Origin of the sequence: uncultured Roseobacter sp. (genome assembly GCF_947495025.1) — a bacterium.
In the GTDB taxonomy this organism is placed as follows: domain Bacteria; phylum Pseudomonadota; class Alphaproteobacteria; order Rhodobacterales; family Rhodobacteraceae; genus Roseobacter.
In genome coordinates, this window is the sequence record NZ_CANLXG010000003.1 from 1 (window position 1) to 55,445 (window position 55,445).

At 60.1% G+C, this 55,445-nt stretch carries 64 protein-coding genes (1 of these 64 running past the window's edge); 18 read left to right on the plus strand and 46 right to left on the minus strand.

Annotated features, from left to right (window positions below):
- Positions 1–125: 125 nt before the first annotated feature.
- The gene (locus Q0792_RS14150) at positions 126–1,391 is read right to left on the minus strand and encodes an extracellular solute-binding protein (protein WP_298843802.1); all 1,266 of its coding nucleotides are present in this window, start codon (positions 1,389–1,391) and stop codon (positions 126–128) included.
- Positions 1,392–1,427: 36 nt separating this feature from the next.
- Entirely contained in the window at positions 1,428–2,411 is a 984-nt protein-coding gene (locus Q0792_RS14155) for an ABC transporter ATP-binding protein (RefSeq protein WP_298841908.1), read from the minus strand.
- 226 nt (positions 2,412–2,637) lie between these two features.
- Between Q0792_RS14155 and Q0792_RS14160 the strand changes: the two genes are divergently transcribed.
- Both Q0792_RS14160 and Q0792_RS14165 read left to right on the plus strand, forming a co-directional pair.
- A complete protein-coding gene (locus Q0792_RS14160; RefSeq protein WP_298841911.1) occupies positions 2,638–3,327 on the plus strand; it encodes a GntR family transcriptional regulator in 690 nt (229 codons plus the stop codon).
- Positions 3,324–4,151 (plus strand): GNAT family N-acetyltransferase, encoded by an 828-nt coding sequence (locus Q0792_RS14165; RefSeq protein ID WP_298841914.1) that lies wholly within the window; start codon positions 3,324–3,326, stop codon positions 4,149–4,151. Before Q0792_RS14160 ends, Q0792_RS14165 begins: the two co-directional genes overlap by 4 nt.
- A gap of 15 nt (positions 4,152–4,166) precedes the next feature.
- On the opposite strand, the gene Q0792_RS14170 is transcribed toward Q0792_RS14165, so the two are convergent.
- Positions 4,167–4,793: an MSMEG_1061 family FMN-dependent PPOX-type flavoprotein gene (locus tag Q0792_RS14170; RefSeq protein ID WP_298841917.1), complete on the minus strand. Its 627-nt coding sequence runs from the start codon at positions 4,791–4,793 to the stop codon at positions 4,167–4,169.
- 164 nt (positions 4,794–4,957) lie between these two features.
- Here Q0792_RS14170 and Q0792_RS14175 point away from each other — a divergent pair, with 164 nt between their 5' ends.
- A complete protein-coding gene (locus tag Q0792_RS14175) occupies positions 4,958–6,460 on the plus strand; it encodes a heme peroxidase family protein (protein ID WP_298841920.1) in 1,503 nt (500 codons plus the stop codon).
- 27 nt (positions 6,461–6,487) lie between these two features.
- On the opposite strand, the gene Q0792_RS14180 is transcribed toward Q0792_RS14175, so the two are convergent.
- Positions 6,488–6,865, minus strand: coding sequence for a cupin domain-containing protein (locus Q0792_RS14180; protein ID WP_298841923.1), 378 nt, complete (start codon positions 6,863–6,865; stop codon positions 6,488–6,490).
- 109 nt (positions 6,866–6,974) lie between these two features.
- On the opposite strand from Q0792_RS14180, the gene radA reads away from it, so the two are divergent.
- The 8 genes from radA (at position 6,975) to Q0792_RS14220 (ending at position 15,222) form a co-directional block, all read left to right on the plus strand.
- Positions 6,975–8,336 (plus strand): DNA repair protein RadA, encoded by a 1,362-nt coding sequence (gene radA / locus Q0792_RS14185; protein ID WP_298841925.1) that lies wholly within the window; start codon positions 6,975–6,977, stop codon positions 8,334–8,336.
- Positions 8,337–8,362: 26 nt separating this feature from the next.
- Positions 8,363–8,917 carry a CvpA family protein gene (locus Q0792_RS14190; RefSeq protein WP_298841928.1) on the plus strand — a complete coding sequence of 185 codons (555 nt, stop codon included), beginning with the start codon at positions 8,363–8,365 and terminating at the stop codon, positions 8,915–8,917.
- Between the two features lie 91 nt (positions 8,918–9,008).
- Positions 9,009–10,106 (plus strand): PAS domain-containing sensor histidine kinase, encoded by a 1,098-nt coding sequence (locus Q0792_RS14195; protein WP_298841933.1) that lies wholly within the window; start codon positions 9,009–9,011, stop codon positions 10,104–10,106.
- 137 nt (positions 10,107–10,243) lie between these two features.
- Positions 10,244–11,728, plus strand: coding sequence for an amidophosphoribosyltransferase (purF, locus tag Q0792_RS14200; protein ID WP_298843805.1), 1,485 nt, complete (start codon positions 10,244–10,246; stop codon positions 11,726–11,728).
- Between the two features lie 88 nt (positions 11,729–11,816).
- Positions 11,817–12,461: an SDR family oxidoreductase gene (locus Q0792_RS14205; RefSeq protein WP_298841936.1), complete on the plus strand. Its 645-nt coding sequence runs from the start codon at positions 11,817–11,819 to the stop codon at positions 12,459–12,461.
- Positions 12,462–12,538: 77 nt separating this feature from the next.
- Positions 12,539–13,324, plus strand: a complete 786-nt coding sequence (surE, locus tag Q0792_RS14210; RefSeq protein ID WP_298841939.1) for a 5'/3'-nucleotidase SurE — start codon at positions 12,539–12,541, stop codon at positions 13,322–13,324.
- Positions 13,321–13,965, plus strand: a complete 645-nt coding sequence (locus Q0792_RS14215; protein WP_298841942.1) for a protein-L-isoaspartate(D-aspartate) O-methyltransferase — start codon at positions 13,321–13,323, stop codon at positions 13,963–13,965. The genes surE and Q0792_RS14215 overlap by 4 nt, the downstream gene beginning before the upstream one ends.
- A 69-nt stretch (positions 13,966–14,034) precedes the next feature.
- Positions 14,035–15,222: a LysM peptidoglycan-binding domain-containing M23 family metallopeptidase gene (locus Q0792_RS14220; RefSeq protein WP_298841945.1), complete on the plus strand. Its 1,188-nt coding sequence runs from the start codon at positions 14,035–14,037 to the stop codon at positions 15,220–15,222.
- Positions 15,223–15,501: 279 nt separating this feature from the next.
- On the opposite strand, the gene Q0792_RS14225 is transcribed toward Q0792_RS14220, so the two are convergent.
- The 4 genes from Q0792_RS14225 to tatA are packed head-to-tail and all read right to left on the minus strand — an operon-like array spanning position 15,502 to position 17,851.
- Positions 15,502–16,347: an ATP-binding protein gene (locus Q0792_RS14225; protein ID WP_298841948.1), complete on the minus strand. Its 846-nt coding sequence runs from the start codon at positions 16,345–16,347 to the stop codon at positions 15,502–15,504.
- Positions 16,344–17,192: a twin-arginine translocase subunit TatC gene (gene tatC, locus Q0792_RS14230; protein ID WP_298841951.1), complete on the minus strand. Its 849-nt coding sequence runs from the start codon at positions 17,190–17,192 to the stop codon at positions 16,344–16,346. The genes Q0792_RS14225 and tatC overlap by 4 nt, the downstream gene beginning before the upstream one ends.
- Positions 17,189–17,635, minus strand: coding sequence for a Sec-independent protein translocase protein TatB (gene tatB / locus Q0792_RS14235; RefSeq protein WP_298841954.1), 447 nt, complete (start codon positions 17,633–17,635; stop codon positions 17,189–17,191). Before tatB ends, tatC begins: the two co-directional genes overlap by 4 nt.
- A 3-nt stretch (positions 17,636–17,638) precedes the next feature.
- The gene (gene tatA / locus Q0792_RS14240; RefSeq protein ID WP_298841957.1) at positions 17,639–17,851 is read right to left on the minus strand and encodes a twin-arginine translocase TatA/TatE family subunit; all 213 of its coding nucleotides are present in this window, start codon (positions 17,849–17,851) and stop codon (positions 17,639–17,641) included.
- Positions 17,852–18,068: 217 nt separating this feature from the next.
- Here tatA and Q0792_RS14245 point away from each other — a divergent pair, with 217 nt between their 5' ends.
- Both Q0792_RS14245 and Q0792_RS14250 read left to right on the plus strand, forming a co-directional pair.
- Positions 18,069–18,449 (plus strand): hypothetical protein, encoded by a 381-nt coding sequence (locus Q0792_RS14245; RefSeq protein ID WP_298841960.1) that lies wholly within the window; start codon positions 18,069–18,071, stop codon positions 18,447–18,449.
- Between the two features lie 27 nt (positions 18,450–18,476).
- Positions 18,477–19,157, plus strand: coding sequence for a YafY family protein (locus tag Q0792_RS14250; protein WP_298841963.1), 681 nt, complete (start codon positions 18,477–18,479; stop codon positions 19,155–19,157).
- Here Q0792_RS14250 and Q0792_RS14255 read toward each other — a convergent pair.
- From Q0792_RS14255 to Q0792_RS14285, 7 genes are all read right to left on the minus strand, one after another.
- Positions 19,130–20,080, minus strand: coding sequence for a glutathione S-transferase family protein (locus Q0792_RS14255; protein ID WP_298841965.1), 951 nt, complete (start codon positions 20,078–20,080; stop codon positions 19,130–19,132). The two genes, Q0792_RS14250 and Q0792_RS14255, sit on opposite strands and share 28 nt — an antisense overlap.
- Before the next feature lie 12 nt (positions 20,081–20,092).
- Positions 20,093–20,458, minus strand: a complete 366-nt coding sequence (locus Q0792_RS14260; protein WP_298841967.1) for a Lin0512 family protein — start codon at positions 20,456–20,458, stop codon at positions 20,093–20,095.
- Complete coding sequence (locus Q0792_RS14265; protein ID WP_298841969.1) at positions 20,451–20,801, minus strand: Lin0512 family protein; 351 nt, start codon at positions 20,799–20,801, stop codon at positions 20,451–20,453. Before Q0792_RS14265 ends, Q0792_RS14260 begins: the two co-directional genes overlap by 8 nt.
- Positions 20,802–20,811: 10 nt before the next feature.
- On the minus strand, positions 20,812–21,894 hold the full coding sequence (locus Q0792_RS14270) for an ABC transporter ATP-binding protein (RefSeq protein ID WP_298841973.1): 1,083 nt from the start codon (positions 21,892–21,894) through the stop codon (positions 20,812–20,814).
- 45 nt (positions 21,895–21,939) lie between these two features.
- Positions 21,940–23,298: a sodium:proline symporter gene (locus tag Q0792_RS14275; RefSeq protein ID WP_298841976.1), complete on the minus strand. Its 1,359-nt coding sequence runs from the start codon at positions 23,296–23,298 to the stop codon at positions 21,940–21,942.
- Between the two features lie 101 nt (positions 23,299–23,399).
- Positions 23,400–24,521 (minus strand): DNA alkylation repair protein, encoded by a 1,122-nt coding sequence (locus Q0792_RS14280; RefSeq protein ID WP_298841979.1) that lies wholly within the window; start codon positions 24,519–24,521, stop codon positions 23,400–23,402.
- A gap of 3 nt (positions 24,522–24,524) precedes the next feature.
- Positions 24,525–25,304, minus strand: coding sequence for an SDR family oxidoreductase (locus Q0792_RS14285; RefSeq protein WP_298841981.1), 780 nt, complete (start codon positions 25,302–25,304; stop codon positions 24,525–24,527).
- 199 nt (positions 25,305–25,503) lie between these two features.
- Here Q0792_RS14285 and Q0792_RS14290 point away from each other — a divergent pair, with 199 nt between their 5' ends.
- The 4 genes from Q0792_RS14290 to Q0792_RS14305 all read left to right on the plus strand — a co-directional run bounded on the left by Q0792_RS14290 (position 25,504) and on the right by Q0792_RS14305 (position 30,203).
- A complete protein-coding gene (locus Q0792_RS14290) occupies positions 25,504–25,845 on the plus strand; it encodes a RidA family protein (protein WP_298841984.1) in 342 nt (113 codons plus the stop codon).
- A gap of 144 nt (positions 25,846–25,989) precedes the next feature.
- On the plus strand, positions 25,990–27,597 hold the full coding sequence (locus Q0792_RS14295) for a peptide chain release factor 3 (RefSeq protein WP_298841987.1): 1,608 nt from the start codon (positions 25,990–25,992) through the stop codon (positions 27,595–27,597).
- Between the two features lie 26 nt (positions 27,598–27,623).
- Positions 27,624–28,553, plus strand: coding sequence for a glycosyltransferase family 2 protein (locus tag Q0792_RS14300; RefSeq protein WP_298841990.1), 930 nt, complete (start codon positions 27,624–27,626; stop codon positions 28,551–28,553).
- Between the two features lie 138 nt (positions 28,554–28,691).
- On the plus strand, positions 28,692–30,203 hold the full coding sequence (locus Q0792_RS14305; protein ID WP_298841993.1) for a DEAD/DEAH box helicase: 1,512 nt from the start codon (positions 28,692–28,694) through the stop codon (positions 30,201–30,203).
- A 77-nt stretch (positions 30,204–30,280) separates the two neighbouring features.
- Here the strand turns inward: Q0792_RS14305 and Q0792_RS14310 are convergent, their stop codons facing one another.
- The 31 genes from Q0792_RS14310 to Q0792_RS14460 form a co-directional block, all read right to left on the minus strand.
- On the minus strand, positions 30,281–31,948 hold the full coding sequence (locus Q0792_RS14310) for a ribonuclease J (protein ID WP_298841996.1): 1,668 nt from the start codon (positions 31,946–31,948) through the stop codon (positions 30,281–30,283).
- Positions 31,949–31,952: 4 nt separating this feature from the next.
- Positions 31,953–32,726 carry a type III pantothenate kinase gene (locus Q0792_RS14315; RefSeq protein WP_298841999.1) on the minus strand — a complete coding sequence of 258 codons (774 nt, stop codon included), beginning with the start codon at positions 32,724–32,726 and terminating at the stop codon, positions 31,953–31,955.
- Between the two features lie 21 nt (positions 32,727–32,747).
- Positions 32,748–33,497: a biotin--[acetyl-CoA-carboxylase] ligase gene (locus Q0792_RS14320; RefSeq protein WP_298842002.1), complete on the minus strand. Its 750-nt coding sequence runs from the start codon at positions 33,495–33,497 to the stop codon at positions 32,748–32,750.
- Between the two features lie 57 nt (positions 33,498–33,554).
- Positions 33,555–34,997, minus strand: coding sequence for an NADH-quinone oxidoreductase subunit NuoN (nuoN, locus tag Q0792_RS14325; protein ID WP_298842004.1), 1,443 nt, complete (start codon positions 34,995–34,997; stop codon positions 33,555–33,557).
- A gap of 11 nt (positions 34,998–35,008) precedes the next feature.
- A complete protein-coding gene (locus Q0792_RS14330; protein WP_298842007.1) occupies positions 35,009–36,550 on the minus strand; it encodes an NADH-quinone oxidoreductase subunit M in 1,542 nt (513 codons plus the stop codon).
- Positions 36,550–38,619, minus strand: a complete 2,070-nt coding sequence (gene nuoL / locus Q0792_RS14335) for an NADH-quinone oxidoreductase subunit L (RefSeq protein WP_298842010.1) — start codon at positions 38,617–38,619, stop codon at positions 36,550–36,552. The genes Q0792_RS14330 and nuoL overlap by 1 nt, the downstream gene beginning before the upstream one ends.
- A 6-nt stretch (positions 38,620–38,625) precedes the next feature.
- The gene (nuoK, locus tag Q0792_RS14340; RefSeq protein WP_011569388.1) at positions 38,626–38,931 is read right to left on the minus strand and encodes an NADH-quinone oxidoreductase subunit NuoK; all 306 of its coding nucleotides are present in this window, start codon (positions 38,929–38,931) and stop codon (positions 38,626–38,628) included.
- A 46-nt stretch (positions 38,932–38,977) separates the two neighbouring features.
- Positions 38,978–39,514, minus strand: coding sequence for a hypothetical protein (locus tag Q0792_RS14345; protein ID WP_298842084.1), 537 nt, complete (start codon positions 39,512–39,514; stop codon positions 38,978–38,980).
- Positions 39,515–39,571: 57 nt separating this feature from the next.
- Positions 39,572–40,174, minus strand: a complete 603-nt coding sequence (locus Q0792_RS14350) for an NADH-quinone oxidoreductase subunit J (protein ID WP_298842091.1) — start codon at positions 40,172–40,174, stop codon at positions 39,572–39,574.
- Entirely contained in the window at positions 40,171–40,590 is a 420-nt protein-coding gene (locus Q0792_RS14355) for a carboxymuconolactone decarboxylase family protein (RefSeq protein WP_298842093.1), read from the minus strand. The genes Q0792_RS14350 and Q0792_RS14355 overlap by 4 nt, the downstream gene beginning before the upstream one ends.
- Positions 40,587–41,081 (minus strand): NADH-quinone oxidoreductase subunit NuoI, encoded by a 495-nt coding sequence (nuoI, locus tag Q0792_RS14360; RefSeq protein WP_298842096.1) that lies wholly within the window; start codon positions 41,079–41,081, stop codon positions 40,587–40,589. Before nuoI ends, Q0792_RS14355 begins: the two co-directional genes overlap by 4 nt.
- A gap of 1 nt (position 41,082) precedes the next feature.
- Complete coding sequence (nuoH, locus tag Q0792_RS14365; protein WP_298842098.1) at positions 41,083–42,120, minus strand: NADH-quinone oxidoreductase subunit NuoH; 1,038 nt, start codon at positions 42,118–42,120, stop codon at positions 41,083–41,085.
- A 6-nt stretch (positions 42,121–42,126) separates the two neighbouring features.
- Complete coding sequence (locus Q0792_RS14370) at positions 42,127–42,510, minus strand: hypothetical protein (protein WP_298842101.1); 384 nt, start codon at positions 42,508–42,510, stop codon at positions 42,127–42,129.
- Positions 42,507–44,522, minus strand: coding sequence for an NADH-quinone oxidoreductase subunit NuoG (gene nuoG / locus Q0792_RS14375; protein ID WP_298842104.1), 2,016 nt, complete (start codon positions 44,520–44,522; stop codon positions 42,507–42,509). The genes Q0792_RS14370 and nuoG overlap by 4 nt, the downstream gene beginning before the upstream one ends.
- A gap of 54 nt (positions 44,523–44,576) precedes the next feature.
- The gene (locus Q0792_RS14380) at positions 44,577–44,960 is read right to left on the minus strand and encodes a hypothetical protein (RefSeq protein WP_298842107.1); all 384 of its coding nucleotides are present in this window, start codon (positions 44,958–44,960) and stop codon (positions 44,577–44,579) included.
- A complete protein-coding gene (locus Q0792_RS14385; protein WP_298842110.1) occupies positions 44,960–45,361 on the minus strand; it encodes a DUF5333 domain-containing protein in 402 nt (133 codons plus the stop codon). The genes Q0792_RS14380 and Q0792_RS14385 overlap by 1 nt, the downstream gene beginning before the upstream one ends.
- A 121-nt stretch (positions 45,362–45,482) precedes the next feature.
- Positions 45,483–45,815: a hypothetical protein gene (locus tag Q0792_RS14390; RefSeq protein WP_298842113.1), complete on the minus strand. Its 333-nt coding sequence runs from the start codon at positions 45,813–45,815 to the stop codon at positions 45,483–45,485.
- Complete coding sequence (locus Q0792_RS14395) at positions 45,812–46,306, minus strand: DUF3291 domain-containing protein (RefSeq protein WP_298842116.1); 495 nt, start codon at positions 46,304–46,306, stop codon at positions 45,812–45,814. Before Q0792_RS14395 ends, Q0792_RS14390 begins: the two co-directional genes overlap by 4 nt.
- A gap of 2 nt (positions 46,307–46,308) precedes the next feature.
- A complete protein-coding gene (locus Q0792_RS14400) occupies positions 46,309–46,755 on the minus strand; it encodes a DUF5333 family protein (protein WP_298842118.1) in 447 nt (148 codons plus the stop codon).
- A gap of 210 nt (positions 46,756–46,965) precedes the next feature.
- A complete protein-coding gene (locus Q0792_RS14405; protein WP_298842121.1) occupies positions 46,966–47,370 on the minus strand; it encodes a DUF5333 family protein in 405 nt (134 codons plus the stop codon).
- 29 nt (positions 47,371–47,399) lie between these two features.
- Positions 47,400–48,695: an NADH-quinone oxidoreductase subunit NuoF gene (gene nuoF, locus Q0792_RS14410; protein ID WP_298842124.1), complete on the minus strand. Its 1,296-nt coding sequence runs from the start codon at positions 48,693–48,695 to the stop codon at positions 47,400–47,402.
- Between the two features lie 13 nt (positions 48,696–48,708).
- Positions 48,709–48,957: a DUF5337 domain-containing protein gene (locus Q0792_RS14415; RefSeq protein WP_298842127.1), complete on the minus strand. Its 249-nt coding sequence runs from the start codon at positions 48,955–48,957 to the stop codon at positions 48,709–48,711.
- Positions 48,958–49,006: 49 nt separating this feature from the next.
- Positions 49,007–49,669 (minus strand): hypothetical protein, encoded by a 663-nt coding sequence (locus Q0792_RS14420; protein ID WP_298842130.1) that lies wholly within the window; start codon positions 49,667–49,669, stop codon positions 49,007–49,009.
- Between the two features lie 76 nt (positions 49,670–49,745).
- Positions 49,746–50,840, minus strand: coding sequence for an NADH-quinone oxidoreductase subunit E (locus Q0792_RS14425; RefSeq protein ID WP_298842133.1), 1,095 nt, complete (start codon positions 50,838–50,840; stop codon positions 49,746–49,748).
- Complete coding sequence (locus tag Q0792_RS14430) at positions 50,830–51,285, minus strand: hypothetical protein (protein ID WP_298842136.1); 456 nt, start codon at positions 51,283–51,285, stop codon at positions 50,830–50,832. The genes Q0792_RS14425 and Q0792_RS14430 overlap by 11 nt, the downstream gene beginning before the upstream one ends.
- Positions 51,282–52,502, minus strand: coding sequence for an NADH-quinone oxidoreductase subunit D (locus Q0792_RS14435; protein ID WP_298843808.1), 1,221 nt, complete (start codon positions 52,500–52,502; stop codon positions 51,282–51,284). The genes Q0792_RS14430 and Q0792_RS14435 overlap by 4 nt, the downstream gene beginning before the upstream one ends.
- Positions 52,503–52,510: 8 nt before the next feature.
- Entirely contained in the window at positions 52,511–52,894 is a 384-nt protein-coding gene (locus Q0792_RS14440) for a nuclear transport factor 2 family protein (protein ID WP_298842139.1), read from the minus strand.
- Position 52,895: 1 nt separating this feature from the next.
- Complete coding sequence (locus Q0792_RS14445; protein ID WP_298842142.1) at positions 52,896–53,069, minus strand: hypothetical protein; 174 nt, start codon at positions 53,067–53,069, stop codon at positions 52,896–52,898.
- Positions 53,069–53,674, minus strand: coding sequence for an NADH-quinone oxidoreductase subunit C (locus Q0792_RS14450; RefSeq protein ID WP_298842145.1), 606 nt, complete (start codon positions 53,672–53,674; stop codon positions 53,069–53,071). Before Q0792_RS14450 ends, Q0792_RS14445 begins: the two co-directional genes overlap by 1 nt.
- A gap of 40 nt (positions 53,675–53,714) precedes the next feature.
- Positions 53,715–54,251, minus strand: coding sequence for an NADH-quinone oxidoreductase subunit B family protein (locus tag Q0792_RS14455; RefSeq protein ID WP_298842148.1), 537 nt, complete (start codon positions 54,249–54,251; stop codon positions 53,715–53,717).
- Positions 54,242–54,607: an NADH-quinone oxidoreductase subunit A gene (locus tag Q0792_RS14460; RefSeq protein ID WP_298842151.1), complete on the minus strand. Its 366-nt coding sequence runs from the start codon at positions 54,605–54,607 to the stop codon at positions 54,242–54,244. Before Q0792_RS14460 ends, Q0792_RS14455 begins: the two co-directional genes overlap by 10 nt.
- 359 nt (positions 54,608–54,966) lie before the next feature.
- Here Q0792_RS14460 and Q0792_RS14465 point away from each other — a divergent pair, with 359 nt between their 5' ends.
- Positions 54,967–55,445, plus strand: partial view of a fasciclin domain-containing protein gene (locus tag Q0792_RS14465; protein WP_298842153.1) — the 5' portion only. The gene runs 16 nt beyond the window's last position; the window shows 479 of its 495 coding nt (coding positions 1–479); its start codon is at positions 54,967–54,969; the stop codon falls past the right edge of the window.

The window sequence follows — 55,445 nt, forward strand, 5'->3', positions numbered from 1 at the left end:
GTCTCTGGGCCCTAGTCTGCCACCCCCCCCCCCCCCGTCCTCCGGCGCGGTGTGTGTTCGGCGGGGGGGGGGCCCCCCCCCCCCCCCCCCCCCCGCGGCCCCCCCCCCCCCCGCCCCCCGACCCCTCATGCAGCAATGAACTCGTTCCATTTGCGGACCATGTACTGATTTTCATCCATAACCGCGTTCCAGCAGGCCACAGCACCCATACGGTCATAGAACGATCCGCCATCGCGCACCGCACCAGCCTTCTCCATCACGTCGCCGAAGGGGTTGGTGATGTCGCCCTGGGCTGCCTTGCCTTCGAACCAGAAGCCCCATTCGTCCTCAGACATGAAGTTTTTCGAGGTTTCCGGCACGGCGGAATAATATCCCTGACGCATCAGGAAACCGCCAACCCATCCGCTGAGATACCAGTTGATGTATTCATAGGCCGCATCCAGCTCGATGCCCGACAGCGACGCGGAAAGGCCGATACCGCCGCCCCAGGAACGATAGCCCTCTTCAAGAGGCTGATAGACACAGGGAATGCCCTGGCTGCGCACCGCGGTGATCGCCGGTGACCACATGGACTGGATCACGACCTCGCCCGAGGCCATCAGGTTCACGCTCTCGTCAAAAGACTTCCAGAAGGCGCGGAACTGCCCCGCTTTCTTGGCCTCGGTAAAGATGCCCAGTGTCAGGTCGATCTCTTCTTTGGTCATGTTGCCCTTGTCGGGGTATTTGTATTCACCCATGGATTCCACGACCATCGCCATGTCCATGATCCCGATGGACGAGATGTCCAGAATTGACGCCTTGCCTTTGAACTCCGGGTTCAGCAGTTCTGACCAGTTGCTGATCGGCCGGCCGATCAGGTCTGGCCGGATGCCCAGCGTGTCGGCATTGTAGATCGTCGGGATCAGGGTCATCCAGCCGGATTCCTCCTGAACAAAATCCCGGCCATTGGGGCCGGATGTAAACCCGACCGTGTGCGGCGCAGTCCCCTGGGCAATCACGCTTTCCGGTGTCAGCTTGCCCGACCGGAATGTCCCGACGATTTTGTCGTAGTTGGCAATTCTGGACGTATCCATTGCCTGCAGATTGCCTGTCGGCCAGACCTTTTTGCAGATCCAGTATTCAATATCGGCGATATCAAAACTGTCCGGCTGTGTGGCCGCGCGCTGGGTCACACTGTCTGAATCCAGTGCCGTCATCTCGAGTGTGAAACCAAGGTCTTCCTTGACCTTCGTCGCCACTTCATTGAGGTTGGACACCCCGGTGCCAAACTGGCGCAGCGTCACATCTTTTATGGCCTGTCCCCATACCATTGGAGCCGGAAGCGCGGCGGCCGCCACCGCCGCGCCACCCGTCTTCAGCACAGACCGGCGCGAATAGCGAATTTTTGGAATTGTCGTCATATCATTTCCCTGTTTTTTCAGTTTTCATCATGCAGTCAGGGCATGTGCGGCCTGACTGTCCCAGTTGAGGCCAACGGCCTCGCCCAGATCCTTCGGATTGCCGAAGAAATCCCCGTCCGGCAGCAGCGCTGTCACCTCCTGATCGCCCGCAACCGCGGCGGTCAGGGCGACATGTGTGCCCTGGTATTCAATGTTCACGATCCGACCGGGCAGCTGTGCACCATCGGGCGGGCCAAGACGCAGCGCATCGGAACGCACCGCAAAGTTGCCTTCCGCCAGAGAGATCACGTTGTGTGAGCCCAGAAACCGCGCGACAAACGCCGTGCGCGGTGCTTCAAAAACAGTTCGCGTCGGCCCGGCCTGCTCGATAAAGGCGTTGTTCATCACGACGATCTCATCGGCGAGTGCCAGTGCTTCGTCCTGTCCGTGGGTGACGTGAATGAATGTAATGCCCAGCTCGCGTTGCAGACGCCGGAGTTCCGCCCGCATGCGCACCCTTAAAAACGGATCGAGAGCCGACAGCGGCTCGTCCAGCAGCAGCACCTGCGGCTTGGTGATCAGCGCCCGGGCCAGCGCCACACGCTGTTGCTGACCACCGGACAGCTGCGCTGGCAGCCGGTCGGCAAACCCGGTCATATCAACCAGTTCCAGCATCTCTGACGCTTTTTTGCGGCGCTCTGCCGCATCCCGGCCCTGCATCCGCAGGCTGAACGCCACGTTATCGGCCACGCTCAGATGCGGAAAGAGAGCATAGTTCTGGAACATCATCGCCGTGCCCCGCCGGGCCGGTTGCAGGTGGGAAATATCCCGGCCGCCAAGCAGCACAGCGCCGTCCGATACCACCTCATGGCCCGCCACCATCCGCAGTGTCGAGGATTTGCCACAGCCCGACGGCCCCAGAAGACAGGCATATGTACCGGCCTCAAAATGATAGCTGATGGCATCCACCGCGACGGTATCGCCATAGCGCTTTGTCAGACTGACAAATTCAAGATCCAGATCATGGCCCATAAATGCCCCCGTTTGGCGTTGCACCAGACTGGGCGCGATGCGCTGAAACGCTCAAAGGTTTTCCCGCGTGATCCCGCGCCCTGACCGTTCAACGCCCTTAAAAGGGCAGATTCCATCAATGTTGTTCAAAAAAGAGGCGTAAATTGTATACGATCTGAGAAATCTGCGCTCCCGATCTTGTGAGTCGTTTGTTGCTCTGGCAACCAGATCACGAGGGAGATCACAGATGGCACAGCCTGCCCCGCACCAGGTGACTTCGGCTGAAGACATTGTGCTTGAGCTGACGGAAGCTGTGCACGAGCACCGCGTCAGCCCCGGCATGAAGCTGCGCGAGGACGAGGTCGGCGATATCTTTGGTGTGAGCCGCACTGTGGTGCGGCAGGCCCTGAGATCAATGGCTCATACCGGACTTGTGTCGATCGAACGCAACCGGGGCGCCTTTGTCGCGCGGCCTTCGGTCCGGGAGGCCCGCGAGGTATTCGAGGCCCGCGCGCTGCTGGAACCCAAAACAGCCCGCGCCGCGGCAGAACGTGCAGGACCGCGTGACATCCTGCTGCTCGAAGAACACATCCGACAGGAGCATGCCGCCCTGGCCCGGGACGAAGCAGGCCCAGCCCTCAAGCTCTCCGGCGAATTTCACTGTGAAATCGCGCGGATCGCCGATCAGCACACGATTGAAACCTTCATCCGCCAGCTTATCTCGCAGTCCTCTCTGGTCATCGCCCTCTACTGGCGGCGCCGGAATGCACTGTGCGAAAGTCACGCCCATCATGCGCTTCTGGATGCATTCCGGAGCCAGGATGGCGACAGCGCCGAGGAACTGATGAAGGGGCATCTGCTCGATCTCGTGTCACAGCTCGACCTGCGCGATCAGCAGGCAGACACGACATCCCTGCGCGAGGCACTGCTGAAATGATCATCTACCGCAGCGCGGAACCCAGCGAAATCAACCACGTACTCCGATGGGCCGCAGCCGAAGGATGGAATCCGGGCCTTGAGGATGCCGCAGCCTTTTTCGAGGCGGATCCGGACGGGTTCTTTCTGGCCGTCGACGACAATACCCCGGTCGCCGCCATTTCAGTGGTCAATCACAATCCCGGGTTCGCCTTTCTTGGTCTCTACATCGTGCTGCCGGATTATCGCGGACGCGGGATCGGCTATGCACTCTGGCAGCATGCGCTGGATCACGCAGGCGACCGAACGGTCGGGCTTGACGGCGTGCCGGAGCAGCAGGCCAGTTATGCCGCGTCCGGCTTCAGGCACGCTGGTGGAACCACGCGTTTTGAAGGCAAGGTGGCGGCGTCAGCTGATGAGACCCTGCGCCTTGCGACGTCCACGGACATTCCGTCCCTGATCGCCATGGAAGCAGAGGCGTCCGGAACCGCCAAACCGGCCTACCTGTCGGCATGGTTCACGCAGACCAATACCCGCAGAACCATCGTGGCCGGGACACCTGGCGCCGTTACGGCGGCCTGTACGGTCCGGTTATGCGGAAACGGTGCAAAAATCGGCCCGCTGACAGCACCCGACAGGCAAACCGCTGCCCGTCTGATCGCGCATGCAGCCCAGATGACCAGTGGACCGGTCATTCTGGATGTCCCTCAGTCATCTGAGACGCTGACGGATCTCTGCCTGTCGCTGGGCATGCAGGCCGGGTTTCACACTGCCCGCATGTACCGGGGCCCGTTTTCGGCACCACCCGCAGGTATTTTTGCTGTGACATCTCTGGAACTGGGCTGAGCCTTTCCCGCGCGTTCAGTAGAGACGGCCCGTTTCATTGTACGCCATCCGGGCTTCGATATCCTCGAGCGGCATGTCCATGTCACCGTGGTCTTTCAGCGCCTGTGAATAGCTGGGCAGCCCCTCAACCGGCCCCCATTTGTCCGGCTGCCACATCGCGCTCCGGATCATTGACTTGCCGCAGTGGAAAAACGCCTCCTCCACACGCACCAGCAGTACCAGGTCCGGGCGATGTCCGTTGAGCGTGGTCAGATCAAGCAGCGCATCGTCGCGTACCAGTTCGGCTGCTCCATTGATCCGCACAACTTCCTTGCGCCTAGGCACGACCAGCATCATGCCGACCCGCGGGACCTCCAGCACATTCCGGAACGTATCGGCGCGGTTATTTCCGATCCGGTCCGGTACCGCGATGGTCTTTTCGTCGATGACTTTGATAAAACCCGCCGGGTCGCCTTTGGGAGACACATCCATCTGTCCCGCGGCATTGCAGCTGGCGATGGTGCAAAAAGTCGTGCGGGCAATCCATGCCGCACAGTGCTCGTCGATGTGATCGATGAATTTGTTGACCTGGCTGGGATGCAGCGGGTCCAGCATCCCTTCCAGTTCCGCGACCGTCGTGACAGGTTTTTCTGCCCTGTACATCCCAAATCTCCCAATACCTGAACCTGTCCGGCAACAGAATAATCGCATGCGCCAGGCGTCAGGCACAGCCTTTTATGGCGAAAGAGCGCCGAATGTGCTACTCTTGCTTGTGGGCAATTTCCGCCCGCACTTTTTACGATCAGATTTTTTATTGGAGTTTTATTATGGCACATGGTTCCAGGCATTTTGATATTCTTGCCCCCAGGTCCCCGTTTTATCACGGACCGTTTGGCAGACTGTTTCCTGATCTCGACCCCTGGCACAGCCCCGGCACGTCGGATTCTGACGCGGCTTTGCTGGATATCGCCAACAACCTGATGATTGAGCTGCCGGGTGAGTTGCCGGCAGACATCGCTGCAGATCAGTCCAAAATTGACCAGCTGGAGGCAGAGTTCAGCTCGGACATTCCGGCGGGCTACACATACTTCGGACAGTTCGTCGATCACGACATAACATTCGATCCGGCCTCATCGCTGATGCGCCGGAATGATCCCAACGGGCTGCGCAATTTCCGCACCCCGCGGCTGGATCTTGACAATGTCTATGGCGCCGGTCCGGATGATCAGCCCTATCTCTATGATCCTGACGACAAAGCAAAACTGGCCATTGGCGAAGTGGAGGGCCGCCCCGATCTGCCTGATTTGCCACGGTTTCGCGGACGTGCGCTGATCGGCGACATGCGCAATGACGAAAACGCGATGGTCAGCCAGCTGCAGCTGGCATTCCTGCTGGCGCACAATACGCTGGTGGACCGGGCGCGTGCGGATGACCCCGGCGCGTCGACCTCCGTGGTCTTTGAGCGGGCACGCAAGACCCTGCGCTGGCTCTATCAGCACATCGTCTGGAATGATTTCATTCCGCGGATCGCAACCGACACAATGTATGACTGCGCCATGAAGCTGGAAAAAACCTGCGACGGCCGGCGTCGGTGGATCTGTCAGCTGGACGATGTCTACAGCTGGAAGCACCAGCCTTTCATGCCCGTAGAGTTCTCGGTCGCTGCCTACCGGTTCGGACATTCGATGGTGCGGAACGGCTACCAGACCAATAATCCCGAACGTGGATTTGGGGAATTTGCGCCGATCTTTGATAACACCGGTGGCGGCGATCCGGACGATCTGCGCGGATTCCGGCCGATGAAGCCGGACAACTGCATCCAGTGGGACTGGTTCCTGCAGATGGAAAGCTCGGCACCCGGTCTGTTCCCGCAGATGGCGCGGAAAATCGATACGAAACTGGCCAATGCGCTGGCCTTCCTCTTTGAGGCAGCGCCGGGTGATGCGAACAACGTGCTCGCCTTCCGCAACCTCAAGCGCGGTGTGACCTTTGATCTGCCGTCCGGCACTGCTGTGGCCCGCAAGTTCTGCGTTGATCCCATCGCTCTGGGGCCGGATGAGCCGGATGCGCTGTGGTATTACATCCTGCGCGAAGCCGAAGAGAGTGGCGGCAATTCACTGGGCCATGTCGGCTCGGTTATTGTCTGTTCTGTTTTTGCGGGCCTGCTCAAAGGTGATCCGCTGAGCTGGGTCTCGACCGAGCCCTGCTGGACACCTGAAAAAGACCCACTGCTGAGCGGAGGCGTGGACAATGTCGATGATCCGTCCTGGACACTGGCCTCGGTGATCCGGCTGGCCGGTCTCAGGGCCAACGGCATCGGCTTTGCCTGATCTGTAAAAACCTGACCGGGGGTCCATTCAGCCCCCGGTCGCTCCGCCGTGCGGACCCTGGTCTGGCAGTTCGTGTCTGTCACCTGCAGTTGATGGAGACGACACCACCAGAAACCGCAGGGCGGTACCGCCGGTGTTGCGGGCCCTGTGCGCCACGCCGGGCGGGACCTCTGTGCCCTGCCCGACTGTGAGTTCCAGCGCCCTGCCCTGCGCCTCTATCGTCAGACAACCCTGCAGCACATAAAAGAACTGACGCGCCACGCAGTGGCTGTGCAGGGTTTCCGCAGCCCCCGGCGGCATCTGCTCTTCTTTGACGGACAGCCCGGGCTGATCCACCAGCGGCCAGGCATCACAGACCGACTGCCATTTATGGTGGGGGGCATTCTGGGTGCTGATCACGTCCATACATGTCTCTCCGGGCTCTGATCCAGATGGCCGCAGAGCGCGTGCGCCGTCAACCACCGGATGCGCATTTTGCCTTTGACCCGCCTGTGGACCTGGGCCACAACGGGGCATGGCAAAATCCCCCTCATTCTCCTGCAACGCCTGTGGCAATGTGACGACCAAATGGGCTGGTCGTTGTGAGGCCTGTGGCGAATGGAACACCATCTCCGAAGACGCAGGCATTTCCAGAGGGCCGGCGAAATCACTGGGCGGCAAACGCGGCGCGGCGATTACCCTGACAGATCTGTCGACCGAAGAAGCGCCCCCGCCCCGGACCAATTCCGGGATCGCCGAGCTGGACCGTGTTCTGGGCGGCGGCCTCGTTGCTGCTTCGGCCATTCTGGTCGGGGGCGATCCGGGCATCGGCAAATCCACGCTTTTGTTGCAGGCGGCGGCCCAGTTTGCACGACAGGGTGTGAAGACGATCTACGTCTCAGGCGAAGAGGCCTCTGCTCAGGTACGCATGCGCGCGCGCCGGCTGGGTCTCGCCGATGCGCCGGTCAAACTGGCTGCAGAGACAAACCTGCGCGATATTCTGACAACGCTGGAGACCGAGCGTCCGCAACTGGCGATCATCGATTCCATTCAGACCATGTGGGCCGACAATGTGGAATCAGCACCTGGCTCTGTCAGTCAGGTGCGTGCGGCCGCCCACGAGCTGACCAGCTTTGCCAAACGCAAAGGCATCAGCGTGGTTCTTGTGGGACATGTGACAAAAGAGGGTCAGATCGCCGGACCCCGGGTCGTCGAACATATGGTCGACACCGTGCTCTATTTTGAAGGCGAGCGCGGGCATCAGTTCCGCATTCTGCGCGCGGTCAAGAACCGCTTCGGGCCGGCAGATGAAATCGGTGTCTTTGAGATGACCGGTGGCGGTCTGGCCGAGGTCGGCAATCCTTCTGCGCTCTTTCTCAGCGAACGGGGTGAGCCCAGCCCGGGGTCGGTTGTGTTTGCCGGTGTCGAGGGAACCCGGCCCGTTCTCGTGGAGTTTCAGGCGCTTGTGGCTCCTTCGCCGCATTCGCAGGCGCGGCGCACCGTTGTCGGCTGGGACGGCGGGCGGCTGGCGATGATCCTTGCGGTGCTCGAGGCGCGATGTGGCATCCCGTTTGCCGGACTGGACGTATATCTGAACGTCGCCGGCGGCATGAAGGTCTCGGAACCCGCCGCTGATCTTGCTGTTGCGGCGGCCCTTCTGAGTGCCCGTGAAGATGCTGCGCTGCCCGCGGATACGGTGGTTTTTGGTGAAATCAGCCTCTCCGGTGCGCTCAGACCCGCCACTCAGACCGAATTAAGGTTGAAAGAGGCGCAAAAACTTGGTTTCACCGGCGCAATCGCGGCAACGGGTGGGAAATCTGTGAGTGCTGCGGGCATCGCGCTGAACACTATGTCCGATCTGACGGGATTTGTCGGTGAGATATTCGGCGCGGGCTGACGTTCGACAGAAAGGCGTAAGGGTCTATGGAAGGTTTCACACTGGTTGACGGCGCGGTGGCTCTGGTCATCCTGGTCTCTGCCCTGCTGGCATATGGCCGCGGGCTGGTACGCGAGCTGATGGCAATCGTGGGCTGGGTCGCAGCCGCTGTTCTGGGTTTTCTGTTTGCACCGCAGGTCGAACCACTGGTGCGTGAGATCCCTGTTGTGGGTGAATTTCTCGCAGACAGCTGCGAACTGTCGATCATCGGCGCCTTTGCAGCGGTTTTTGCGATTGCGCTGATCGTCGTGTCGCTTTTCACGCCGCTGTTTTCCAGTATCATCCAGCGCTCTGCCCTTGGCGGTATCGACCAGGGTCTTGGCTTTCTGTTTGGCGTGGCCCGCGGCGTGCTGCTCGTTGCGGTCGCGTTTTTCGTCTATGAAACCGTGATAACAGGCGAGAGCTATACGGTGGTTGATGAAAGCCGCTCTGCCGTTGTTTTCTCGCAGGTGGCCGAGAAAATCGAAACAGCAGAGCCGGAACAGGCACTTGGCTGGATCACCGGTCGCTACGAAGCCCTCGTCGGAAACTGCGGCCAGTAACGGGCGCAGGCGCGCCACGCGGCGACGTTAACTGTAATTTATCCCGGCTGTGAAAGGGTGCACCCGCAATCATCAGCGGAGAAACCCTGACGTGGATCTCAACCAGTTCTCAGCGTACCAGCATGTTACGGTGCCGGTTTTCGTGGTCGCGCCAGACAACAATCTGATGCCGCGCTATCTCTGGGTCAATGACGCCTGGTCGGGTGCAACGGGTATCTCTGCTGCGGATGTCGCCGGAAAGACCGAAATCCAGTTGTTCCCCGGCCGGCCGGATCAGCGTGCTTTTGACCATCACAGGGCCGCACTGACGACCGGACGCGGGTCCTTTTTTGATCTGCCGGCACCATGGCCTGGTCATTCGGGACCGGTCAGGACAACACTGACCGCAGTCTCGGCACCGGATGGCACAATTACGCATGCCGTCGGTACCTGTGTGCCCGCGCCGTCAGCAATATCAGAGGCTGCGGATGCCGCCGAAGCCCTCTCCGAAGCGGAGCAGTTCATTGCCATCGCCGCGCATGATCTGCGCACCCCGATGCGCAACATCCAGACACTCGCATCCCTGCTCAAAGACGATTTCATTGATCACGGCGATGGCAAGCACGGTCTGATCGACATGCTCGAAGAGGTCGCATCAAAGTCAGGACAGATGATCACCGATATTCTGGCCTATACGCAGGCGCTCGCAACGACACGCGACACCGCGCCAACAGACCTGAGCTGTCTGTGCGCGACATTGCGCGGCACACTTGATCCACAGGGAAAGGTCGATTTCCGCTATCCCGGTGTGACGGTGGAAAGCGACAGTACGACGCTGCAGATTGCTCTCAGAAATCTTGTGGACAACGCGATCAAGCACAATACCAGGCCGGATCTTGTGGTCACTGTAGAAGTCCGGAACACAGGCGTATCGGACATCACAGTGACCGTGACCGACAACGGAAAAGGCTTCCCCGCACCAGAGAGGCTGTTCGTCAGGTCAGCCGGGATTTCGCATGAACGCGGCTACGGGCTCATGGCAGTCCAGCGACTGCTTACCCTGCGTGGCGGACACATCTCGGCACAGAACTGCCCGGACCGGACCGGCGGCGTGATCACCTTTACGCTGCCTGGACGGATCCTGCCGGAGGACGCATCAAAGATGACAGAGGAACAGGTGCCCCGGTTGCCCAGAACGGCGGCACGCTGACCAGTCTGCAACCGGACCGTGTCGTGCCTGCGACATTCGCGATTGCATGCGGATAGTTTCGTGACACCGGAGACCGGACGCCCTACATAATGCGCCTGAGACCCACCGGATTCGGAGCTGCCCCGTTGCCCAGGACCATGCCCCCCGCCCATCCTTTTGACACATCTTTCCTGCGCGACATGGGGGATGATGACAAACTCAAAGAAGAATGCGGCATTTTCGGCGTGATCGGCGTCGCCGAGGCGGCCAATTTCGTGGCCCTCGGGCTTCACGCGCTGCAACACAGGGGGCAGGAAGCCGGCGGCATTGTCAGCCACAACGCCCAGCTTGGGTTTCAGTCCGCCAGACGCTTCGGCTATGTGCGCGACAACTTTACCAGCCAGGCGGTCATGGAAACCCTCAAGGGGCCTCTGGCGATAGGACACGTGCGGTATTCTACAGCGGGTTCCAAGGGTCAGACAGCGATCCGCGATGTTCAGCCGTTTTTTGGCGAATTTGCCATGGGTGGTGCCGCAATTGCCCATAACGGGAACATCACCAACGCAAATGCGCTGCGTCGCGAACTGATCGAACGCGGATCGATCTTTCAGAGCTCTTCTGACAGTGAATGCATCATTCATCTGATGGCCCGCTCGCTTCAGCGCACGATACCGGAACGGATGGAAGATGCGCTGCGTCGCGTCGAGGGCGCCTTCTCGGTTGTTGCAATGACGCGCACGAAACTGATCGGCGTGCGGGATCCGCTGGGCGTCCGGCCGCTGGTACTGGGCCAGGTCGGCGACGGTTGGGTTCTCAGCTCCGAAACCTGCGCGCTGGACATCATCGGTGCGGAGTTCGTGCGCGAAATCGCCCCCGGAGAAATGGTCGTCATCACCGAAAAAGGTGTTGAATCGCACTTTCCTTTCCGCCCGCAGAAACCACGCTTCTGCATTTTCGAACACGTTTATTTCTCGCGGCCCGACAGCATACTGGGCGGTCGTTCCGTTTATGAAACCCGCGAGGCAATCGGCCGGGAACTGGCCAAGGAATCACCTGTCGAGGCCGACCTTGTGTGTCCGGTTCCGGACAGCGGTACACCGGCTGCAATCGGGTACAGTCTGGAATCCGGAATTCCCTATGCCATGGGAATCATCCGCAACCAGTATATGGGCCGCACATTCATCGAGCCGACCGAGCAGATCCGCAACATGGGTGTGCGCCTGAAACTCAATGTGAACCGCGCGCTCATCGAGGGTAAGCGCGTGATCCTCGTCGACGACTCCGTCGTGCGCGGGACGACGTCGCGCAAGATCAAGGAGATGATCCTCGATGCCGGGGCCCGCGAAGTGCACTTTCGCATAGCCTCTCCCCCGACAGCCTGGCCCTGTTTTTACGGCGTGGATACCCCACAACGCGAAAAACTTCTGGCCGCGACCATGTCCGAAGATGAGATGCGCGACCATCTGCAGGTCAACAGTCTGAAATTCATCTCGCTCGACGGTCTCTACCGCGCGGTAGGCGAAGCAAGGGGCCGGGACCCGAACCAGCCACAGTACTGTGACGCCTGTTTTTCGGGAGAGTATCCGGTCAAACCCTCTGATCAGATCGAGAGCGGCTTTGAGATGAAACCGGCCGCAGAATAAGACCGGCCTGCGGACTGTGCGCTTCTGCCGCTGACCGTCCGGCATGCTTCCGCTTGACGCGGGCGCGCTTCCATTGCACGACCGGCGCATGACAAAAACAGCTCTTATCACCGGCGCGTCCCGCGGCCTCGGCGCCGCACTGGCAGAGGCGCTCTGCCCGTCACATCACATCATCGCGGTGGCGAAGACCACCGGCGCGCTCGAAGAACTGGATGACCGCATCCAGGCACGCGGCGGTTCGGCGACGCTGGCTCCGATGGATGTGACGAATGCGGACGCTATGGCTACTCTCTGCCGGGGTATATTTGACCGCTGGGGCAATCTGGACATCTGGCTGCACACGGCTGTACATGCGGCGCCCCTGGCCCCGACAGACCACATCGACAGCAAGGATTTTGCCAAATCGCTCAACGGGAACGTGACCGCTACCGCCACGCTCATCTCTTTTGTTGCGCCGTTGCTGGGCCAGACGGGCGAGGCCGTATTTTTTGACGATCCGCGCGCCGGCGAAAAGTTCTTTGGCAGTTATGGTGCCAGCAAGGCAGCGCAGATCGCTCTGGCACGGTCCTGGCAGGCTGAAACGGTCAGAACCGGTCCAAAGGTGCATATCCTGACGCCTGAACCCATGCCCACGGCGACACGCGCAAGGTTCTTTCCGGGCGAGAACAGGGAAGCGCTCAATGATGTGTACCAGCAGGCTGCGGCACTTCTGGCACAACTTCAGGTTTCTTAGACCTTTCCCGACATCAGAGCGCGGCCCGTGCTTGCTGCTCCTGCGACCCTCGCCTATCAAGGCGCAAAGGGGACTTTATGCGTATTCTCATAACCAACGACGACGGTATCAATGCACCTGGTCTCAGAGTACTGGCTCAGATCGCTGAAGATATCGCCGGTGCAGGCGGCGAAGTCTGGACGGTCGCCCCCGCTTTCGAACAATCCGGCGTTGGTCACTGCATCAGCTATACCCACCCCATGATGATCGCCGAAATGGGCCCCCGGCGTTTTGCAGCCGAAGGATCACCAGCCGATTGCGTGCTGGCCGGACTGCATGACGTGATGAAAGATTCACTGCCTGATCTGGTATTGTCCGGCGTGAACCGGGGCAATAATTCAGCCGAGAACACGTTGTACTCAGGCACGATTGGCGGCGCAATGGAAGCAGCCCTCCAGGGTGTTCCCGCGATCGCTCTTTCGCAGTATTTCGGCCCCGCCAACAACCAGACAGACGACCCGTTTGAAGCCAGTGCGGTGCATGGTGCAGAGGTGGTCCGGCGGATTCTCGCGCATACGCCTGCAGAAACATCCGGGTACCGCCTGTTCTATAATGTAAACTTTCCGCCGGTTCCGGCGTCTGGCGTCAAGGGCACCCGCCTGTCACGCCAGGGTCTGCGGGATGGCACCGTATTCTCTACCGAACCACACATGTCACCGTCCGGACGCCGGTTTCTCTGGATCCGCGGCGGTAACCAGCAGATCTCGACGGCGCCCGGAACGGATGCAGCGGACAATCTGGACGGTTACATTTCGGTTACGCCGATGCGTGCAGATCTGACAGCGCATGACGTCATGGAGGACCTAAAAGGCATCGCGACATGACCGAAGACGCCGAACGCAAAATGCAGTTCCTCTATGCGCTGCGTTCGCGCGGGGTGACGGACAAGCGTGTGCTTCAGGCAATGGAAACCATTGATCGCGGGCCGTTTATCCGCGGTATTTTCTCTGATCGTGCCTACGAAGACATGCCATTGCCCATTGCCTGCGGGCAGACGATCAGTCAGCCGTCCATCGTCGGTCTGATGACTCAGGCGCTGAAGATATCCCCGAGAGACAAGGTGCTCGAAGTGGGAACCGGTTCGGGATATCAGGCCGCCGTCCTCAGCCGGCTTGCGCGGCGTGTTTATACCGTTGATCGCTACAGCCGCCTTGTGCGCGAGGCCCGCGCCCTGTTTGACGAGATCGGCCTGACGAACATTACCGCTATCACCGCCGACGGCAGTTTCGGCCTCCCGGATCAGGCGCCGTTTGACCGTATCATCGTGACGGCTGCTGCCGAGGATCCGCCCGGTACCCTGCTGGGGCAGCTGAAAACAGGCGGCATCATGGTGGTGCCGGTGGGTCAGTCGGATGCCGTACAGCACCTGATCGTCGCCCGCAAAACAGAAGATGGCGTGGAATACGACGAATTGCGGCAGGTCCGCTTCGTCCCCTTGCTGGAAGGCTTGGGTAAGGACACATAAGCTGCTATATTGCGCGCAAGACAGCCGGGCCAACCGGCGTGTGCCACATGGCAGATTGAGGACGAACAGATGATCCGGACGATACCGCGCGGACGCGCGCACCTTGCAGTGACCACAGCGGGCGCGCTGATTTTGCTGGCCGCCTGTGACCAGCCCCTTGACTTCGATCTCAGAGGCGGTGGGTTTGGTACAGCCGAAGCTGCCAGTTCAGTTCAGACAACCAACCGGCCGGCACCGGACAGCCGCGGCGTGATTTCCTATCCCACATACCAAGTGGCCGTTGCGGAACGCGGAGACACGATCAATGACATCGCCGGGCGGCTGGGCGTGAACGCGGCCGAGCTGGCCCGCTTCAACGGCATTGATACAGCAGTTCCCCTGCGCGAAGGGGAGGTCGTTGCCCTGCCCGCCCGCGTCTCGGAACCCGCCGGTGCTGCCGGAACGGCGCAGCCGGGCGCAGTGGATATCGGCACGCTTGCCGGCGGCGCGATTGACCGAGCACCACAGAGCAGCAGCGCGGCCAGCCCTTCGGGCGTTCAGACCGCGGCCCTGCCGCCCGCCAGCGCGTCCGCGTCTGCTGACAGCGAAGAGCCGATCCGGCACAAAGTTGTGCGCGGCGAGACAGCCTTTACGATTTCCCGCCTGTATAATGTGCCCGTCAAATCGCTGGCGGAATGGAACGGCCTTGGGCCGGACTTCGCCATCCGTGAAGGTCAGTTCCTGCTGATCCCCGTCGCAAGACAGGCACCACCTGCCGCCGCTGCGGCAGCCGTAACGGAGCCGGGGACCGGAACACCAACACCGACGCCACCCAGTGCCGCCAAGCCCCTGCCCGCAGCGGAAGCACCCGTAAAAGTCGCTGAGCCCCAGGTGGATGTGGGAGAGGAAACAATTGCCAGCACCTCAGCGCGGATGGTTTTCCCGCTGGACGGTACCATCATCCGTGCATTCTCCAGGGACAAGAACCCGGGTATCGACATCAAGGCAGATCCGGGTAGCCCTGTGCTCGCGGCGGATGCTGGTGTCGTGGGATCGGTTCTCGTCGATACAGATGGTGTCCCGATTATTGTTCTCCGGCACGAACCTCAGCTTCTCACAGCTTACGTGAACGTCACGAATTATTCCGTCAAAAAAGGCGACAAAGTCTCGCGGGGGCAGCAGATCGGCACGCTGGGCGATGACAAAGACGCCTTTCTGCACTTTGAGGTTATCGAAGGTGGTCTTGAGCGCGTAGATCCCATGCTCTACCTGAAATAGGATTTCGGGTTGCATGATGCGCGAAATTTCCCCGCGATTGCCATAATTGCGATTGATCACGTCACAGGGATGCCCTGTTTCTGATGCAGAAACAGTGTGAAATCAACCGCCCCGTGGAGATCACAATGTCCGCCAGCTCATACCGCAAAACCCGTGTTTCCGCGTCTTTCACGCTGACAGATGGGCCAGGTGGTGTTTGCAAACACCTGCAGCTGACTTTGCAAAGACCGGCACAGCGCCGTCCGGCCTCGGCCGACGTCGTTCATCTGCCTCAGCGGTTCAGCTTTCCAGCGCGACGCCCTGCCGCCCGGCAAGATCGGTAAAGAACTGCCATGCCACGCGTCCGGACCGGGAGCCGCGCGTAGCCTGCCATTCGATCGCCTCAGCCCGCAGCGTTTCCTCGTCAATGGTGACACCCCAGGCATCGCAATAGCCGCGGATCATGCTGAGATACTGATCCTGATCACAGGGGTGAAAGCCCAGCCAGAGACCAAAGCGGTCAGACAGGGAAACCTTTTCCTCGACAGCTTCTGACGGGTTAATCGCGCTTCCGCGTTCGTTTTCAATCATATCCCGCGGCATCAGATGACGCCGGTTTGATGTTGCATAAAGCACAACATTGTCCGGCCTACCTTCGATCCCGCCGTCCAGCACGGCCTTGAGACTTTTGTAATGTGCATCGTCGTGCCCGAAACTCAGATCGTCGCAGAACAGAATAAAACGGTACGGCGCATCTCTGAGCAGGTTCAGCAACCGGCCGACCGAGGGCAGATCCTCGCGTTGCAGCTCAACGATCCGCAATACTTCATGCGATGCGTGAACTTTTGCATGTATCGCCTTTACAAGACTTGATTTCCCCATACCACGCGCCCCCCAGAGAAGGGCATTGTTGGCGGGTAGTCCGCGGGCAAACTGCTCCGTGTTCGCGAGCAAAGTATCGCGCGATCTGTCGACACCGATGAGCAGTTCAAGATCAACACGGGCCACCGAAGGCACTGGCTCCAGTCTGTCCGGAGAAACGTGCCAGACAAAGGCTGGCGCCGCCGAGAAATCCGGCGCAGCCAGCGGCGCGGGCGCAAGACGTTCCAGCGCTGCCGCGATACGGTCCATCGGATCATCGATCAAGATGCGTCTTCCTCGTCGTCATAATAGCCTTCGGCCCGCAGCTTTGCCTCGCGCTTGGTCTCTACCCGTTTCACAAGGAAGATCGAGACCTCATACAGGCCATAGACGACTACAAAGAGGATTACCTGCGTAATCACATCCGGAGGCGTCACGAGTGCTGCCAGCACCAGAATGGCAACGACGGCATATTTGCGCACGTTTCCAAGACCTTCAGCGCTTACAAGACCAGCCTTGCCCATCAGGGTCAGCAAAACCGGCAACTGGAAACACATCCCGAATGCGACAATGAACTTGATCGTCAGATTGAGGTATTCCTGCGCAGAGCCCTGGAAAACAACACTGAGACCCGGCGCGATGGCAGGATCACCCACAACCGCCTCGCCCTCGGCGCCAAACTGCTGAAAACCAAGAAAGAAATCGTAGGCCAGCGGTGTCACCACATAGAAGGCAAATGACGCGCCCAGCAGGAACATAACCGGGGAAGAGATCAGAAAGGGCAAAAATGCGCCTTTTTCGTTCTTGTACAGACCCGGTGCCACAAACCGCCACATCTGATGCGCGATAACAGGAAACGACAGCATCAGCCCGCCCAGCAGCGACACTTTGATCGCGACAAAAAAGCCTTCCTGCGGGCTGATAAAGATCAGATCGCAGTCCTGGCCCCGCTCGGACAGCACCGTACACAGTGGATTCGTCAGAAAATTGAAGATCGGCGTGGCGACCGTGAAACAGATGATCATGCCGATCAGAAAGGCAATCACAGACCGGATCAGCCGCGTTCGCAGCTCCGCCAGATGTTCAATCAGCGGGGCGGCGCTTTCGTCCATTTCTTCGGATGCGCTCATGTATCACTCTTCTGCTCAGGTGTTGCTGCGGCCTCGAGGGCTGCTGCCTTTTCCTGTGCCTCCTGGGCCTCGCGCATTTTGCGGTCAGCTGCCGCGCGCGCCGTTGCTGCCTGGATTTTTCTGGTCTGTTCTGCCCTCTCGGCCGACAGTTTGCCGGTCTCGGAGTCCGGATCGAATTTCCCCAGGTCGGCTGCGGCGTTTTTCACGCCGTCCATTGCCGAATTCACCGGGTTTGTCGCTGCCTTGAGGCCTTTGGCCATGTCCTTGACGCCCGCGTCGTCGGCGGCGTCATTCATCGCCCGGCTGAACTCACGGGCCATGCCCTTTGCCTTGCCCACAAACTGTCCGATGGTCCGGAACAGCACAGGCAGGTCCTTTGGTCCGATAACAATCAGAGCGACGATGCCGATAACCAGCATCTCCGTCCAGCCGAGGTCAAACATGGATCAGACCTTGTCTTTTTCGGTCTCGGGCGTGACGTCCTTGGCTTCTTCGGAGGCATGGGCAATCTCGTCCTGGCCTTCGTTGATCCCTTTCTTGAAGGATGTGATGCCCTTGCCCACTTCACCCATCAGGCTGGAAATCTTGCCGCGGCCGAAAAGCACCAGCACCACAACGGCGATCAGCAGCAGGCCCGGAAGGCCGATATTGTTCAACATTTGATCTCTCCCATAAGGTCGCGCCCTGTCCGGGCGGGTATGTCACGTCCCGGTTTAGGCAATCACGCCGACCGACAGAAGCCGGAACGGGCAATTTGACCCTGTCAGAACCCCGGTCTGGCAAAAATTTTACCCCTCGCCAAACTCAACTGACAGGTTTATGTCAGTTACACCCTGTCATGTCCACGCCGAACGCAGGACAATGAAAGGACAAATCATGCGTATATTCCCCGTTTTCCCGATTCTCATCGCCTTTGCCGCCGCCGACGCGGCCAGTGGCGGTGGCGATGGCCAGGCATCGCCGGTGGCCGAAATCGTCACCTACCGCGTAAAGCAAGGTGTCAGCACCGACGCACTGCTGGACGCCGCACGCGCGACGGAGCCATTCCTTGCGAGCACCGGCGCGGTCCTGTCGCGCAGCCTGTCACGGGATGACGATGGCCTGTGGACGGATTACATACTATGGACATCGCTGGAGGCTGCAAAGGCGACCGAAGCAAAGGCTATGGAGCGCAGCGAATTCCAGACCTTCTTTGCGATGATGGAGGAGGAAAGCACTCAGCTGCGCCACGCACGCGTGCTGATGCAGATGGACTAGGCTGCGCGGCAATGGCAGTGTCGGGCCATGCGCCGCACCGACCGCCTCTTTGACATCATCCAGATCCTGCGCGACGGCAAACTGCACCGCGCGCAGGATATTGCGGAGCGTCTGGAAGTATCGGTGCGCACAATCTACCGCGACATGGACACGCTGGTGGCCTCCGGTGTGCCTGTCGAGGGTGAGCGCGGCGTGGGGTATATGATCACCGCCGCGATCACCCTGCCCCCGCTTAATCTGACTGTGGCAGAGCTTGAGGCGCTGAACCTCGGGATGGCCATCGTCGGCGAAGCCGCTGATCCGGATCTCAGAGCCGCCGCCCTGAGCCTTGCAGAAAAGGTCGACGCCGTGCTGCCCGAGCAGGTCGTGGCAGATGCGGATGCGTGGAAATTCGCGGTCTACCCGTTTGCGGATGCCGCCCGGGGCTTTGCCCATATGCCGACACTGCGGGCGGCCATCCGCGCACGGCAAAAGCTGCGGCTGACCTACACGTCAATCGAAGGCGCCGTGACCATGCGCGTCGTGCGGCCCCTGCATATGGAATACTGGGGCCGGGTCTGGACGCTGACTGTCTGGTGCGAATTGCGGGATGCCCACAGGGTATTCCGCGTCGATCTCATTCAGACGGCAGAGGCCCTGCCAGAGCTCTTTGTCGACGAGCCCGGCAAAACGCTTGCCGACTACGTCGATACGACCTCGACCCTGTAGCCTGCTCGGGGAAAGTGAACGGCGAGGTTTCCGGCGACGTCATCGCGGCGTGCCACAGTGATCGTGTCCGCATCGGAAAAGGTTACAATGCCTGTGACGCCCTGTTCGCCCCCGTCCACATCCGGATGTACGGTGACTTCGCTGCCGGGTCGGATGCCCTGAGGATCATGGCTGTCCATACCCGACTGTTCCGCCGGCTCGAAGGATGCTGCCACCGCGATCGCCTCGTCCGGCGTCATCGGCGATACCGTACCATGTCCGATGGCTGCAACATTCCTTTCCCAGCGTTCCAGATGCGGAAACTCTGACAGGAATTCCGGCCCTTGTGTCCAGCGGCCCCGGATAAACCAGACCACGTGGAAAAACTGTGCATCGATGGCCCCTGCGGCCTCGCCCAGCAGATAGGCCCGCCCGTCTGAAAGTTGCGCGTTCAGCCAGCCCATCGGCGCGCGCATCTGAGCGGCCAGGTGTGGCAGCGCGGCATTCGCAGCTTTCAGCCCCGCGGCCCAGTCCGGCCCCAGATAAAGCCGTCCCCTGTCCGCAGCAAAGTCAGACGGCAGGTTTTCCCCCGCCGAACCCAGCACAATTTTCACCGCCAGATCAAAAAGCGCGCCATCCGTCCAGCGACTGGCTGCCCACATCATCGCGGCCTCGGTTGTGGGGAAATAGGTCGGTTCAGGGTGACGCGCCTCAAGCGCGCGGATGATGCAGGCGCTGTCGCAATAGATATCCGCGCCGATCTGCATCACCGGCGTGCGCCGGTACCCACCTGTCAGCTGCGTCAGCATGGGCTTGGGTGCCAGCCGCGGGATTTCCACGTCGCGCCACGCAAGGCCCTTGATACCGAAGGCGATGCGCGCCTTTTCGGCAACCGGCGACTGCGGGTAATTGTGCAGAATGATCTCGGGGGCGGTATCGGTCATGTCAGGGTCCTTTCAGGACTTGTTTTTCAGGGTCCAGCCGGTCTGCGGCGGCAGGAAAGCCTCGACGCTGGCCTGGGCCACAACAATCGGGTCATTTGCAACCGTGTCGACATTCAGCCCGCCGTGCACGACGCGCACTTCGGCCCGCCCACGCGGCAGAAAATTCCCGAGGGCTTTGACATCCACTGCATCCGGCTGCTGAACGCCGACGGTCACCTGAACCCGCATCTCGCTGTGCGGCAGGTCCAGCACGCCAAAAAGCGGCAGCGAGGAATGGCGAAACGCGTCCTCGATCGCCCGGCGCGCGGCCTTGGTATAGTCCTGGCCATGCAGATCATTGCCCATGCCCATCTCGATGATCACACGCTGTTCAGCCATCTGCCCGCTCCATGTCAAAGCCAACCGTCAGGGCCACGTTGGCCATAATTGTCGGGTTGCCTTCACCTTCGGGCCTTGGCGCATCAAGGCCGCCCTTATGCACGCGCACATCGGCGTCTCCATAGGGAAAGACGGCCATGATCTCTGCAACATCCACCTGATCAGGCCGCTGCACACCAATATCCACGATGATTTTCATGTCTGTTTTCTCAAAGCCGAAGAGTTCCGCCAGATTGATTGAGTTGTGCCACAGCGCGTCTTTGACGCCCCGGACTGCTGCCTGGGTGTAATCACCGCGCCGCAGCGAGGTCCCCATACCGAATTCCACCAGAAGCCGCTGCATCAGACCCTCCTCAGGCTGCAAAAACAAAACACCGGTCGCGCCGGATCGTCAGCCACATCACCGTACCGGGCTGTGGCAGGAACACGTTGGGCACGGTTGCCTTGAGCACCGAGCCGTCATGATCCATCTGAAACTCCACGAGGCTCTCATTGCCCATAAACCGCGCCCGCTGAACAATACCGCGGGCAGCAGTACCATCGCTTGCGGTTGGCAGCGGACCTGTGCCGTTGCGGTCAAAGTCGATGCGCACGTGCTGCGGACGGAACACGATGTTCACAGCGGTGCCATCGGGCACGCCCGGCGCCAGGAACCGGCCAAAGGGTGTCTGCGCCAGCGCGCCTGACACTTCGGCCCGCAGCACATTGGCGTCAGAAAAGAATGCCACAGCCGCACGGTCCACCGGACGGGTGTATACGTTGTAGGGCGCCCCCTGCTGGACGATTTTGCCATCGCGCATCAGGGCAATCTCGTCGGCCATGCGCATCGCTTCCTCAGGCTCGTGCGTGACCAGCAATACGGCGGTGTCCTCTTCTTTGAGGATTGTCAGCGTTTCGTCCCGGATACCGTCCCGCAGACGGTTATCGAGGCCGGAAAACGGTTCATCCATCAGCATAATCCGCGGCCTCGGCGCGAGCGCCCGGGCAAGCGCCACACGCTGTTGCTCTCCGCCTGACAACTGGTGGGGATACCCATCGATGAAACGCAGCAGATCCACGCGCTGCAGCAACGCCTCGACGCGGGCGCGTTTTTCGGCCTTTGTGCCGGTGCGCAGGCCAAAGGCCACATTGTCAGCCACACTGAGATGCGGAAAGAGCGCAAAGTCCTGGAACATCAGACCGATCTCGCGCCGCTCGGGTGGCACGCGGAACACTGTGTCGCAGATCAGATTGCCGTCGACATAGATCTCGCCACTGTCCTGCATCTCGACGCCCGCAATCATCCGCAGTGTCGTGGACTTGCCGCATCCCGACGGCCCCAGCAGGCAGGTGACCTGCCCCGGCATGATCCGCAGCGACACGTCATCCACCACAGCACGCCCTTCAAAGGCACGGCGCAGGTTTCTGATCTCAAGCCTCGGGGCGGGCGGGGTCAAGGGCAGGCTCCGGATATCCGACAGATTTACTCAGGCCCGGAGCTATCAGCCCTTCCGCGCGCCCGCAAGCACCGCAGCAAATCCGGTGGCCAGGACAACCACGCAGATGGCCAGCAACTGTTCGTATTTGTGTGCGTCCGGCAAAAGTGCCGCCACTGTCGGCCAGCTGCGCGCAAAGTAGGCAAAGGCACCGGCCAGGGCCGCACCATAGGCCACCAGATAGGCCCAGAGTGCAATCTGCCGGCGCAGCACCAGGCCGACGATCAGCACAGGGCTGAGAAACATCGAGGCCGTGCCTGAAACCGCGACCGCGTCGAAGAGCGTTGCATTGCCCCACAGCGTCAGCGCAAGACCCGCGGCCATGACAAGCGTCATCACCAGCCGCCCGCCGACCAGACTGCGCGCAGCAAGACCCAGTTCCTCAACGGCCAGACGCGCTGACGACGCCAGAGCAGAATCGAGCGTGCTGAGGGCAGAGACGAGAAGAGACACCATCAGCAGCAGAAACACCGGTTCAGGAAACATCCGGGCCCAGGTGCCGATCAGTTCACCTTCATAGGCCTCTCCGGCAAGGCCTGCCTGGATGCCAAAGACGCCAAATGCGACAATGCACAGCGTCGAGATCCAGAACGCATGCAGGAACGACCGGCGCGTCGTGTCCTCATCTGCCAGAAATCCACGGTCCATCATTACGGGGTCGTGCGCCGGATACGAAAAAACCTGAAGCGCGGCGACCACGAGCAGCACCCAGCCGTTCCAGCTGCCGGCAACGCCGGGGGCTGTTGCCACGGCCGCGGGCGAAAAGCCCGGACTCAGAACCAGCGCCAGAAAGGCGATCCCGAAAGCGGCGAGAAACAGCACCATCTGCACCACGTCCGTACGCAGCGCGGCCGACAGACCACCCCAGGCAGAATAGGCCAGCGCCAGCAGGGACACAGTAATGATGGCGACCGTACCGCCCCCACCGGCGACGGCGTCAAAGATCAGACCGACCACCAGCAGGTTGGCAAACACCTCGGACAGCAGACGCAGCCCGATCACCAGGTTGTAGCACCCTGTTCCGGTTTTGCCGAAACTGTCGCTCAGCCAGTCCTGCACCGACCGTGCGCCCCGGCGCCTCAGATGTCCGACGATATAACCGCCGCTCAGAAAGGACCCGTAATAGGCCGCATAGGCCAGCGTGCCTGCCATACCGTAGTAATATCCAAGGATCGCCGCATTCATCAGGGATCGCGCGAATATCCAGGTGGTCACCTGGCTCAGTACCAGCACCCACAGTCCGGGCGCATGGCCCTCGGCGTTCTGCCCGCTGAAAAAACCATCCGTGCCGACCCGCCGGGGCGCCGCGACAAGACTGAGAACGACAATGCCTGCGAGTGACAGGATCAGCACAGTTGTTTGCATGGGAGCTTTCTTTCTCAGAACCTTTGCCCTGAGCTAGCGCGCGCGGGACAGCCGCACCAGAGCGCAGCGACCGCCCTGCCAAAGATGTGATCAGCAGGTGATCAGCCCGGCGTGACAACCGTGAACGCGGCCGAAGCGCGGTCGCGGCCGTTGATCTGCAGTGTCAGATGGTGTTCGCCCGGGTGCAGGGTAAAGGTGGTGGCATTGCCTTTGAGCGGATGCTCTTTGGACAGCTCCAGCGTCTGGCCCGCCCTGATCTGGCTCTGACGCAGCTTGAAGACCTTTTCCGCGGTTTTCCCACCTGGTCGAGCAAATCGGATACGGTAATCAACCAGCACCGGCAGATCTCCGGTCGCAGAAATACGACAGGAAAAAGCAAGCCTGTCCCCGATAGCCACCACCGGCGTGTCAATGGTGACGGAGGCGTCCACCGGTGCGTCCGGGCTGTATCCCAGCAATGCCAGCGCCTCCGGATGACCGTTCTTGATCAGCGTGCGCAGCGCATGACGCGTCATCCAGGTCATTTCCCTGGCGGTTTGACGACCGGCCTTTGACCATGCGTCCAGCTGGGCGATCACTCTGTCCGGCGCAATCCGGCTGAGATCATTCAGATGATTGGCAACCGAACGGGTCACAAAACGGGTGGAATCGCCCGCCAGACGGTCCAGCAATGGCAGCGTCTGTTCCGGCGTCAGACCGACAGCCCTGGCCCATGGCAGCCGCGGGCGCGTGCCCTCACTTACCAGCCGGCGCACGTGGTAATTGTCATCCCCGGCCCAGCGGGCGAGATCCGCCAGCGTTTCTGATGGCCAGCGGATCAGAAAGTCCCGGATCCAGAATTCCATGGAAAACCGCTGTGTTGCCTCATAAAGTACCTGCATCGCGGCTTCGCGGTGCTCTTCCAGCCCGTGGCGCGCCGCCAGAATGCCCGGCACAGCATGGATAAACCGGCCGAAATCGTCATCCTTCCGTGTGGGATCAAGGCGCGGTGCCATCGAGGCATGCAACAGCGGAACCATGTCCGGAAAGTCTGCAGGCAACTGTGCTTCGGCACAGTCGGCAAGCCAGTCGAGGCGCGCCATCAGCTCCCGTTCGGGAAAGCCTGCCAGCGCATCTTCGACGAACCGCGCCCGGTCGAAACCGGGCACGCCACGGGCAAAATCACCCGCGAGCTGTTCAACCGATTCCGGATTGAACAGCTGATCCTTGAGAAGAACAGCCACAGATCAGATGGTCGCGTTCGTGGCACCACCGTCCAGCAACAGATTCTGACCTACGATAAAGCCCGCGTGCTGCGAACACAGGAACGCGCAGGTTGCACCAAATTCGTGACGGGTGCCGTAACGCCCTGCCGGAATGGTGGCCGCGCGGTTGGCGCGGGCTTCTTCCAGGGTGATGCCCTGCGCCTTGACCACGCCGCCATCCAGCGCATCTGCGCGGTCGGTCGCGTGAATGCCCGGCAGCAGGTTGTTGATCGTCACACCCCTGCCCGCGACCTGGCGGCTGGTACCCGCGACATAGCCGGTCAGACCAGCACGTGCGGAATTCGAAAGCCCCAGCACCGGGATCGGCGCCTTGACCGACTGAGAGGTGATATTGACCACACGGCCCCAGCCACGGTCCATCATGCCAGGCACCAGCCCTTTGATCAGCGCAATTGGCGCCAGCATGTTCGCATCCAGCGCTTTGATAAAGTCTTCGCGGTCCCAGTCGTGCCACATGCCGGGCGGCGGTCCGCCTGCGTTGTTGACCAGAATATCCGCATCCCCTGCCGCCTCCAGAAGCGCGGCCTGCCCGTCTGCGGTGGACACATCTGCTGCAACCGTCGTGACACTGACGCCGTGTTCGGAACGGATCGCCTCGGCTGCTGCATCCAGCGCTTCCGCACCGCGCGCGTTCATCACCAGATCGACGCCTGCCGCTGCAAGTGCTTCTGCACATCCCAGCCCCAGACCTTTGGACGAAGCGCAGACGACCGCGCGTTTCCCTTTGATTCCCAGATCCATGCCTTGCTCCCTTTTGTTCGTCTGCTCTGCCTATCACCACCAGACCGCCTGTGACCAGAAAAACGCGCGCGCCTGCTGCCACCGTCCGACAGGACCGGTCACCCTGGCAGGATGCGGCCGCGGATCGGGCATCAGCGCTTGCTCTGCCGCGCGGAAACGGCCATGCAGGCGCATTATCCCTGCAGAAAGGCCAGACAGAATGATAGAACGTATCGATACCGGCATCCGCTCGTCCAAAATCGTAAAGTACCTGGGCGTTGCCTATATCACCGGTCAGGTCGGTGAAGGTGCCACGATCCAGGAGCAGACAACGGAATGTCTGCGCCGCCTTGACGAGTTGCTGGTGAACGCTGGCTCTTCCCGGGAGAAAATGCTGCGCGCGACAATCTGGCTGGCCGACATGGACGATTTTGCCGGCCTGAATGAAGTCTGGAACGCCTGGGTCCCCGAAGGCCATGCCCCTGCGCGCGCCTGCGGTGAGGCAAAGCTGGCGCGGCCCGAGTTAAAGGTCGAAATCATCGTGGACGCCGCATACGACTGAACGGCCCATTTTGAAATGGCGGCGGCATCAGCCACGGTGCCGCTGTCGCAGTATCCGGCCTGCCTGCTCAGCTGCACGGCGCGCGAACGGCCCGGCAACAGCCGGCGCTTGCAGCAGCCGGGGCCTTAACCTATACGCAGCCACATGCTGGATACCGCCCGAAACCGCCCTGAACTGCCGCCTGAAATTGCCCGGCGCCGCACTTTTGCGATCATTTCGCACCCCGACGCGGGCAAGACAACGCTGACGGAAAAGTTTCTGCTGTTTGGCGGCGCGATCCAGATGGCCGGACAGGTGCGCGCCAAGGGCGAAGCGCGCCGTACGCGCTCTGACTTTATGGCGATGGAAAAGGACCGCGGCATCTCGGTTTCAGCCTCGGCGATGTCCTTTGATTTCCGCGACTACCGCTTCAATCTGGTGGACACCCCCGGGCACTCTGACTTTTCCGAAGACACCTACCGCACGCTCACTGCGGTCGATGCGGCGGTCATGGTGATCGACGGCGCAAAAGGTGTGGAAAGCCAGACGCAAAAGCTGTTTGAAGTCTGCCGTATGCGCGATCTGCCGATCCTGACTTTCTGCAACAAGATGGACCGTGAAAGTCGGGACGTCTTTGAGATCATTGACGAAATTCAGGAGAATCTGGCGATTGATGTAACGCCGGCCAGCTGGCCCATCGGCGTGGGGCGCGATTTTCTGGGCTGCTATGACATTCTGCGCGACCGTCTTGAGCTGATGGACCGTGCCGACCGGAACCGCGTGGCGGAATCGATCGAGATCAAGGGTCTGGATGATCCGGCACTTGCAGAGCATGTGCCTGCCGAGCTCCTGGAAAAGCTCCGCGAGGATCTGGAAATGGCGCGCGAATTACTGCCGCCGCTGGATATTGACGCCATGCACGAAGGCTCGCTCACACCGATCTGGTTCGGGTCCGCGATTAACTCTTTCGGCGTCAAGGAGCTGATGGACGGGATCGCGAACTATGGCCCCGAGCCACAGATACAATCCGCCGTGCCGCGCCAGATCCTGCCCGAAGAAAAGAAAGTATCCGGCTTTGTCTTCAAAGTTCAGGCCAATATGGACCCCAAGCACCGCGACCGCGTGGCCTTTGTCAGGCTCGCGTCGGGGCATTTCAGCCGCGGCATGAAGCTGACCCATGTGCGCAGTAAAAAACCGATGGCGATCACCAACCCGGTTATGTTCCTCGCATCAGACCGCGAACTGGCCGAAGAGGCATGGGCGGGCGACATTATCGGCATTCCCAACCACGGTCAGCTGCGCATCGGTGACACGCTCACCGAGGGTGAAGCGATCCGCGTTACTGGCATCCCGTCATTTGCGCCGGAACTGCTGCAGGGCGTGCGGGCCGGTGATCCCATGAAGGCGAAACACCTCGAAAAGGCACTGATGCAGTTTGCCGAGGAAGGTGCGGCGAAAGTCTTCAAACCATCGATCGGTTCCGGTTTTGTGGTCGGCGTCGTCGGGCAGCTTCAGTTCGAAGTCCTCGCCAGCCGTATCGAACTGGAATACGGCCTGCCGGTGCGCTTTGAGGGGTCTCAGTTCACATCGGCGCGCTGGGTGAACGGTGACAAGCAAGCCGTTGAAAAGTTTGTAGACAGTAACAAGCAACACATCGCACACGACCATGACGGAGACGTGGTTTATCTGACACGTCTGCAGTGGGATATTGACCGGGTCGAGCGTGACTATCCGGACGTCAGGCTGACCGCGACCAAGGAGATGATGGTCTGACCCGACCAACGCTCAGATGGGGCGTGGTGGCCACTGTCCGGGCGGACACGTCTGACATTCTGAAGTTTGCCGCCCATCACATTGAAGCTGGCGCAGACCGGCTGATCATCTATCTGGATGAAGACACTTCCGGCGCCAGGGGCGCGCTCGAGGAACATCCTGCGTGCACCGTTATCCTGTGTGATGAATCCTACTGGATGACAGAACACGGACGCCGCCCGCTCAGACATCAGGTACGACAGAGCCAGAACGCCAACCATGCATATGTCCGGGCGCATGATCTTGACTGGATCGCTCATATTGACGTGGACGAGTTCATTGCCTGCGATACCGGTATCCGCGAAACCCTGTCTGCCCTCGCGCCCGCCGTAAAAACAGCAAGGCTGCGCCCGATGGAAGCGCTGGCGCGTGAAGACGGGAAGACACCGGAAGCATTCAAAGCGTTTGTGCCGGGCGGTGCAGCCCGTCGCGAAACCGCAGCGCGCCTCTATCCGACGTTCGGCGCCTATATCAAAGGTGGCTTCGTCAGCCATGTTGCCGGAAAGCTGTTCGTGCGCACAGGCCTGAACAACATTAAATTACGTATACACAATGTCTTGCAGAACCAGGCTAAAGTAGAAGATGAAGTTGCACCGGACGGGCTGGGGCTTGCGCATCTGCACACCACAAGCTGGACACACTGGCGCAGTCACCTGGACTACCGGCACGCCAAAGGCTCCTACAGGTCGGAACTCAGAGGGCCATTGCCACCCGAACAGGGAGGCATGAACCTGCACGATCTGTTCAGCTTTCTGATCAGAGATCAGGGAGAGGCTGGTCTGCGGGCCTTTTATGACGAGGTCTGCGCCGATACGCCCGAACTGCGATCCCGCCTGCAGGCAGCAGGTCTGCTGAGGCGGCTCGATCTGGACCTTAATGCCACAGCGGCCCGACATTTTCCGGGTGTAGCGGTCTGAGCCCCCATCCTGTTTGACCCCGCAGTCAACAGTTGCTATTCACGCGCAGCATGTCGCGGCAATTGCCGCACAATGGGCCATTCGGGCTGGCATGTATGCTGCAGCGGGCCAGGAAGTGTCCGCAAACATCGGACACATATGACAAAATTTTCTGACCTGAATCTGAACCCCAAAGTTCTGAAAGCCATTGAAGAGGCGGGATATGAATCCCCCACACCAATCCAGGCTGGTGCCATTCCACCGGCGCTGGAGGGCAAGGATGTTCTTGGGATCGCACAGACCGGCACTGGTAAAACCGCCAGTTTCACGCTGCCAATGATCACTCTGCTGGCCCGCGGTCGCGCCCGTGCGCGTATGCCCCGCAGCCTCGTGCTCTGCCCGACACGAGAACTCGCCGCCCAGGTGGCCGAGAACTTCGACACCTACACAAAACATCTCAAGCTGACCAAAGCACTGCTGATCGGCGGTGTATCCTTTAAGGAACAGGACAAGCTGATCGACAAGGGTGTGGACGTGCTGATTGCGACACCCGGCCGTCTGCTGGACCATTTCGAACGCGGCAAGCTGCTGCTGACCGGCGTGCAGATCATGGTGGTCGACGAGGCCGACCGGATGCTCGACATGGGCTTTATCCCTGATATCGAACGAATTTTCAGCCTGACACCCTTCACGCGGCAGACTCTCTTCTTCTCGGCAACGATGGCGCCGGAAATCGAGCGGATCACAAACACCTTCCTCTCGGCGCCTGAGCGTGTCGAGGTCGCCCGTCAGGCAACAACGGGCGAGAACATCGAACAGGGCGTCCTGATGTTCAAAGGCTCGCGCCGCGACCGTGAGGGCAGCGAAAAACGCAAAGTGCTGCGCGCCCTGATCGACGGCGAAGGCAAGAAATGCACCAATGCGATCATCTTCTGCAACCGTAAGACGGATGTGGATATTGTCGCCAAGTCCCTGAAAAAATACAAATATGATGCAGCGCCCATCCACGGCGATCTGGATCAGAGCCAGCGCACGAAAACGCTAGATGGCTTTCGGGATGGCACGCTGCGGTTCCTTGTGGCCTCTGATGTTGCTGCCCGCGGGCTTGACGTGCCGTCGGTGAGTCACGTGTTCAACTTTGACGTGCCCGGACATGCCGAAGACTATGTGCACCGCATCGGGCGCACCGGTCGTGCGGGCCGTGACGGCAAGGCGATAATGATCTGTGTGCCGCGTGATGAGAAAAACCTCAGCGACATTGAACGGCTGGTCCAGCGTGAAATCCCACGTCTGGAAAACCCGCTTGGTGGCGGGAAGCCTGTCGAGGACGAGACCGCACCTGCTGACGCGACGGAAGAAAAGCCGAAGCGGAGCCGCTCGCGCAGTCGTCGCAAGGACGAAACTGAGACCGTTGCCGCAGATGCTGCCCCCGTTGAAAAGGCACCTGATGAGAAACCGGCCAGAAGCGAGGCCGCTCAGGATGGGGAAAAATCCCGCGCGCCACGCAATGGCGGCGACAACAACAACGACGACACGCAGAAACGCAGCCGTGGCGGGCGCGGTCGTGGACGCAAAGGAAATGATAACAACGACCGTGGTGGCAATACAGTGGTCGGCCTGGGCGATCACACACCAGAGTTTATCGGCCTGAGCTTCAAGGAACGGCGCTGAAGCGCCCGGCACCAACCCATAACGAAAAAGGGCCTCCGGAAGCTTCCGGAGGCCCTTTTTCTTTGCCCTGAACAGAATCAGCTCAGCCGGCTGACGACCACTGTGACTTCTGGCTTTTTGCCGACCTCGGCCTGCGCTGAGTTGCGCACAGCGCGGCGCAGCCCCTCGTTGAGTTTGTCGTCATCCCGCCAGGTTTTCTTACCTGCCCTTCCAATCCACTGGCTGAGGTCCTCCTCCAGCACATCCACCAGCGGCGCGCGGCTGCGCCCGGTTTCCGGCAGGCCCATGACCTCGCACCAGGGTTCGCCCAGTGGCTCGTCACTGTCATCCATGATCAAAGTCACGAGCACATGCCCATTGAGCGCCATGCGGATCCGGTCGCGGACAACACCATCCAGCGCGCCGATCTGCACGGATCCATCCAGATAGGTGCGCCCTGTCTCTACGTATTCCGCCACGGTGGGCTGGTTTCCTGACAGGTCGATCATCATGCCATTAACGGCCAGCACGCCGGTCATGCCCTTGCTGTTGGCGATCTTCACATGCTCGCGCAGGTGACGATGTTCGCCGTGCATGGGGATCAGCACCTGCGGCTTGACGATCGACGACAGCTTTTCCAGATCAGGCCGGTTCGCGTGGCCGGACACATGATAAAGGCCCGTGCTGTCGTCCACCACATCGACGCCCAGTTCAGAAAACTGGTTGATGATGCGGATCACGCCCTTTTCGTTGCCGGGGATGGTCTTGGAGGAAAAGAGAAAAAGGTCTCCCTCCTGCATCGTCATGCCCTGGTATTTACCCCGCGCCAGCTGCGCAGAGGCCGCACGGCGTTCCCCCTGGCTGCCGGTAACGAGCAGCATCAGGTTTTCGCGCGGAATGCTCTGGGCATCCTCGGGGCTGACCACTTTGGGGAAATCGTGCAGCACACCTGTCTCGATGGCCGCTTCGATCATCCGGCGCATGGCGCGCCCCATCAGAACAATGGACCGCCCTGCCCGGTCGCCTGCATCCGCCAGGGTCTTTACCCGCGCGACGTTTGAGGCAAATGTCGTCGCCACAACCATCCCTTTGGCGGACTGCACCAGTTTGGTGATCTCAGGCCCGACCGACGCCTCGGACCGGCCCGGATTCGGCGAAAACACATTGGTGCTGTCCACGATCAGCGCTTTGACACCATCCTTGCTGACCTCTGCCCAGAGGTCAGGGTCAAAAGGCTCACCCACCAGCGGGGTCTCGTCCAGTTTGAAATCGCCCGAATGGATCACCCGGCCTTCGGGCGTGTCGATCACCATCGAGGAGCTTTCCGGGATGGAATGCGAGATCGGCAGGAAGCTGACGCTGAAGGGCCCCGCAGAAATCACCTCGGGCCAGGGCGACACGGTGCGCACACTGTCTTCGGGATGCCCGTGTTCGCTCATCTTGCGCCGGGCGATATTGGCGGTAAAGGCGCGCGCATAGACCGGCGCCTGCAGTTGTGTCCAGGTATGCGCCACAGCTCCGACGTGGTCCTCATGGGCGTGGGTAATGAAAACAGCCTCGATCTGGTGGCGGCGTTCGGCCAGCCACGAAATATCCGGCAGGATCAGATCCACGCCCGGGCTGCTGTCCATATCCGGAAAGGCTACCCCGAGGTCCACCACGATCAGCCGCTCTTTGCCCGGCTCCCCATAGCCGTAGACATAGGCGTTCATGCCAATCTCGCCCGCCCCGCCGAGGGGCAGATAAATAAGTCTCTCTTTGCTCATAAAATTAAGCGTTATCCTTGTTGAATTGATGTATCACGGTCAGTCCGTGAATGGTCAGATCGTCCTCAAAAGCGTCAAAAAGCGCTTCGGACTGCTGGAACAGGGGCGCCAGCCCGCCCGTTGATATCACGCGCATCTCGCGGGCGCGTTCCGCCTTGATCCGGGCACATATCTCACGCACCAGACCGATGTAACCCCAGAAAACACCCGATTGCATGCAGGCCACTGTATTTGTGCCTATCACTGCCTGTGGCCGGGATATGTCAACATGCGGCAGGGCCGCCGCCGCCTGGTGCAGGGCCTCGAGGCTGAGGTTCACGCCAGGAGAGATCACCCCGCCGATATAGGCACCATCCGTGTCGACCACGTCAAAGGTCGTCGCAGTGCCGAAATCCACCATGATCAGATCACCCCCATACAGGTTGTGACCGGCCACAGTGTTCACCAGCCGGTCGGGGCCAACAGCGGTGCCCTCGTCCACGCGCACATCTACCGGCAGCAGACAATCAGGTTTGCCCACCACCAGGGGGCGTGTGTCAAAATACCGGTCCGCCAGCACCCGCAGGTTAAACACCACGCGCGGCACGGTTGATGAGACGATCATATCTGTGATCTGCACATCCAGGTTCTGCAACCGCATCAGCGTGCTCAGCCAGACGTAATACTGATCCGCTGTGCGCTGCCATTCGGTCGAGGTGCGCCAGGATGCCAGAAACTGTTCCCCATCCCAGATCGCAAAGACCGTGTTGGTGTTGCCACAATCAACCGCCAGAAGCATGGTGCGGCCCCCCGTCCCGTTTCAGAAAAATACATCCGCCGCAGCGATCCGGCGCAGTCCTGTGTGCGTGCGTAGCATCAGGTTACCGTCTGCGTCCACATCCTCGAATGTACCGGTCCGGCTGTCACGACCGGTGCGTGCGGTTATTACCTCGCCCAGACGCGCGGCATGGGCCAGCCAGGCTGTACGCACAGGAGCAAAGCCAGATTGCCGGAAAGTGGTCTCCAGCGAGGCATATTCGTGCGCAAGCAGAACGAGGAAATCTTCTGGTCCGATTAAACAGCCCGTTTCCCCGGACAGCGCTACCGGCTCTACCGCACCGGGCTCGACAGCCTCCGCCGCAGGCGCCGCCGCCAGGTTTACCCCGACCCCTATGGCCAGCACATCGACCTGCCCGGCCCGCCCGCTGCTTTCCAGCAGGATGCCAGCAACCTTGCCGCCCCGCAAAAGCACATCGTTCGGCCATTTCAGTGCAAAGGCCTGCGGCTCTCCCGTGGCCGCGACGAAAGCGCGCCAGAGTGCAAGCGACATCACGAAAGACCGCAGCGCTGCAATGGCTGGTCCCTCGCCCGGACGCAGAACAAGCGTCGCTGCAAAATTACCCGGCGGCATGGCCCAGGGCCGTCCGCGCCGCCCGCGCGCTGCTGTCTGACGATGCGCCAGCAGCCAGAAAGGTGCATGTTCACTGGATGCCAGGGCAATACCCGCATCGAGCGTCGATCCCGTCTCTGGCAGGATCACCCGACCATATCCTTCAGGCCAGTGGCTCATAACGGCTTCCGGCCAGAAATATCCGCCCCGCAGGATGGGGTTGCAGCAAACCGCAGGTCAGTTGACCAGTGTCGCAGCGGCTGTCGCTGCCGCCGTTTCGACGCCAAACATATTGACGATACCCAGGACCATGATCGCCGCAGACGCGAGCAACAACCCGGACAGGATCGGCGCACCGCCTTTGTCCAGCCCGTCCTCGCTGTCGTCGCCGAAATACATGAAAAACACGATCCGCAGGTAGTAAAACGCCCCGATCACCGATGCCACAACACCAGCAATGGCCAGCCATGCCAGACCAGCCTCATAGGCCGCGCGCAGAACGTAGAACTTGCCAAAGAAGCCCAGCATCGGCGGCACACCCGCCAGGCTGAAGAGCAGCACAAGCATCGCCAGCGCTTTGCCAGGTTCGCGTTTGGCATACATGTTGAGCGACGAGATCTCTGTCACCGGCTGCCCGTCTTTCTGCATCAGCAGGATAAAGGCAAAGGTGCCGACGTTCATGGTCACATAGATCGCCATATAGATCAGCATCGCCTGCACACCCAGCACGGTGCCTGCCGCGAGGCCCATCAGCGCATAGCCCATGTGGGCAATCGACGAGAACGCCATCAGCCGCTTGATATTGGTCTGACCGATCGCGGCAACCGCACCGAGGAACATGGACAGCACCGACAACAGCGCCACGATCTGACTCCAGTCGCTGACGGCATTGCCAAAGGCATCATGCAGAACCCGCGCAAAGAGCGCCATCGCCGCAACCTTGGGGGCCGTGGCAAAGAAGGCAGTGACCGGCGTAGGAGAGCCTTCGTAGACATCCGGTGTCCACATATGGAACGGGACAGCCGAGACCTTGAAAGCCATACCGGCGATCAGGAACACCAGACCAAAGAGCAGCCCGAGCGAGACCTCGCCCGCCTGTGCGGTCTGGATGATGCCGGAAAAGAGCGTGGTACCCGCGTAGCCATAGACCAGCGACGCACCATAGAGCAGCAGGCCGGAGCTGAGCGCACCCAGCACAAAATACTTCAGACCAGCCTCTGTCGACTTCACGCTTTCACGCCGCAGAGAGGCCACGACATAGAGCGCCAGCGACTGCAGTTCGAGGCCCATATAAAGCGCCATGAGGTCATTGGCCGAGACCATGACCATCATGCCCACGGCGCTCAGCGCCACCAGCAGCGGGTATTCAAACCGCAGCAGGTCCCGCGATTTCATGTAGCCTTCAGACATTACGAGAACAGCCGCGGCCGACAGCAGGATCGTCACTTTGGCAAACCGCGCGAATCCGTCGATCATCAGCATGCCGTTAAAGGCTGACTGCGCGCCTTCGCCGTTGATACCGATATAGGCGGCCAGAGCGATCATCACGCCCGCCGTCATCCAGACCAGTGTCGACGCCATTCCGTCTTTGGATGTGTAGACGGCCACCAGCAACATCACCATCGCGTAGACAGAGAGCAGTATCTCGGGCAGGACCAGTGTCAGATCAGCAGAAGTCATTGCTTCACCCTTCAGTTCGACGCGAGCTGGGACGCGGCTTCTGCCGCGGCAAGCGCCGTATCATAATTGGAGACCAGGTTGGCAACTGCCGGTCCGGTAATGTCGAGCACCAGGCCCGGATAAACACCCAGCAGCAGCGTCATCACCACGAGTGGTGCAAAAATCCAGCGTTCGCGGGGCGTCATATCCGTGATGGAGCGCAGGCTTTCCTTGATCAGATCGCCCATGACCACCCGGCGGTAGAGCCACAGCGCATAGGCCGCCGAAAAGATCACGCCCGTTGTCGCCACAACCGCCACCCATGTGTTTACCTGGAAGACTGCCATCAGGGTCAGGAATTCGCCAACAAACCCGGAAGTACCCGGCAGGCCGACATTGGCCATCGTGAACAGCATAAAGATCAGCGCGTAGGCCGGCATCCGGTTCACCAGACCACCATAGGCCTCGATGTCGCGGGTGTGCATCCGGTCATAGATCACACCGACACACAGAAAGAGTGCACCGGAGATAAAGCCGTGGCTGATCATCTGAAAAATCGCCCCGTCCAGACCCTGCTGGTTGGCGGCAAAAATACCCATGGTCACAAAACCCATGTGCGCGACCGATGAATAGGCGATCAGCTTTTTCATGTCTTCCTGCACCAGAGCCACCAGCGAGGTGTAGACAATGGCAATGGCGGACATCCACAGCACCAGCGGTGCCAGCACCTCAGAGCCCACGGGGAACATCGGAAGTGAGAACCGCAGAAAGCCGTAGCCGCCCATCTTGAGCAGGATCGCAGCCAGAACCACGGACCCCGCTGTCGGGGCCTGAACGTGCGCGTCCGGGAGCCAGGTGTGCACCGGCCACATCGGCATCTTGACCGCAAAGCTGGCAAAAAATGCAAGGAACAGCAGTGTCTGAAGACCCCCGATGACCTGTATTCCAAGTACCGAGAAGGTCTCGAAGGCAAACTCGTGGTTCAGAAGTACCTCGATGTCGGTCGTGCCAGCGTCAGCGAACATGCCCACCATCGCCACCAGCATCAGCACGGAGCCGAGGAAGGTGTAGAGGAAGAATTTGAAGCTCGCATAGATGCGGTTCGCCCCGCCCCAGATGCCGATGATCAGGAACATCGGAATAAGGCCCGCCTCGAAGAACAGATAGAAGAGCACCAGATCCAGCGCCATGAAGACGCCCAGCATCAGTGTTTCCAGCAGCAGGAACGCAATCATATATTCCTTGACGCGTGTTTCCACATTCCATGATGCGGCAATTACCAGAGGCATCATGAAGGTGGTCAGCATCACAAAGAGGACAGAGATCCCGTCAACGCCCATTTTGTACTGCAGGCCCAGCAGCCAGTCGTGCTCTTCGACAAACTGGAAACCGGTATCGCTGGCATCAAACTGCGCGAGAATGAAAAGCGATACAAGGAAGGTGACCGAGGTGGCCACCAGAGCCAGAATTTTGGAATTCCGGTTATAGGATTCATCTGCGGATGGCACAAAGACCGCAATGATCAGCGCCGCCAGAGCAGGAATGAAGGTGACCATAGACAGAAGGTTATCCATCACTCAACTCCCCCGCTGAGCGTCATCCACGTCACCAGCACGGCAATACCGACGACCATGGCAAATGCATAGGTAAAGATATAGCCGGACTGCGCACGGCCTGCGAGGCGGGTGAAGAAGGGGATGATCCCCATCGCCACACCGTTCAGGCTGCCGTCGATCACGTTGCCGTCCCCGCGCTTCCAGAAGAAACTGCCGATCCATTTTGCCGGGCCGACAAAGATGACGTCGTAAAGCTCGTCAAAGTACCACTTGTTCTTCAGGAACAGGTACAACGGGCGCTGGTTCTCTGCGAGACGTCCGGGCAGCGACGGGTTTTTGATGTAGAACCACCAGGCAACCACAAACCCCAGAACCATCGAGATAAACGGCGACAGTTTCACCCATGTGGGCACATAGTGCGCCTCATGCAGCACAGTGTTTTCGGGCGCGATATAGATGCCCGCTTCGCCGGGCGCGTCCGCCATCACGTATTTCAGCTCGGATGCTTTCGGGCTCCGCTCTGCCACAGCCTTTTTAAGCTCCTCTGCCGGGGCCTCATAGTGACCGCCAAAGAACGTGATGATCTCGTTTTGCTTGCCGAAGAAACTCGAATACCAGATCGCACCGGCAAAGACCGATCCGATCGCCAGAACACCAAGCGGGATCAGCATCACCATCGGGCTCTCATGCGCGTGGTCATGCGTGTGCTTGTCGCCGCGCGGCGTGCCCCAGAAAGTCAGGAACATCAGCCGCCAGGAGTAGAAACTGGTGAACAGCGCCGCGATGACCAGCGCCCAGAAGGCAAAACCGTTGCCGGCTGCAAAGGCGCTTTCGATCACAGCATCCTTGGAGGCAAAGCCCGCAAATCCGATCCACCCGGTGAGCGGGATGCCGACCCCGGTGATGGCCAGTGTCCCGATCAGCATCGCCCAGAATGTATAGGGAATCTTTTTGCGCAGACCGCCGTAGTTCATCATGTCCTGCTCATGGTGCATGGCATGGATGACCGAGCCTGCGCCAAGAAAAAGCATCGCCTTGAAGAATGCGTGGGTAAAGAGGTGGAACATCGCCACCGGATAGGCCCCGACACCCGCCGCCACGAACATATAGCCCAGCTGCGAGCAGGTCGAATAGGCGATCACGCGTTTGATGTCGGTCTGCACCAGGCCCACGGTCGCGGCAAAGAACGCGGTTGCAGCACCGAGCACTGTGACAAAGGCCATTGTCTCGGGCGCGAATTCCATGATGGGCGACATGCGGCAGACGAGGAAGACACCCGCAGTCACCATGGTCGCTGCGTGGATGAGCGCGGACACAGGCGTCGGGCCTTCCATCGCATCCGGCAGCCACGTGTGCAGCAGCAGTTGCGCCGATTTACCCATCGCACCCACAAAGAGCAGGAAAGCAATCAGGTTCGCTGCGTTCCACTCTGTCCACAGGAAGGTCAGCTGCGTCTCGGCCAGATCGGGCGCAGCCGCGAACACGTCCGAAAAGTTGATACTGTCGGTCAGGAAAAAGAGCGCGAAGATCCCCAGCGCAAAGCCGAAATCACCCACCCGGTTGACCACGAAAGCCTTGATCGCGGCCGCGTTGGCCGAGGGTTTGCGATAGTAAAACCCGATCAGCAGGTACGACGCGACGCCCACACCTTCCCAGCCAAAGAACATCTGCACAAGGTTGTCCGCTGTCACCAGCATCAGCATCGCAAAGGTAAAGAACGACAGATACGCAAAGAACCGGGGCTTGTAGGTCTCGCCTTCTTTCCATTGTGGATCATGGTCCATGTAACCAAAGGAATAGAGGTGCACGAGGCTGGAGACAGTGGTGATCACAATCAGCATGATCGCGGTCAGACGGTCCAGACGGATCGCCCAGTCGGTGCTGAGCGTGCCGCTTTCGATAAAGCGCAGAATCGGGATCTGTTGTGTGACCCCGTCAAAGGTCAGGAAAACAACCCAGCTGAGCAGTGCGGAGAGAAACAGCAGCGACGTGGCGGTCCACATCGCGGCCTTCTCGCCGATGATTTTCCAGCCGAACCCGCACAGAAGCGCGCCGACCAGCGGGGCAAAGAGGATGATGGTTTCCATGGTGCCTTAGCCCTTCATCACGTTGACGTCTTCCACGGCGATGGTGCCGCGGTTCCGGAAGAAACAGACCAGAATGGCCAGACCGATTGCCGCCTCTGCTGCGGCGACCGTCAGCACAAAGAGCGTGAAGACCTGGCCCACCAGATCGTCCAGAAAACTTGAGAACGCCACAAGATTGATGTTCACAGCCAGCAGCATGAGCTCAATGCTCATCAGCAGAATGATGATGTTCTTGCGGTTCAGAAACAGCCCGAAGATGCCAATGACAAAGAGCGTCGCCGCCACTGTCAGGTAATGTTCAAGTCCGATCATGTTGCCCCTCCGGGATGCGTCCCGTTTGTCTTTGATCTGCCGCGCCTCAGCCCGGCACGAATTCTGTCTTGTCGCCGCGCGTCTCCGGGTAGAAGGCCGCACAGGCGCATGTTTCATCACTCAGTGTCTCAATCCGCACGTCACGGGTGAAACTGCTCAAATCGTCCGCCATCCGCTCCAGCGTCGCAAACACCCGCGCGCCGCTCTCATGTGTGGCGATGACCTTCAGCGCGTCGTCTACCCGGTCGAAAGGAAAGCGCGCATTCATGTTCTCTTCGGCGGCCCGGAACCGAAGCGCATTGCCCGGCGCGCAGTCCATCACGGTGATATCGGTGGCAGAGCCTTCCTGAGACCACCAGTCACGCCAGATTACGCGGCCTTCGCCGAGATCGATATGATCCGCCTCGCCGCCATGGCTGATGTGGGTGACACGTGTACAGTCTTCGATAGACAGCGCCTGCGCTGCACCGGACGCCAGAAGGGCCAGCCCCGCCGCCGCGATCCTTGCCGCCTGCAATGTTGTTCCGCCTTCAAGACCCATCTTGTCGTCCTTGCCGGTCTCAGGACCGGTTGAAATATCCAAAAGCCGCGAGAACCGCGACGCCAATGGCCACCAGAACCGCGACCTGATCACCGTCCATTACAGACCCTGCCCCGGTTTGATATCCTTCAGTTCCATCGCGGCAGCCGGGTCGCGCATCATCTGGGCAACCACATCCTGACGCTTTACATCGGACCGGTGGCGCAGGGTCAGCACGATCGCACCTATCATCGCCACCAGCAGGATCAGCCCGCTGAGCTGGAAGAGCAGGAAATACTGATCATAAAGGATCATCCCCAGCGCTTCGGTGTTGTGCCGGTCAACGGGCACCACCTGTGTGCGCAGCCCCTCTGCCGCTGCGTTGCTTTCCCAGGCGCCGAACGCCATCACAAACTGCATCAGGATGACCACAGCGATCAGCAGCGCGAGCGGCATGTACTTTGCCATCTCGGCCTTGAGCTCGGCAAAATCCACGTCCAGCATCATCACCACAAACAGGAACAGCACCGCGACCGCGCCGACGTAGACGATGACCAGCAGCATCGCCACGAACTCCGCGCCCAGCAGCACAAAGAGCCCGGCCGAGGACAAAAACGCGAGGATCAGCCAGAGCACCGAATGCACCGGGTTACGGCTGATCACGGTAAAAAGTCCGCCCGCGATCACGCTGATGGCAAAGAGATAAAAGGCAAATACGATCATTCCGCGTCCTTTTCTTCGTCCAGAACCTGCTGCGCCAGTTCCAGCGCGCGGGTCATCGCAGGCAGACCTGCAAACATCGACATCTGTCCGATGGTCTCGACGATGTGCTGCTCGGTGGCGCCGGCTTCCAGTGCGTGCCGTACGGCCTGGCGGAACGCCACATCATTCTGTGCGCCCTGCATGGTCAGCCCGGCCAGCGTCAGCAGCATCCGGGTGCGTGCATCCAGTCCGCCCTCGTTCAGCGTATTGCCGAACATCATTTCCATCATGTCCTTGGGCATCGTGCCCATCATCTTTTCAAACCCTTTGGGGCTGAACGCCTCCATCGCCGGAAAGGACTTCGCCATTTCCTGCGCCTGGGCCATCATGGCCGCAAAGGGGTTCGCCCCCTCAAAAGGGTTCTTTGGGTCGCTCATCTGTAAGGCGCGTCCATTTCCAGGTTGCGGGCAATTTCGGCTTCCCAGCGCTCGCCGTTATCGAGCAGTTTCTGCTTGTCGTAGTAAAGTTCTTCACGCGTTTCCGTGGAAAATTCGAAATTCGGCCCCTCGACAATCGCGTCCACCGGGCAGGCCTCCTGACAGAAGCCGCAATAGATGCATTTGGTCATGTCAATGTCATAGCGTGTGGTCCGGCGGCTGCCGTCCTCGCGCGGTTCGGCATCAATTGTAATCGCCTGCGCCGGGCAGATCGCCTCGCAGAGCTTGCAGGCAATGCAGCGCTCTTCGCCGTTGGGATACCGGCGCAGGGCATGTTCGCCCCGGAAACGCGGAGACAATGGCCCCTTTTCATGCGGGTAGTTCAGCGTGGCCTTGGGCGCAAAGAAGTATTTGAGCCCCAGTTTCATGCCGACCCAGAAATCCTGCAGCAGGAAGTATTTCGCGGCGCGGGTGTAGTCGATCTGTGTCATGTCAGCCTCCTACGGTCCAGCGGGCATAAGCGCCCCAGAACCAGTCGAATTTCGCGGCAAAGGATACAAAGACCACCCAGACCAGGCTGAACGGCAGGAACACCTTCCAGCCCAGCCGCATCAGCTGGTCATAGCGGTAGCGGGGCGTGATCGCCTTGACCATCGCAAAGAGGAAGAAGAAGAACGCCATCTTGGCAACCATCCACAGCGGGCTGTCCGGCAGGAACGGGACAGGCGACAGCCAGCCACCGAAGAACAGCAGTGAAATCAGCGCGCACATCAGGAAGATGGCAATGTATTCCCCGGCCATAAAGAGCAGGAATGGTGTCGAAGAGTATTCGACCTGGTAGCCCGCAACCAGTTCGGACTCAGCCTCGGGAAGGTCAAACGGCGGGCGGTTCGTCTCCGCAAGTGACGAGATAAAAAACAGAAAGACCATCGGCAGGTGCGGCAGCCAGTACCAGCTGAAAAAGCCATAGGCGCCATCCTGGGCGGCAACGATCCCGCCAAAGTTCATCGAACCGGTCGAAATGATCACACCAATGATGATCAGTCCCAGCGAGACCTCGTAGGAGATCATCTGTGCGGCAGACCGCAGTGAGCCAAGAAAAGGATATTTGGAGTTGGAGGCCCAGCCCCCCATGATCACGCCATAGACTTCCAGCGAGGACACGGCAAAGACAAACAGGATCGCGACGTTGATGTCCGACAGCACCCAGGTTTCGCTGAACGGAATCACCGCCCAGGCAATCAGCGCCAGTACAAATGAGGTCATCGGGGCGAGCATGAATACCGTGCGGTCTGCACCGGCCGGGATCACCACCTCCTTGACCACGTATTTCAGTGCATCAGCGACCGTCTGCAAGAGGCCGTATACGCCCACCACGTTCGGGCCGCGCCGCATCTGGACCGCCGCCCAGATCTTGCGGTCGCCATATACAAGGAACAGCAGCGAGACCATGACAAAGCCAACAACAGCCAGCACCTGTGCCAGGATCAGGACGGCGATGCCGCCAGGGGTGGTAAGAAAGTCAGCCATAGGTCCTCACACCGTCGGTATTCCAGTTTCCTTACAGGCGGCTACGGTGACATCGGCGTCGATCACAGCGAGCCCTTCAGGCAGGGTTGGCGAGATGGTGTAAACAGCATCTGCCGCCCACACGCCACCCTCTTCGGTCACTTTTGTACGCAAATGACGCGTAAATCCGTATCCCCGGATCAGCGTATACTGCGCCGCGGCACATTCCGCGTATCTTTCCACGTCCGCGCTGCTGCGCGCACCGTCCATTGCCACATTGAACTGCACCAGATCCCCGTCCAGCAGCGTAGTCTCTACCCCGAGATAACCGGGCGTAAAGGCATCAGCCTTCGGCGCGGGCGGTGCACAGGCCGCCAGCGCGAGAGGGGGTATCAGGACAATCCGCTTCATTCCGCGGCCATGGCCTCTCTGTTACGGGCTTTCGCACCGGCGGACAGTTCCGCCATCAGCTGCGAGGCCCGTGCAATCGGGTTGCTCAGATAGAAATCCGTTATCGCGAGGCCGAAATCACCTTCCGACAGCGTGCCGCGCGCAACCGGCTGCCACGCGTTTTCGGCCACTTCATCGACCTTCGCCAGATGCGGCACATCTCTGACCAGCACCTGACGCAGCTGCGCGATGCTGTCATAGGGCAGCTGCGCGGTACACTCTGCCGACAATGCCCGCAGGACAGCCCAGTTTTCCTTGGCCTCGCCAGGCGCAAAACCGGCACGCAGCGCCAGCTGCGGACGCCCCTCTGTATTTACGAACAGTCCCGGCTCTTCGGTATACGCCGCGCCAGGCAGAATGATGTCCGCGCGGTGTGCGCCACGATCCCCGTGGCTGCCCTGATAGATCACGAAAGGACCAGCTTCGATGTCGATCTCGTCAGCGCCAAGATTATAGATGACATCGGCACCCGAAACGGCGGCCATACCGCCTTCGTTCACTGCACCCACATCAATTGCACCCACGCGCGATGCAGCGGTGTGCAGTACCAGGAATGACGATTGCGTGGCCTCGGCCAGTGCCATTGCCTCGCCCAGCACCGCCGCCCCGTCTGCGCGTTGCAGGGCCGCCTGGCAGACAATGATGACCGAAGGTTTATCGGCAACATCCGAGTGATCCCGGCCAAGCAGCTCAGTCAGCGCCGACGCACCTGTTCCGATGTGGTTGTATTCGTAAGTCAGATCAACGGCTTGTCCGATCAGTCCAACCGACGCACCCCGGGTCCAGGCCTTGCGGATACGGGCGTTCAGCACCGGGGCCTCAACGGCGGGGTTCCCGCCCACAATCATTATGGCCTTTGCTGTGTCCAGTTCTTCGATGGTCGCGGTACCCACATAGGCCGACCGGTTGTCGGCAGGCAGGTGCGCGCCGTCGGTGCGACATTCCACAACGCCGCCCTTGCTTTCGATGAACTGCTTCAGAGCAAAAGCGGCCTCGACGGACACCAGATCGCCCACAATCCCGGCAACCGACCTGCCCTCTATCGCCGCCGCAGCCGCGGACAGAGCCTCAGGCCAGGACGCGGGACGCAGCTTGCCATTTTCGCGGATATAGGGTCTGTCCAGGCGTTGCCGGCGCAAACCGTCCCAGACAAAACGTGTCTTGTCGGAAATCCACTCCTCGTTCACGCCGTCATGGTTGCGCGGCAGAAAGCGCATGACCTCACGGCCTTTCGTATCCACGCGGATGTTGGATCCCAGCGCATCCATCACGTCGATGCTCTCGGTTTTGGTCAGCTCCCACGGGCGGGCCGTAAAGGCGTAGGGTTTCGAAACCAGTGCACCAACCGGGCAGAGATCAATGATGTTGCCCTGCAGATTGCTGTCCAGCGTCTGACCCAGATAACTGGTGATCTCGGCATCCTCACCCCTGCCTGTCTGGCCCATCTGGTGAATACCCGCCACCTCGGTGGTGAACCGCACGCAGCGAGTACAGGAAATGCAGCGCGTCATATGCGTCTCGACCAGCGGTCCGAGATCCAGATCCTCTGTCGCGCGTTTGGGCTCGCGGTACCGGCTGAAATCGACGCCGTAAGCCATCGCCTGGTCCTGAAGGTCGCATTCGCCGCCCTGGTCGCAGATCGGGCAGTCCAGCGGGTGGTTAATGAGCAGAAACTCCATCACCCCTTCGCGGGCCTTTTTGACCATGGGCGAGTTTGTTTTGACAACAGGCGGCTGTCCTTCAGGTCCGGGGCGCAGATCGCGCACCTGCATCGCACAGGAGGCCGCTGGTTTTGGCGGACCACCCACGACCTCAACGAGGCACATACGGCAGTTTCCTGCAATCGTCAGACGCTCATGGTAGCAGAACCTGGGGACCTCGATCCCGGCTTCTTCACAGGCCTGGATCAGGGTCATTGCCCCGTCTACCTCGATCTCTTTCCCATCGATAATGACTTTGCGTAAGTCACTCATATCATTTGCCTTCTCATCGGCACGCAGCCTTCGCTGCGCGCTGTTACCCTTTGGTCACCAGGGGGTGATCACCCCGGTGAGCTGATCGGTGACCAGCTCGCCGTCTGCATGTGTCGTCATCGTTGCGCGGCCGTTGGGTTTGACGCGAAAACCCACTGCACCCGCGTCTGGCCGCAGCCGTTTGTTGATATCAAATCCTACCCGCCGGCCGTCGGGCAAATCGCAGTACACCCGGCCAATGCTTGCAAAGCCAGCCACAAAGATCCGCGGCGCACCATCGCGCATCAGCTGGATGACAGGCATCTGTGCACCCTCGATGCCACAGGAAGTGCCCGCGGGGAATCCCTCAAAGGTCGCCGCCATCTTGGTTCTCACACCGGCTTCAGCACCTCCGCTGGTGATCGCCAGAACACCGGCCAGAACAATCGCCTGTCGCATCACCGGTCCTCCCGCAGAAGCCGGCCCGCATCGGTACCCGCCGCAATCTGCTGGCGGCCAAGCGCGCAATATCCCGAAGCGTCTGCCCTGAGACCCTGATCTTTGAGCAGAGAGGCCGCGCGCAGGCGCAGGCGTTCTTTTTCTGCCTCAGAGTCCAGATGCGCTTCCACCTCGGCGCGGGTATAGCCGCTTTCCTCCGCCGCTGTCTGCAGATTTCGCAGATAAGCATAGGCCCGGAAAAACCGCGCCGAAATCGACGGGCAGGATTTGCGGATCTGATCCGCAAGCGCCACTGCGAACAACCCGTTGTCGATCACCGGCACATCCCGCAGCGCAGGTTTAGCGAGTGCCGGCCCGCTCAGGCCGCATATCAGTACTGTTGCTACCATCAGCCGAACCATCCTGTCTCTCCCACTGTGACCCGGGCGCGCCGACAGATACCGGCCCCCCGCTCAGAGGTGGGGCCAGAGACTGCGGTTATGCAATAACGCAGCGCAGGGCCTTGGTATGTGGTCTGCAGGATCACAGCGGGCAGGCCCCTGTCAGCGTCAGCGTATCATCTTCGATCAGCAACTCATCTGCCGGCACATCCGGGTCGGTGACCCAGAGAATATCGGAGCTGCCATAGTTCCTGACGCAGTATGCAATTGCCTCGTAGCGCGCAGCCTCGCGTGCCCCTTCCACTGACGCCGATACCGGACGCGCTGTGGCGCGGAACTGGTGGCGTTCGCCATCCTTTTTCGCATTTGACCGGTAGAACTGGCCATCAAAGAAAATCGTGTCATCATCCGGGCCACACCCCACAAGCAGCAATGCTGCCAGCGCTACGGCGCCATATGTTTTTATGCCTGTCACTCTGCAGCAACCTCCGCACAGCGGTTGTCCTGCCAGAGCCGCGCTTCTTTCAGGTGAGACCAGCCAAAGGCATGGTCACTGTCACCGTGTTTTTTCAGATGATCCAGACGCGCCAGTGCCTCGTCCAGCGTGGGCTGATGCCCGGCGGGCACCCACCACATCACAAAATGCATTTCGCCCAGCACCTCAAACCATTCCTGGCGACGCTCGTAAAACTGCTTGTGGACAGTCCCCCAGACAAAGGTCTCGAGTTCTGCGGCGGTTTCCCAGACCGTGAGGTTCGACACATAGAGCGGATCGCCATCAATCTTGGCTTCTGTGTTGCCGGTACCCGGCTCGCCCGACCCTTCCATCATCCAGACGAAACCCGGCATGCGTTTGCCCAGCCCGTTGATCCGGTCGAGGTTCTGCATAAATTCAGCGACGCGCGGGTCGTCCACCGGCGCGACAAGGCGCCCCACGTTCAGCTCTGCCAGGTGGTGCCCCTGCATGGTCAGACCCTCCTCATCATATTGCCGACAGCGGATCGCGCCCCGATCTCGGCGGTGGCTGATGCACAGACAGCAGCGTCATCGGCTCCGTCGACGCCCTTTGCCTTGAGGTGCGCGGCCGTCGCGTCGTCCACGTCCTTGCGGCTGACGCGTGACGCTGCAGCAGCGATCTGCTCGGGCGCATAGCCCCTGGCCACCAGAGTATCAAAGAAACGCAGGTTCATTTCGGTACTGGTCCCCAGCCGATAGCCGATCCCTGCCGCGCCACAGCGGGTTACGTAAAAACTGGCAATCCCCGAATTCTGTGCAAAATAAAGCGTGGCCTCATTCAGCTCGGCAAGCGCCTCACGTGTGGCGGGCGCCTCCTCAACCACCGGCGCATCCGGTGCCGCGCAGGCCGCCAGCGGGGTCAGAACAGCCGCCGCAACCAGCAGGCGCTTATGGCCCACTGCGTGATATGACCCTGCGCGGATCAAAACGCCGCCCAACTTTGACAACACTTGCTAATTCCCGCATCGCTCAACGCAAAATCGAAAGACTTACAAGTACTTGGTTTTCCAGCTGAAACCATCGCGTATGACGACACCCGCAGGGAACCGCGAAACAAAAATCGCGGTTTGCAGACACTGGAAACTGGTTTCTGCAAGGACATAGGAACCTTATCTGCTCAGGAGAAAGCGGCCCACCGGGTCGCCAGTTGAAATCAAACGGTGACCTGCTTCACACCAGGAAGCTTCGCTGTCGACGTCGATCTTTTGCTTTTTGATAAAAGATGTGCCGTAGTCATATACTTCTTGTGCATTCAGTTTAAGGACTTCGTCGACATAATCGTCATCGCTGAGCTTGGCTTCGCGTGCTTTTTCAAACAAAAGCTTATCAAGTCCCCGGCCCATCCGTCCGTTTTGTTTTATCGTAGGGCAATCAATAGCAATTTGCTCAGCCATCAGTGCGTCCAGAAGTGATTGTCTTATGGCTTCTGAACTTTGCGCAACAGCAGAGGTTGCCCAGAAAGATACGAGCAGCACCGAGAATGCCGGGAGCGCAGATATTTTGATTTTGAGCATTTTTCAATTCGTCCCTAACAGTACTTCAGTTACTCCGCCGCCACCGCACTCACACGGCCGGTGCGCTTGTGTTTGATGCGGTCTTCGATCTCGTCGCGGAAGTGGCGGATCAGCCCCTGAATCGGCCAGGCTGCCGCGTCACCAAGCGCACAGATCGTGTGACCTTCGACCTGTTTGGTCACATCAAGCAGCATGTCGATCTCTTCTGGCTCGGCCTCGCCCGTTACCAGCCGGTCCATCACGCGCATCATCCAGCCTGTGCCTTCGCGGCAGGGCGTACACTGCCCACAGCTTTCGTGCTTGTAGAACTTGCTCAGCCGCCAGATCGCCTTGATCACGTCCGTCGAGTTATCCATCACGATCACCGCCGCCGTGCCGAGGCCCGAACGCTGTTCGCGCAGATAATCGAAATCCATGATCGCGTCTTTCATCTGTGCGCCGGGGATCATCGGCACGGATGACCCACCCGGAATCACCGCCTTGAGATTATCCCAGCCGCCACGGATACCGCCGCAATGCGTCTCGATCAGCTCTTCAAAAGTGATCGACATCGCCTCTTCGACCACACAGGGGTTGTTGACGTGGCCACTGATCGCAAAGAGCTTGGTGCCCGCGTTGTTCGGACGACCAAAGCCCGAGAACCATTCAGGTCCGCGCCGCAGAATGGTCGGCACAACAGCGATAGATTCCACGTTGTTCACTGTGGTCGGGCAGCCATACAGGCCCGCGCCCGCCGGGAACGGCGGTTTCATGCGCGGCATGCCCTTTTTGCCCTCAAGGCTTTCCAGCAGTGCCGTTTCCTCGCCGCAGATATAGGCCCCCGCCCCGTGGTGCAGATAGATGTCAAAATCCCATCCTGACCCGCAGGCGTTCTTCCCAACCAGACCCGCGTCATAGGCCTCGTCAATGGCGCGCTGCAGCGCCTCTTTCTCGCGGATGTATTCGCCGCGGATATAAATATAGCAGGCATGCGCATTCATCGCGAAAGATGCGATCAGACAGCCCTCGACCAGCGTATGCGGATCGTGGCGCATGATCTCGCGGTCCTTGCAGGTGCCGGGCTCGGATTCGTCAGCGTTCACCACCAGATAGGCAGGCCGCCCATCGCTCTCTTTGGGCATGAACGACCACTTCAGACCGGTGGGAAACCCCGCACCCCCCCGGCCCCGCAGACCAGAAGCTTTCATCTGGTCCACGATCCAGTCGCGCCCCTTTTTGATGATCCCGGCCGTGCCGTCCCAGTGGCCCCGCGCCTGCGCGCCTTTCAGCGTGCGGTCGTGCATACCGTAGATATTGGTAAAGATCCGGTCTTTATCCTGAAGCATCACGCTTCCCCTTTTACTCGTTGTCGCGCGCAGCAGCCCGCGCACGCCTTAACTGCAATGACACAACCAGTGCCCAGAAGAGCCCGGCAAGTGCCGCAGAATCAAAAAGCAACGCATAGCGCCCCGGCAGGCCCAGCATCGGCCCCAGCCAGAGCGACAGAAGCCAGAGCACCATGGTGCCGACAATGACAAGGCTGACCAGCCGCCCCCTGGCGGCCAGCGCGCGCTCCTGCGCCTGCTTGCCCTGATCCTGCGCACTCATGACCGGTCTTGCCTTCCGTTCTCAGTTCCCGCGTTTCTTCAGCGTCGGGTTACCCGCCCTTCGCCAGTTTTTTGGCCTGTCCGACCCAGTCGTCCCGTTCGATACGCCCTTTGAACCGAAGGCGCTCATCGACCCAGGCGATGTCTTTCTTCTTCAGCGAAGCGACCTGGTCAAAGTGCCAGATACCCAGGCTGTTCAGTGTTTCCTCAAGCTTGGGGCCAACACCGCTGATCTGTTTCAGGTCATCGGCACCGCCCTCGCGGGGCCCGTCAGAAAAGGCGCCGGGACGCGCATCTGCATCGGAAGCCGCCTTTTTGGCCGCAGGCTTTTTGGCCGGAGCTTTCTTTGCGGGCGCTTTCTTTGCAGGCGCTTTTTTCTCAGCGGCAGGCGCGGCCTGCGTTGTTTCAGTGGTCGAAGGGGCCGCAGCCGGCTGCGCAGCCGGTTTGGGCTTGGGAGCCGGTGCAGGCTTCGGCGCCGGCGCTGCGGGCGCTTCTGCGCTGGCACGAACCTCGCCTGGTCCGGGCAGCGGGCGCGTCATGACCCAGCTGATAATCACGCCAAGGACAACGAAGACAACAAAACCGGCGAAAGCACCCTGAATAAAGCTCCAGCTGCCCAGCACCCAGAGGAGAATCGCCGCCAGCGCACCACCGGCCGCAGCCACAAGCCAGCTGCCGAGCGCCATACCGATCATACCTTCTTTGTTGTCCATCGTTCTTCCTCTTCGCGTTTATCTCTGTGATGCGGAACAGTGTTACCGCCTTTTGCGCATTTTGGAAAATTTTGTCTCAGTCTTCCGCCGCCAGCACAATCGCCTGAGCGACCCAGTTGTCCCGACTGACACGTCCCTTGAAACCCACCAGATTCTGATCCGCCCAGGCCACGTGTTCGGGCGTCCAGGCCGCGACCTGATCGAAGTGGTAGATCCCGATGCCATTGAGCATCTTCTCAAGCTTGGGCCCCACGCCCTTGATCCGCTTCAGATCATCTGCCCCGCCCTCGCGCGGCGCGCTGAGCTTTTCCGGCTCGGCCTGAGGCACATCAGCAGCAGGTCTGGCCGCCGCCTTCGCCTTGCTGCCCGGTACTTCGGCGCTTTTGTCCGACGACGCTCCCGCTTTGCGCGGTGCCTTGCCGGCTGCCTTCGCCGGTTTTGTCGGAGAGGCATTGTGATTTGCCCCCTTCTGCCATGGCATCAGCAGCGGCACCTCGGTGCCATCGATGCGTTTGACGGTATCGCCGATGTCCACGGCCAGCTGCGCCGAGGCGTTATACTGCGTTTTGCCGCTGTCGTATTCTGTGAGCGATGTCAGACCCTTAAGCGGCTCTGCGGCATAGCGGCCATTCTGCGGACCCGGCACCGGCACTTTCCCCGCCGCCAGTTCGTCGATGATCTCGCCCATGCGGTCGGCCGTCAGATCCTCGTAATAATCCTTGCCGATCTGTGCCATCGGCGCGTTCGAGCAGGACCCGAGGCATTCCACCTCTTCCCATGAGAAATTGCCATCCGCGGACAGCTCATGCGCGTTGGGTGCGATTTTTTCCTTGCAGACAGCGACCAGGTCCTCTGCCCCGCAGATCATGCAGGATGTGGTGCCGCACACCTGGATATGTGCAATCTTTCCAACCGGCTGCAGCTGGAACATAAAGTAGAATGTCGCCACTTCGAGCGCGCGGATGTAGCTCAGCCCCAACATATCGGCCACATGCTCGATCGCGGGCTTGCTCAGCCAGCCTTCCTGCTCCTGCGCGCGCCACAGGATCGGGATAATGGCCGACGCCTGACGGCCCTCGGGGTATTTGGTCATCTGCCCCTCAGCCCAGGCCTGGTTCTCAGGCGTAAAGGCGAAGCTTTCGGGTTGTTCTGGGTGAAGTCTACGCAGCATCGCTTGCTTCCTCTGCGGGGCAAGAGATTGAAAACTGACCTCGCGCGTCTGTTGACGCTATGGTTTTCAGCCTCTCACGGTTTGTCCGGACGGTTTCTAGAATGAGCGCTTCGCAATAGCGTCCATAGTCTTTGCTTAGTTCTGTTTCGCTCTGACCAATTCTTGCGAAAACATCCACAGCGTCGGAGTTTATGAGCACTTCAGTGTCTGCGACAAACCAGCCAAATTCCCCAACAACGTAGTACCAGTTGTCGACTTGCTGAATAACAAAGCAGTCAGACTTGGAAAGATCGACTTGTTGTTCTGTGGCCTCCAAAAACTCTCCCGGAAAATTACAGGCGACTGAACGTTCGTAAATCTTGGTCGGGCCGAACACGAAAGGTCGTGCGACAAGCAGTCCAACGACCACAACGCAGGCAACAGTCGCGATCTTCCACTTGCTCACCGGTCAATCTCCCCGAACACCACATCCATGGTGCCGATGATTGCCGCCACGTCCGCCAATTGGTGGCCGCGCGACATGTGGTCCATCGCCTGCAGGTGCAGGAACCCGGGCGCGCGGATTTTCGAGCGGTAGGGTTTGTTGGTGCCATCGGCGACCAGATAGACGCCGAACTCGCCCTTGGGGGCTTCAACGGCGCAATAAACCTCGCCCTCGGGCACGTGGAAGCCTTCGGTATAGAGCTTGAAGTGGTGGATCAGGCTTTCCATTGAGGTTTTCATATCCGACCGGCTGGGCGGCGTGATCTTGCCCCGCGCCAGAATATCGCCCTGCCCTTCAGGTGCGCGCAGTTTGGCGATGGCCTGATGAATGATGCCGATCGACTGGCGCATCTCTTCCATGCGGCAGAGGTAGCGGTCATAGCAGTCGCCGTTTTTGCCCACAGGGATCTGGAATTCGAACTCGTCGTAGCATTCATAGGGCTGCGCGCGGCGCAGATCCCAGGCCAGGCCCGAGCCGCGCACCATCACACCCGAGAAGCCGTATTCGAGGATATCCTCTTCGGTCACTACGCCGATGTCGGCATTACGCTGCTTGAAAATCCGGTTCTCTGTGAGCAGCCCGTCGATATCGTCCATGACGCGCGGGAACTCATTTGCCCAGGTCTCAATGTCGTCGATCAGTGCATCGGGCAGATCCTGGTGTACACCGCCAGGCCGGAAGTAGGCTGCGTGCAGACGCGCGCCACAGGCCCGTTCGTAAAACACCATCAGCTTTTCGCGTTCCTCGAACCCCCAGAGCGGCGGGGTCAGTGCGCCCACGTCCATGGCCTGGGTGGTGATGTTGAGGATGTGGTTCAGGACCCGGCCGATTTCACAGAAAAGCACCCGGATGAGGGACGCGCGGCGCGGCACCTCGACACCTGTCAGCTTTTCGATGGCCAGGCACCAGGCATGTTCCTGGTTCATCGGCGCCACGTAATCGAGCCGGTCGAAATAGGGCAGGTTCTGCAGATACGTCCGGCTCTCCATCAGTTTTTCGGTACCGCGATGCAGCAACCCGATGTGCGGGTCACAGCGCTCGACAATCTCGCCGTCGAGCTCCAGCACCAGCCGCAGCACGCCGTGTGCCGCCGGGTGCTGTGGCCCGAAGTTGATGTTGAAATTCCTGATTTTCTGTTCGCCCGTCAGGGCGTCCTCAAAACCTTTGGAGCCGTCCATCATGGTCTTTACTCCTCATCGAGGCGTGCGCATACGCGGAACACCTTTGTCAGCAGTTTCCAGGACCCGTCCACACGGACGAAACCCAGGTGATCTTCATAACGCACGGGCGGTACATCAACGGTCAGATGTACCCGGGCGATCTCGTCTCCCGCGCTGTCCATGCTCAGGATCTCGTATTTTGCCGGCGCGGGAAACGCGTCGCGCCCGCGCACCCGTGTCAGATAGGAGCCCTTGTCCCAGAAGGTCGCCTGACCGTTTTCGATCAGTGTCATCTGGAAGTTATCGTGGCAGAGAACTTCAAAGACCTCAGAACGCGCGAAATAAACCGCGTCACAATAAGCCAGCGCGGCCGCCTGCAGGTCATTGCTGTCTGTCATACCATCGGGCATATCAGCGGCGCTCCAGATCCTGGAGCCTGATGCTCATCCACCATATCAGACCCAGCACACCAAGCGGGATGATACAGGCCAGCGCCCAGTATTTGTTGATTCCGAAATGCGGCAACAGTTTCAGCAGCGGAATGACCGTCAGAACGGTAAAGACAACCCAGATCAGCCCTTCCATTATTTGGCCTCCTGCTTCTCGTCTCCCGGCAGGATGTATTCCGCGCCTTCCCAGGGGGACATGAAATCAAACTGGCGGTATTCCTGCACCAGGCTCACCGGCTCATAGACCACACGCTTCTGGGCTTCATCATAGCGCACTTCGGTATAGCCTGTTGTCGGGAAATCCTTGCGCAGCGGGTGGCCGCGGAAACCATAATCCGTCAGGATGCGGCGCAGGTCCGGGTGGCCGGAAAACAGTATCCCGAACATGTCAAAGACCTCACGCTCGAACCAGTTGGCCGACGGGTGCACAGAAATGACTGACGGGACCATATCGCGTTCGCGGATGCTGGCCCGCAGGCGCACGCGGTGGTTCTGGTACATCGACAGCAGATGATAGACCACGTCGAACCGCTTGGCCCGGCCGGGATAATCCACTGCAGTAATGTCCACCAGCGTCGAAAACCGGCAGGTCGCGTCTGTTTTCAGGAACTCAACAAGTCCGGTGATATTCGACGGTGTGACATCAATATTCAGCTCGCCGTGAGTTACATCCCATGACAGCACACAATCAGTGCGCTTGGCCTCGATGTAAGTCCCGAGTTCGTTCAGTGCGTCAGACATACATGGTCTCCTTACCGGAAAGTCTCAGTTCCACATCCGGTCAGCGGACGATGGTCCCGGTACGACGGATTTTGCGTTGCAGCTGCATAATGCCGTAAAGCAGCGCCTCGGCGGTCGGCGGGCAGCCCGGCACATAGACGTCGACCGGCACAATGCGGTCACAGCCACGCACAACGGAATAGGAATAGTGGTAATACCCGCCCCCGTTGGCGCAGGACCCCATCGAGATCACGTAGCGCGGCTCGGGCATCTGATCGTAGACCTTGCGCAGCGCGGGCGCCATTTTGTTGGTCAGCGTGCCGGCCACGATCATCAGATCGGACTGGCGTGGAGAGGCGCGCGGGGCGGTGCCGAAACGCTCCATGTCATAGCGCGGCATGGCGGTGTGCATCATTTCAACCGCACAGCAGGCCAGACCAAAGGTCATCCAGTGCAGCGAACCCGTGCGCGCCCAGTTGATGATATCCTCGGTCGAGGTCAGCAGGAAACCCTTGTCCTGCAGTTCCCGGTTCAGCTCCTGCGTGGCGACATCGCGGTCAGCACCTGCGATCGATGCTCCGGCGGCGGCTACTGCCATTCCAGCGCTCCCTTTTTCCATTCGTAGGCAAACCCGATGGTCAGCACGGCAAGAAATACCATCATCGACCAGAAGCCGACCATAGAGATATCCTTGAAGGCCACCGCCCAGGGGAAGAGAAACGCGATCTCGAGGTCGAAAATGATGAACAGGATCGACACAAGGTAGAACCGGACATCAAACTTCATCCTGGCATCGTCGAACGCGTTGAATCCGCACTCATAGGCCGAGACTTTTTCCGGATCAGGATTACGCACTGCCAGCACGACAGCCGCGAGGATCAGAACGATTCCCAACCCTATGGCCACGGCCAGAAAAATGAGGATGGGAAGGTATTCCCGAAGCATCTCTTCCAAAGGTTGGCTCCTTTTTGTCGCCGCAGCGCAGCGGTCTCGCGGTCACGCGGCTAAAGTGACTGCCAAGGGTTTACGCCTGTGGCCTGTCAGGGTCAACCGATCCGGGGTGGGAAAACCACGCCGGACTGGGCCTTTGCCGCCCCGTTCACCACCTCCGGACAGGCCCCGGTGCGCGCCGGGCCCGGAATCGGTAATCCGCTGCGCGCTGCAGGACGAAACAGCCCCCGATCACACCGCAGCAACTTTTTTGTGATCCGATGTCAGTAACCTTCCGTAAACCCTGCATCGTTCTGCTTCAAACGGTCGCACTTCCGGCGGCCGCGTGGAGCGACACCCAACAAGGAACCGAAGGACACACAATGAACAGACGTTTTGCACTGAAATCCACAATCGCAGCCGGCGCACTGGCGGCAATCGCCGCATGTACACCTGCCGACACCGGCAGCGACATTGTCGACATCGCAGCCGCAGACGGCAACTTTACCACTCTGGTCGCAGCCGTTCAGGCCGCAGGCCTTGTGGAAACCCTGAAAGGTCCTGGCCCCTTTACAGTTTTCGCGCCGACAGACGAAGCTTTTGCTGCTCTGCCCGCGGGTACAGTGGAAAACCTGCTGCTGCCTGAAAACAAAGACACGCTGACGGGTATTCTGACATATCACGTCGTGCCGGGCGCTGTTGCCGCGGCGGACGTACTGGGCAAGCGCCAGTCCGTTGACACCGTGAACGGTCAGTCTCTGCATGTCGATGGCAGAGGTGGTGCTGTGAAGGTCAACGATGCAAATGTCACCGCTGCTGACATTATCGCAACCAACGGCGTAATCCACGTGATCGACAAGGT

Excerpts from the sequence above, each read along its gene's own strand:
- Q0792_RS14355 (WP_298842093.1), bottom strand. The coding sequence starts at position 40,590 with ATGAGCGACCCAAAGAACCCTTTTGAGGGGGCGAACCCCTTTGCGGCC.
- Q0792_RS14165 (WP_298841914.1), top strand. The coding sequence starts at position 3,324 with ATGATCATCTACCGCAGCGCGGAACCCAGCGAAATCAACCACGTACTC.
- Q0792_RS14160 (WP_298841911.1), top strand. The coding sequence starts at position 2,638 with ATGGCACAGCCTGCCCCGCACCAGGTGACTTCGGCTGAAGACATTGTG.
- Q0792_RS14415 (WP_298842127.1), bottom strand. The coding sequence starts at position 48,957 with ATGAGTGCGCAGGATCAGGGCAAGCAGGCGCAGGAGCGCGCGCTGGCC.
- Q0792_RS14205 (WP_298841936.1), top strand. The coding sequence starts at position 11,817 with ATGACAAAAACAGCTCTTATCACCGGCGCGTCCCGCGGCCTCGGCGCC.
- nuoL (WP_298842010.1), bottom strand. The coding sequence starts at position 38,619 with ATGGAAACCATCATCCTCTTTGCCCCGCTGGTCGGCGCGCTTCTGTGC.
- Q0792_RS14295 (WP_298841987.1), top strand. The coding sequence starts at position 25,990 with ATGCTGGATACCGCCCGAAACCGCCCTGAACTGCCGCCTGAAATTGCC.
- Q0792_RS14260 (WP_298841967.1), bottom strand. The coding sequence starts at position 20,458 with ATGGCTGAACAGCGTGTGATCATCGAGATGGGCATGGGCAATGATCTG.
- Q0792_RS14370 (WP_298842101.1), bottom strand. The coding sequence starts at position 42,510 with ATGAAGCGGATTGTCCTGATACCCCCTCTCGCGCTGGCGGCCTGTGCA.
- Q0792_RS14245 (WP_298841960.1), top strand. The coding sequence starts at position 18,069 with ATGCGTATATTCCCCGTTTTCCCGATTCTCATCGCCTTTGCCGCCGCC.
- Q0792_RS14455 (WP_298842148.1), bottom strand. The coding sequence starts at position 54,251 with ATGGCAGTAGCCGCCGCCGGAGCATCGATCGCAGGTGCTGACCGCGAT.
- Q0792_RS14320 (WP_298842002.1), bottom strand. The coding sequence starts at position 33,497 with ATGAGCCACTGGCCTGAAGGATATGGTCGGGTGATCCTGCCAGAGACG.
- nuoF (WP_298842124.1), bottom strand. The coding sequence starts at position 48,695 with ATGCTTCAGGATAAAGACCGGATCTTTACCAATATCTACGGTATGCAC.
- Q0792_RS14395 (WP_298842116.1), bottom strand. The coding sequence starts at position 46,306 with ATGCAGGGGCACCACCTGGCAGAGCTGAACGTGGGGCGCCTTGTCGCG.
- Q0792_RS14175 (WP_298841920.1), top strand. The coding sequence starts at position 4,958 with ATGGCACATGGTTCCAGGCATTTTGATATTCTTGCCCCCAGGTCCCCG.
- radA (WP_298841925.1), top strand. The coding sequence starts at position 6,975 with ATGGCAAAATCCCCCTCATTCTCCTGCAACGCCTGTGGCAATGTGACG.
- Q0792_RS14420 (WP_298842130.1), bottom strand. The coding sequence starts at position 49,669 with ATGGACAACAAAGAAGGTATGATCGGTATGGCGCTCGGCAGCTGGCTT.
- Q0792_RS14220 (WP_298841945.1), top strand. The coding sequence starts at position 14,035 with ATGATCCGGACGATACCGCGCGGACGCGCGCACCTTGCAGTGACCACA.
- Q0792_RS14255 (WP_298841965.1), bottom strand. The coding sequence starts at position 20,080 with ATGACCGATACCGCCCCCGAGATCATTCTGCACAATTACCCGCAGTCG.
- Q0792_RS14445 (WP_298842142.1), bottom strand. The coding sequence starts at position 53,069 with ATGGAAGGGCTGATCTGGGTTGTCTTTACCGTTCTGACGGTCATTCCG.
- Q0792_RS14250 (WP_298841963.1), top strand. The coding sequence starts at position 18,477 with ATGCGCCGCACCGACCGCCTCTTTGACATCATCCAGATCCTGCGCGAC.
- nuoI (WP_298842096.1), bottom strand. The coding sequence starts at position 41,081 with ATGACACAGATCGACTACACCCGCGCCGCGAAATACTTCCTGCTGCAG.
- Q0792_RS14350 (WP_298842091.1), bottom strand. The coding sequence starts at position 40,174 with ATGATCGTATTTGCCTTTTATCTCTTTGCCATCAGCGTGATCGCGGGC.
- Q0792_RS14310 (WP_298841996.1), bottom strand. The coding sequence starts at position 31,948 with ATGAGCAAAGAGAGACTTATTTATCTGCCCCTCGGCGGGGCGGGCGAG.
- Q0792_RS14155 (WP_298841908.1), bottom strand. The coding sequence starts at position 2,411 with ATGGGCCATGATCTGGATCTTGAATTTGTCAGTCTGACAAAGCGCTAT.
- Q0792_RS14315 (WP_298841999.1), bottom strand. The coding sequence starts at position 32,726 with ATGCTTCTGGCGGTTGATTGTGGCAACACCAACACGGTCTTTGCGATC.
- Q0792_RS14275 (WP_298841976.1), bottom strand. The coding sequence starts at position 23,298 with ATGCAAACAACTGTGCTGATCCTGTCACTCGCAGGCATTGTCGTTCTC.
- purF (WP_298843805.1), top strand. The coding sequence starts at position 10,244 with ATGCCCCCCGCCCATCCTTTTGACACATCTTTCCTGCGCGACATGGGG.
- nuoK (WP_011569388.1), bottom strand. The coding sequence starts at position 38,931 with ATGATCGGACTTGAACATTACCTGACAGTGGCGGCGACGCTCTTTGTC.
- Q0792_RS14190 (WP_298841928.1), top strand. The coding sequence starts at position 8,363 with ATGGAAGGTTTCACACTGGTTGACGGCGCGGTGGCTCTGGTCATCCTG.
- Q0792_RS14215 (WP_298841942.1), top strand. The coding sequence starts at position 13,321 with ATGACCGAAGACGCCGAACGCAAAATGCAGTTCCTCTATGCGCTGCGT.
- Q0792_RS14380 (WP_298842107.1), bottom strand. The coding sequence starts at position 44,960 with ATGCGACAGGCGATTGTTCTGGCCGGTGTTCTGGCGATCACCAGCGGA.
- Q0792_RS14290 (WP_298841984.1), top strand. The coding sequence starts at position 25,504 with ATGATAGAACGTATCGATACCGGCATCCGCTCGTCCAAAATCGTAAAG.
- Q0792_RS14330 (WP_298842007.1), bottom strand. The coding sequence starts at position 36,550 with ATGGATAACCTTCTGTCTATGGTCACCTTCATTCCTGCTCTGGCGGCG.
- Q0792_RS14385 (WP_298842110.1), bottom strand. The coding sequence starts at position 45,361 with ATGGTTCGGCTGATGGTAGCAACAGTACTGATATGCGGCCTGAGCGGG.
- Q0792_RS14405 (WP_298842121.1), bottom strand. The coding sequence starts at position 47,370 with ATGCTCAAAATCAAAATATCTGCGCTCCCGGCATTCTCGGTGCTGCTC.
- Q0792_RS14265 (WP_298841969.1), bottom strand. The coding sequence starts at position 20,801 with ATGCAGCGGCTTCTGGTGGAATTCGGTATGGGGACCTCGCTGCGGCGC.
- surE (WP_298841939.1), top strand. The coding sequence starts at position 12,539 with ATGCGTATTCTCATAACCAACGACGACGGTATCAATGCACCTGGTCTC.
- Q0792_RS14425 (WP_298842133.1), bottom strand. The coding sequence starts at position 50,840 with ATGCTGCGTAGACTTCACCCAGAACAACCCGAAAGCTTCGCCTTTACG.
- Q0792_RS14170 (WP_298841917.1), bottom strand. The coding sequence starts at position 4,793 with ATGTACAGGGCAGAAAAACCTGTCACGACGGTCGCGGAACTGGAAGGG.
- tatA (WP_298841957.1), bottom strand. The coding sequence starts at position 17,851 with ATGTTGAACAATATCGGCCTTCCGGGCCTGCTGCTGATCGCCGTTGTG.
- tatB (WP_298841954.1), bottom strand. The coding sequence starts at position 17,635 with ATGTTTGACCTCGGCTGGACGGAGATGCTGGTTATCGGCATCGTCGCT.
- nuoH (WP_298842098.1), bottom strand. The coding sequence starts at position 42,120 with ATGGCTGACTTTCTTACCACCCCTGGCGGCATCGCCGTCCTGATCCTG.
- tatC (WP_298841951.1), bottom strand. The coding sequence starts at position 17,192 with ATGAGCGCATCCGAAGAAATGGACGAAAGCGCCGCCCCGCTGATTGAA.
- Q0792_RS14435 (WP_298843808.1), bottom strand. The coding sequence starts at position 52,502 with ATGGACGGCTCCAAAGGTTTTGAGGACGCCCTGACGGGCGAACAGAAA.
- nuoG (WP_298842104.1), bottom strand. The coding sequence starts at position 44,522 with ATGAGTGACTTACGCAAAGTCATTATCGATGGGAAAGAGATCGAGGTA.
- Q0792_RS14285 (WP_298841981.1), bottom strand. The coding sequence starts at position 25,304 with ATGGATCTGGGAATCAAAGGGAAACGCGCGGTCGTCTGCGCTTCGTCC.
- Q0792_RS14180 (WP_298841923.1), bottom strand. The coding sequence starts at position 6,865 with ATGGACGTGATCAGCACCCAGAATGCCCCCCACCATAAATGGCAGTCG.
- nuoN (WP_298842004.1), bottom strand. The coding sequence starts at position 34,997 with ATGACTTCTGCTGATCTGACACTGGTCCTGCCCGAGATACTGCTCTCT.
- Q0792_RS14305 (WP_298841993.1), top strand. The coding sequence starts at position 28,692 with ATGACAAAATTTTCTGACCTGAATCTGAACCCCAAAGTTCTGAAAGCC.
- Q0792_RS14450 (WP_298842145.1), bottom strand. The coding sequence starts at position 53,674 with ATGTCTGACGCACTGAACGAACTCGGGACTTACATCGAGGCCAAGCGC.
- Q0792_RS14440 (WP_298842139.1), bottom strand. The coding sequence starts at position 52,894 with ATGCCCGATGGTATGACAGACAGCAATGACCTGCAGGCGGCCGCGCTG.